We start from the raw sequence: 54,126 nt of genomic DNA, 5'->3' as shown, positions 1-54,126 counted from the left end.
GCCCTCCTCGCGCAGCACGAAGAAGGTGATGCCGGGGGCGGCGAGCGCTTCGGGCGGCAGCATGTGGATCGATTCGGGCGGCGTGTCGGCATGCATCGCGGCATGGTGGCGGGCGTGCAGATGGGCGAGGTTTTCCTGAACGGGATGTTCGCGGGTGATGGTGAGCATGATGTCCTCCGATTGGGGCCAGTGTTGCGCCGGCGCGCGCCGGAGGGAAGGGGGAATGCGCGGCAAGGCGGCGGATGCGCGGCGACCGGCTCTGCGACGGGGCGCCGCGCTTGAGCGAAATCAAGTCGCGCGGCACCGGGGATCTGCTATCTGGGGGTATGGCCTGGCTTCTTCGCCCCTTCTCTGCCCTGCGCCCGAGTGGCGCGCCCCCCTCTCGGGGAGCGGTTTGGGCGGCTGCGGCTCGGGTGGTGCTGCTGGTCGCGCTGATCGCGTCGGGCGTTGTGCCACAGGGGATGATGCGCGTTGCGGGCGCGGAGGGGGCGCGGCTGGTGCTGTGCACGGGCGAGGGCCCGCGCGAGATCTGGATGGCGGCGGATGGCTCGGTTTCGGACGAAGCGCCGCTGCCGAGCACGAATCACGAGGTCTCGAGCTGTCTGGCGGTGTCGCTGTCGCTCGCCGGGCTCGAGATGCCCGCGCTGCCCGATTTCCGCCCCGCCGAGCGCGCGCCCGAGCCGGTGTTGCCTGCGCGCGGGCTCGCGCCGATGCGCGCGCCCGACCCCGCGCATGGCGCCCGGGCGCCGCCACGCTTCGTCTGATCTGAGCGGGCGCGCGCGCCGCGCCTTCCCCAGACCATCGCCCGCACCCCCGGAGCACGGCTCCGCCGGGCGGTATGCGAGACGGAGATTTGCATGAAATTCGCGAAGATGACGGCGCTTGTGGCGCTGATGATGACGACTGCGCCGGCTCTGGCCGAGATCACGGTGACCGATCTCGACGGGCGGCAGGTGACGCTCGAGGCTGTGCCGGAGCGGGTGGCGCTCGGCTTTTACTACGAGGATTACCTCGCGGTGACCGGGGCCGAGGGGGCCGGCAAGATCGTGGCGCTGTCGCGGGCGCCTTGGGCGGAGTGGCGGCCGGCGCAATGGGCGGCCTATGTGGCGCGGTTCCCCGCGCTCGCGGGGGCGGTCGATTTTGGCTCGACCGATGACGGGTCTTTCTCGGCCGAGGCGCTGATCGCGGCGCAGCCCGATGTTGCGCTCCTGGCGAGCTGGCAGACCGAGGCGCTCGGCGCGCCCGGGGTGGCGGCGATCGAGGCGGCGGGGATCAAGGTGATCGCGCTCGATTACAACGCGCAGACGCTCGAGCGGCATGTGCTCTCGACGCAGGTTCTGGGCGCGGTGATGGGGCAGCCCGAGCGCGCCGAGGCGCTGGCGCAGATGTATCGCGCCAAGACCGAGGACACGCTCGCGCGGGTGGCCAAGGCCGGGCCCTCGCACAAGAAGATCTATGTCGAGCTGGCGCAGAAGGGCCCGGGCGAGATCGGCAATTCCTATGGCAAGGGCATGTGGGCGGGGGTGATCGAGCTCGTCGGCGGCGACAATATCGCACGCGGGCAGATCGAGAACTGGGGCCCGCTCGCGGCGGAATATGTGCTGGCCGAGCGGCCGGATGTGATCTTGCTGGCGGGGTCGGAGTGGCTCAACAAGCCGGAGGCGGTGATCCTCGGTTTTGGCGCCGATCAGGGCGCGGCGCGGGCGAAGATGGCGGCCTATACGGGGCGGCCGGGCTGGGCCGATCTACCGGCGGTGCAGTCGGGTGAGGTCTGGGGCGTCTATCATGGCGGCAACCGCACGCTGTCGGATTTCGTCTATGCGCGGGCGATCGCGAAGGCGCTCTATCCGGCGGAATTTGCCGATGTCGACCCGGGGGCGGAGCTGGCGGAGTTTTACCGGGCCTGGATGCCGATCGCGGCGGACGGGCTGTTCGTGACGCGGCTGCAATGAGCGCGGGGTCGCAGATCGGCTGCGGCACCGGCGCGGGGGCGTGCGTGCGCGCGCCCTCGGCTGCGGCGCGGCGGGCGACGATCTTTGCCGCGGCGGGGCTTGCGCTGGCGGGGCTCGTGGCGGCGGATCTGCTGACCGGGCCTTCGGGGCTCTCGGCGGGCGCGCTTTGGGAGGCGCTGCGGGCGGGCCCGGCGGGCGAGAACCGGGCGGCGGCGGCGATCCTTTATCAGATCCGGCTGCCGCAGGTGGCGATGGCGCTGATCGTCGGGGGGGCGCTCGGGCTTGCGGGGCTGGTGATGCAGACGCTGCTCGCCAACCCGCTCGCCTCGCCCTTCACGCTCGGGTTTTCGGCGGCGGCGGGCTTTGGCGCGGCGCTGGCGATCATGTTCGGGGGGGCGATCTCGGCCGCGCTCGGGCTCACGCTCGCGCCGCATCTGCTCACGCCGCTCTTTGCCTTTGCCGCGACGCTCGGTGCCACGGCGCTCGTCTGGGGGCTGGCGCAGGTGCGCGGCGCGCGGCCCGAGATCCTCGTGCTCGTCGGCATCGCGGTCTTGTTCTTTTTCCAATCGCTGCAATCGCTGTTGCAGTTTCTGGCAGCACCCGAGGTGCTTCAGCAGATCGTTTTCTGGCTCTTCGGCTCGCTTGCGCGGGCGAGCTGGCCGGGGGTCTGGGTCGCGGGGGGGATCGTTGCGCTCTGCCTGCCGCTACTGGCGCGCGAGGCCTGGGCGCTCACCGCGCTGCGGCTTGGCGAGGCGAATGCGGCGAGCCTCGGGCTCGAGACCGAGGCGCTGCGCCGGCGGCTCTTTCTGATCACCGCGGCGCTGACCGCGGCGGCGGTGAGTTTCACCGGCACGATCGGCTTTGTCGGGCTGATTGCGCCCCATGTCGCGCGCGCGCTCGTGGGCGAGGATCATCGCTTCGCGCTGCCGATGGCGGCGATCGGGGGGGCGGTCATTCTGGTCAGCGCCTCGGTCGCGGCGAAGCTGATCTCGCAGGGCGCGGCGATCCCGGTGGGGCTGGTTACGGCGATCGCGGGGATCCCGATGCTGATCGCGGTGATCTTGGGGCAGAAGGGGCGGTATGATGTTTGAGATCCGCTCGCCTGCGCTTTACCGCGGCCGCGCCGAGATCGTGGGGGGGGCGGAATTTTCCTTGCGCGGCGGGGTGTTGACGGCGCTTGTCGGGCCCAATGGCGCGGGCAAATCGACGCTGTTGCGGGCGCTGGCGGGGCTCGCGCGCGAGCGCGCGACGATCCGCGCGCGGGGCGGCGCGGTGCTCGGCGCGGCGCGGATCGGGTTCTTGCCGCAGGGGTTCGAGGTGGGGGCGGCGCTCACGGTGCGCGATTGTGTGCTGCTTGGGCGACGCGAGGCGCTCGGGCTGCGGGTGGCGCCGGGGCTTCTGGCGGAGGCCGAGGCGCTGCTCGCGCGGCTCGGGCTCGGCGCGCTCGCCGATCGGCCGATGTCGGCGCTCTCGGGCGGGCAACAGCAGCGCGTGCTGATCGCGCAGCGGCTGTTCCGCGCGCCCGCGGTCTTGCTGCTCGATGAGCCGACCTCGGCGCTCGATCTGCACCATCAGCTCGCCACGCTCGAGATTTTGCGCGACTATGCACAGGAAACCGGCGCGGCGGTGCTCTGCGCGCTCCATGATCTGAGCCTTGCCGCGCGGTTTTGCGCCGAGGCGCTGGTGCTCAGCGGCGGGCGGCTGAGCGCCCCCTGCCCGCCCGAGGCGGCGCTCGGCGAGGCGGTGTTGCGCGACCATTGGCGGATCGCACCGGAGTTCTTGCGCGCGCGCGATGCGGGCCTTGTGGTGGTGCCCCATGGGCTGGAGGCGCGGCCATGAGCGCGCGCGGCCATGTCTTTGCGCTTCTGGCGATGGCGTTCGAGATCTTGCTCGGCGTCGATCATCTGGGCGCGCGGGCTGTGGCCGAGGCCGGGCGCGGGCCGGGGCGCGGGCTCTTGGAGATCTGCACCGGCGCGGGGGTGATCTGGGTCACGCCCGATGGCCGGCCGGCCGGCCCGGGCCAGGCGGGCGCGGGCCATGCGCCCTGCCCGGTCTGTGCGAGCGTGGCGGTGGGCGCGCTCGATGCGCCGCCCGCGGGCGCGGTTTGGGCCGCGCCGATCCGCGCGGAGTTCCCCCTCGCCTTGGCCCCGCCCGCCGCGCCGCGCGCGCCCTGGCGCGCCGCCCCGAGCCCTGGGTTGATCCGCGCGCCCCCGGGGGCGGCGTGATCCGAGAGCCCACAGTGACCAGATTTCGGGGCCAGAGAGCGCCCCAACCAAAGGACAAGACAATGAAACGTCGTGATTTTCTTCTCACCTCCTCGACCGGCCTCGTGATGGCCGCCACCGCCGCCTCGGCGCAAAGCACGATGCCGGGCATGCCCGCCGCGGGCGGCGCCGCGCCGATGACGCCCTGGGATTGGACCGATCAGAACGGGCTGGCGCGGTTTCTGAAGGTCGATGCGGCGCCGCTCGAGAACGAGTTCGAGAAATACCCCCGCTGCCCCTATTGCGGGATGATGCGCAAGGCCTTCAGCCAATCGCGCCATCTGATCGTTTATGGCGATGACGCGGTTGACGGCACCTGCTCGATCCATTGCGCGGCGATCAGCCTCTCGATCAACATGGATCGCGGGCCGAAGGTGATCTACGCGGGCGATGCGGGGGCGGAGGGCGAGGTCAAGCCGCTCGCCGACAGCGCGGAGATGACCTATGTGATCGACCCGGGCAAGCCGGGCACGATGACGGATGTCTCGAAATTCGCCTATGCCGATGCCGAGGCGGCGAAGGCGGCGGCGGGGCCGGACGCGAAGCTCGTGGGCTTCGAGGAGGCGCTGGTGCTCGCTTATGCCGATATGGCCAAGGACACGCTCGCGATCCGCGCGCGGCGCGCCGAGAAGCGCGCCAAGGCGAAAGCGGCGGCGCAATGACAGGCGGGGGGCGGGCCCCGGCCTGCCCCCCCTCTTTTTCAGGAGGCGATGATGTGCAAGATTTCTCGGCCGGCTTCGCGGCGGCAGGTTCTCGGCGGGCTTTTGGGCTCGGCGGCGGTGTTCGGTCTGGCGCCGCGCGGCGCGCGGGCGGGGGCGGCGGCGGTCGATCTGCCAGCCCCCGGGCCGCGCGATATCTGCCCGGTCTGCGGGATGTTTGTCGCGAAATACCCCGATTGGATCGCGACGATCCTGTTTGCCGATGGCCATGCCGAGCATTTCGACGGCGCGAAGGATTTCTTCAAATATCTCAATGATATGCCGAAATATGCCCAGGGCCGCAGCGCCGATCAGATCACGACGATGGGGGTGACGGATTACTATGGCGTGACGCGGGTGGCGGCGGGTGAGGCGCTTTATGCGGCGGGCTCGGATGTGCTCGGGCCGATGGGGCATGAGCTGGTGCCGCTCGCCGATGCGGCGGATGCGGCAGAGTTCATGGCCGATCATCAGGGCCGGCGGCTGATGCGGTTTGACGAGGTGACGGGCGCGGTTCTGGCGACGCTCGATGCGGGCGATCTCGACGCGCTCGGGGCCGCGCCATGAGCGCGCGCCGCCCCACGACGCCGGTTTTCGCGGCTTTCGGGCTGTTGCTGGCGCTGGCCGGGGGGGCGGCGGTGCATGCCGCGGCGCGCGCCCCCGCCGAGGCCGCGCGGATCGCCGCTTCGGCGGCACTGGTGCGCGATCTGGGGCTCACCGATCTGGCGCTTTTCACCGAGGCGCGTTTCACCCGCCACCCCGCGCTGGCCGATCTCGCGACCGCTTTCATGGATGCGCCCGCCGCGCTCGACCATTTTCCCTCGGGGAGCCTGATGCCCGCCCCCGAGCCCGGGCAGATCGGCCAATACGGCCAGAGCGCGCTCGGGGTTTCAGCTCAGGAGATTGCCCGATGAAACACTGGCTGCGCCGCCAGCGCGCGCTGGCCGATTACACGCTCGCCGCCGCCGCCCGCCGCAAGGGCAAGAATATCGCGCTGGTCGCGGTGTTTTCGGTGGTGGTCTTCGCGGTGGCTTCGGCGATGTTCTTCGCCGCCGCGCTGCGCACGGAAGCGCGCGCGGTTCTCGCCGCGGCGCCGGAGATGATCGTGCAAAAGCTCACCCTCGGCCGGCAGGAGATGATCGAGACCGAGGCGATCGAGGCCTTGCGCGCGATCCGCGGCGTGGCGGGCGCCGAGGGGCGGCTTTGGGGCTATTTCTACGACCGGATCAATGGCGCGAATTACACGATCATGGTGGCGCCGGCGGGCGAAGCGGCGCCCGCGCCGGGCCATGTGCGGATCGGCGAGGCGATCCCGAAGGCGCGCGGCTTTACCTATGCGACGGCGCCGCTGTTTCTCTCGCGCCACCCGGGAGATTTGCAGAAATTCGTGGTGGATCAGACCTTTGGGAGCGAGTCCGCGCTGGTCAGCGCCGATCTCGTGGTGATGAACGAGGCCGATTTCCGCGCCTTTTTCGCGCTGCCGGCGGGGAAGTTCACCGATATTGCGGTGCGGGTGCGCAATGAGCGCGAGATCGGCACGATCGTCGAGAAGGCCGCGCGGGTTCTGCCCGAGGCGCGCTTTGTCACCCGCGCCGAGATCGGGCGGACCTATGAGAAGCTGTTCTCCTGGCGCGAGGGGATTTTGACCGCGCTTGCCGGGGCGGCGATGCTGGCATTCGCGATTTTCGCGGCCGAAAAGGCCTCGGGGCTCTCGGCGGAGGAGGCGCGCGAGATCGGGATCTTGAAAGCGATCGGCTGGGATACGCGCGATGTGATCGCGATGAAACTCTGGGAGGGGGCGCTGATTTCGGGGGGGGCGTTCCTGATCGGCACGCTCGCGGCCTATGGGCATGTGTTCCTTGCCGGGGGCACGCTCTTTGCGCCGGTGTTGAAGGGTTGGGCGGTGCTCTACCCCGATTTCCCGCTCACCCCGGCGATTGATGCCTTGCAGCTCACCACGCTCGGGCTCTTGACGGTGGTGCCTTATACGGCGGCGGTTCTGGTGCCGATCTGGCGGGTGGCCTCGGCCGACCCGGACCGGGTCATGCGCTGAGGAGGGCGGAAAATGATTACGCTTCAAGATGTTGCGAAGTTTTATAACGAAGGCCGCCCGAATGAGGTGCGCGCGCTCGAGGGGGTAAACCTCGCGCTGGCGCGCGGCGGGGTGACGGTGTTGAAGGGGCCCTCGGGCTCGGGCAAGACCACGCTTCTGTCGGTGATCGCCTGCATGGCGCGGCCGAGCGCGGGGCGCGTCGCGGTCGCGGGCGAGGTCGTCTCGAGCCTGCCCGAGCGCTATCTGACCGAGCTGCGGCGCACGATGTTCGGCTTCGTGTTTCAGCGTTTCAACCTGATCCGCGGGCTCTCGGTGCTCGACAATGTGCTGTTGCCGAGCGTGCCTTTGGGGGGCGAGCGGGGCGCGGTGGCGGCGCGCGCGATGGCGCGGCTTGGCGCGCTGGGGCTGGCCGAGAAGGCGCAGATGCCGGTCGAATATCTCTCGGGCGGCGAGACCCAGCGCGCCGCGATCGCGCGGGCCTTGATCAACGAGGCGCCGATCCTGATCGCCGATGAGCCGACCGCGAACCTCGACGGGCATCTGACGGGGCGGTTTCTCGAGATCGTCGCGGGGCTGAAGGCCGAGGGCAAGACGGTGATCATGACGAGCCACGATCCGCGGATCTGGGGGGCGGCGGGGGTCGACCGGGTGGTGGTGCTCGAGGACGGGCGGGTGGTGGAGGGCGGCGCATGATCTTCCAGACGCCGATCCTGGCGCTTTTGCTCGTCGCGGGGCTGGCGGCGGTGGCGGGGACCTGGGCGGCGGGCTTTGCGCTGCGGGTGCTGCGCGGCTGGGATCTGGCGCGCGCCACGCCCCGCCAGATCGCGATGGAACGCGCGACCGAGCTCGTCTCGACGCTCTTTGCCGCGGTGATGCTGGCCGAGCTTGCCGCGCTGTTGCTCTTTGTGTTCAACGCCGACCGGATGGCGGGGCTGTTTGTCGGCGCGATGTGCGCGGTGGGCACGCTCTCGGTCAACGCCTATGGCTTCCCCGCGCTTTACGCGAAAATCGCGGTGTTTTTCGGCGCGGGGCTGTGGCTGATGCTCGACCGGGCGGACCGGATGGGGCGGGATTATCCGCTCACCCGGGTGAAATACGCCGCCCTTCTGGCGCTCGTGCCGGTGATCTGGCTCGATTTCGGGCTGGAGCTTGGCTATTTCCTTGGACTGAAGACCGATGTGATCACCTCTTGCTGCTCGAAGCTCTTCACGCCGGCGAACCCGGGCCTTGCCGATGACATGGCCGCGCTCGCGCCGGGGGCGGCGCTGTGGCTTCTGGGCGGGGCGGGGGCTTTGGTGGCGGCGCTCGGCGCGCTCGTGCACCGCACGGGGCGGTTTTACGGGCTCTTCGCGCTCGGCGGGGCGGGGTTTTTCGCCGCTGCGCTGGTCGCGATCGTGGCGGTGATCTCGCCCTATATCTACGAGCATCCGACGCATCCCTGCCCGTTTTGCATCCTCAAGCCGGAATATGGCTATTACGGCTATCTGCTTTATATCCCGCTGTTCTTGGGCACGGCTCTGGCGCTTGGGGCGGGGGCGGTGGCGCCGTTTGCGCGCCGCGAGAGCCTGAGCGCGCGGCTGCCGGGGGTGTTGCGCGCTCAGGCCCGCGGGGCGGTGATCTGCTACGCGGCCTTCGGCGCGGCCACGCTTTGGGCGATCGCGCGCTCGGGGCTCATTCTCTTCGGCTGAGGGGGCGGCGGCTCAGGCGGCCCGCCCCTGCCCCGCCGTCACGTCATGGCCATAGACCCAATCGAAGCGCCCCAGAAGCCGCCCCGGCGCGAGCGAGGAGGCCGTGCGCAGCGCCAGATGCGCCACCGCCCGGGTCGCGCCCGAGAGGTGATAGTTGCGCGCGTTCTTGTTGGCGGCCTCGACGATCGCGGCGCAGCGCGGGCGGCGCGCGGCCTGATAGGCGGCGAGCGCCACCGCATCATCGGCATGGGCGGCGAGGCTTTCGGCCAGCACCCAGGCGTCTTCCAGCGCCATCACCGCGCCCTGCGCGAGGAAGGGCAGCGTCGGATGCGCCGCATCGCCGAGGATCGCGGCCCCCGGGCCATGCCAGCGCTCGGCGACCGGGTGGCGGAAGAGGCCCCAGAGCCAGGGTTGCTCGACCTGCGCCAGCCAGCCCTGCACGCGCGGGCAGAACTCCTCAAACGCCGCGCGCAGCGTCAGCGCATCGTCGCGCAGGCTCCAGCTTTCCTCGACCCAGCGGCGGCGCTCCTCGATCGCGACGATATTGCGCAGCCCGTTGCCCAAGGGGTAGCTGACGAGGTGCTTGCCCGCGCCCATGAACACCTGCGCCAGTTTCGGCTCGGCGTCGTCGCAGGGGATCAGCGCGCGCCAGGCGACCTGATGGGTGAAGAAGGGCGCGACGGTGCCGTTGAGCGCCTCGCGAGTTTTCGAATGGAGACCATCGGCGCCGATCACGAGATCGGCTTCGATTTCAATGCCTTGCTGGGTGGTGATCCGGGGGCGATAGGCGCCGAGCTCGACGCGCTCGACCTTTTGCAAAAGCCGCACCTGCACGCCGGCCTCGCGCGCGCCCTCGGCCAGAAGCTCGATCAGCCGGGCGCGATGCAGGAAGCGGTATTCATCGGCGGGTTTGAGCCGCGCGAGATCGAGCCGCGCCACACGGCTCGCGGTTTCGCCGTCGATGAGCTCGACCGCCTCTGCGCGCGGCCCCGCCGCCTCGAGCGCGGCGCCCAAGCCCAGCGCGCGCAGCACCCGCGCGCCGTTGGGCGAGACCTGCAACCCCGCGCCCACTTCGCGGATCGCCTCGGCCTGTTCGAGCACCGTCACCTCCGCCCCGCGCAGCGCCAGCGCCCGCGCCACCGCGAGCCCGCCGATGCCTGCGCCCAGAACCGTGATCTTGCGACCGATGACCATCGTAACCCCTCCCGAAACGAAACCACCGGCACCTTGGCGGCACCGGTGGCGGAAAACCTTGAGCGAAATCAAACGGCGCTGCCGTCAATCGTCGCGGTGGACCCGTTCGCGGCGCTCGTGACGCTCCTGCGCCTCCAGCGTCATCGTCGCGATCGGGCGCGCATCGAGGCGCTTGAGCGAGATCGGCTCGCCGGTGACCTCGCAATAGCCGTATTCGCCGTTGTCGATGCGGCGCAGCGCGCTGTCGATCTTGGACACGAGCTTGCGCTGGCGGTCGCGGGTGCGCAGCTCGAGCGCGCGGTCGGTCTCCTCGGAAGCGCGGTCGGCGATATCGGGCACCGAGCGCGCCGATTCGGCCAGCCCCTCGAGGGTCTCGGCGGATTGCTCCAGAAGCTCGGATTTCCACGCCAGCAATTTGCGCCGGAAATATTCGAGCTGACGGTCGTTCATGAACGGCTCGTCCTCGGCGGGGCGGTAGTCATCGGGAAGAAAAACTTCGGCCTTCATCTCTTCGCTGCCCTCTCTGTCGTGCCTGGGCCATGGCCCGGCTTGGGCGCTCCCTTACCCCATAGAGCGGCCCATGTCACGCCCGCTTTTCACGCCGCGTCACTGCGTGCGCTGCGCTGCGGCAGGCCCGGCGGGGCGGTTGCGGAGGGGGCGGCGCGCGGCTAGTCTCGGCGCGCTCAACCCGGAGGCTTGCCTTGCGCTTTCAATCGACCGAGACTTACGTCGCCCCGCCCGATCTGACCGTTGCCGTGAACGCCGCGGTGGCGCTCGAACGCCCGCTCTTGGTGAAGGGCGAGCCCGGCACCGGCAAGACCGAGCTCGCGCGTCAGGTGGCCGCGAGCCTTGGCCTGCCGATGATCGAGTGGAACATCAAATCGACCACCAAGGCCCAGCAGGGGCTGTACGAATATGACGCGGTGAGCCGGCTGCGCGACAGCCAGCTCGGCGATGCGCGGGTCAATGATGTGAAGAACTACATCCGCAAGGGGAAGCTCTGGCAGGCCTTCGAGGCCGAGGGGCGGGTCGTGCTGCTGATCGACGAGATCGACAAGGCCGATATCGAGTTCCCCAACGATCTGCTGCAGGAGCTCGACAAGATGGAGTTCCATGTCTACGAGACCGGCGAGACGGTGCGCGCGCGGCAGCGCCCGGTGGTGATCATCACCTCGAACAACGAAAAAGAGCTCCCCGACGCGTTCTTGCGCCGCTGCTTCTTCCATTACATCAAATTCCCCGAAGCGGCGGTGCTCAAGCAGATCATCGGCGTGCATTTCCCCGGCATCAAGGAGGCGCTTCTGGCCGAGGCGCTGAGCCAGTTCTACGAGATCCGCGAAACGCCGGGGCTGAAGAAGAAGCCCTCGACCTCGGAGGTGCTCGATTGGCTGAAACTGCTCCTCGCCGAGGATCTGGCGCCCGAGGATCTCAAGCGCGAGGGCACGAACCTGCTGCCGAAACTCCATGGCGCGCTCCTGAAGAACGAGCAGGATGTGCATCTCTTCGAGCGGCTCGCCTTCATGGCGCGGCGCACGCCCCGCGGCTGAGCTTTTGACCGCCGGCAGAGGGGGCGCTGCCCCCGGCTGCGCCTCCCCCGGGATATTTCGGGCAAGATGAAAGAGCCGCCTCCCCTTCATCTTGCCACAAATATCCCGGGGGTCCGGGGGCAGCGCCCCCGGCGCTCTCGGCCTGCGATGCCGCAATCGAGCCGCGCGCGGTCGCCGGCGGGGCTTGCCTTGGGGCGGGTTGCGCCTAAAACGGAGGCAGAACGAAGGAGAGGCGCATGGCTCAGGACGACGCACTGGTAATCTTCACCCCCTCGGGCAAACGCGGGCGGGTGGCGAAGGGCACGACGGTTCTGCAGGCCGCGCGGCAATTGGGCGTCGATCTCGATTCGGTTTGCGGCGGGCGCGGGATCTGCTCGAAATGTCAGGTCGCGCCGGGCTATGGCGAATTTGCCAAGCATGGCGTGCATGTGGGCGAGGATGCGCTCTCGCCGATCAATGCGGTCGAGGAGCGTTATGACCGGATCCGCGGGCTCAAGCCCGGGCGGCGGCTTGGCTGTCAGGCCTGTATCGAGGGCGATGTGGTGCTCGATGTGCCGCCCGAGAGCCAGGTCCACAAGCAGGTGATCCGCAAATCCGCCTCGGAGCGGGTGATGGAGATGGATCCGGCGACGCGGGCGGTTTACCTCGAGGTGGCCGAGCCCGACATGCACGAGCCCTCGGGCGATTTCGAGCGCGTGTCGGAGGCTTTGGCGGCGCAATGGGGGATCACCGGCGCGGTGGCCTCTTTGGCGGTTCTGGGCCAGCTTCAGGGCGTGTTGCGCAAGGGCGGCTGGAAGATCACGGCGGCGGTGCATGATGCGGGCACGGGGGCGGCGCCGCGGGTGGTGGCGGTCTGGCCGGGGCTGCGCGAGGCGCCGCTTCATGGCTTTGCGATCGACCTCGGCTCGACCACGATCGCGGGGCATCTCGTCGATCTCACCGATGGGCGGGTGGTGGCCTCGTCGGGGCTGATGAACCCGCAGATCCGCTTTGGCGAGGATCTGATGAGCCGGGTGAGCTATGCGATGATGAACCCGGGCGGGGCGGCCGAGATGACCGGCGCGGTGCGCGCGGCTTTGGGCGAGCTCGGCGCGGCGCTGGTGGCCGAGGGCGGCGTCGATGCGGCTGGCGTGGTCGAGGCGGTGGTCGTGTGCAACCCGGTCATGCATCACCTGCTTCTGGGGATCGACCCGGTCGAGCTCGGCCAGGCGCCCTTTGCGCTCGCGACCGGCTCGGCGCAGAGCCTTGGCGCGGCGGAGATCGGGCTGGGCGGCTTTGCGCCCGATGCGCGGGCCTATCTGCTTCCGCTGATCGCGGGGCATGTGGGGGCCGATTGCGCGGCGGTGGCGCTCTCCGAGGCGCCCGAGACGCGCGAGGATCTCTCGCTGATTGTCGATGTCGGCACCAATGCCGAGATCTTGCTGGGCAACAAGACCCGGGTTCTGGCCTGTTCCTCGCCGACCGGCCCGGCCTTCGAGGGGGCGCAGATCTCCTCGGGCCAGCGCGCGGCGCCGGGCGCGATCGAGCGCATCGAGATCGACCCGGTGACCAAGGAGCCGCGGTTCCGGATCATCGGCAATGCCCATTGGTCCGATGAGCCCGCGTTCGGCACGCCGACGATCACCGGGATCTGCGGCTCCGGCATCATCGAGGCGGTGGCCGAGATGCGCGCGGCGGGGATCGTCGATGCCTCGGGGCTCGTCGGTTCGGCCGAACAGGTGGGCAGCGCGCGCTGCCTGCCGACCGGGCGCACGCATGAATATCTGATCCATGACGGCACCGCCACGGGCGGCCCGCGGATCACCGTGACCCAGGGCGATATCCGGGCGATTCAGCTCGCGAAATCCGCGCTTTACGCGGGGGCGCGGCTCCTGATGGACGAGATGGGGGTGGAGAAGGTCGACCGGGTGGTGCTGGCGGGCGCGTTCGGCGCACATATCTCGCCCAAGCATGCGATGATTCTCGGGATGATCCCGGATGTGCCGCTCGATCAGGTCGTCTCGGCGGGCAATGCCGCGGGCACGGGGGCGCGGATGGCGCTCTGCGCGCGCTCGGCGCGGCGCGCGATCGAGGCGCAGGTGCGGCGCATTCACAAGATCGAGACCGCGATCGAGCCGCGCTTTCAGGAGCATTTCGTGGCGGCCAACGCGCTCCCCCATGCGACCGACCCGTTCCCCGAGCTGGGCAAGATCGTCACCCTGCCCGAGGTCAGCTTCAACGCCGGCGGCGGCGATGGCGGCGGCGGCGCGGGCGGGCGGCGGCGGCGGCGCGGCTGAGGCCAGATTTTCGCGCGCCCCCGCTTGACGGCGGCGCGGGCTTTGAGTAGGTCTCGGGCCGCGCCATGCGGGTATGATGTAATGGTAGCCTGTCAGCTTCCCAAGCTGAACGCGCGGGTTCGATTCCCGCTACCCGCTCCAAGCCTCCCCCAAAGTGTTGATCGCCGCGCCGGGCCCCCGGGCCAAGCCGTTTGGGCGGAAACAACAGGAGGGCCCGATGGCCGATATCAAACGCATCGAATGCGGCGCTCGGATGAGCGAAGCCGTTGTCTATAACGGGATGATCTGGCTCGCGGGCCAGGTCGGCGAGCCGGGCACCAGCGTGGCCGAGCAGACGAAAGCGATTCTCGCCAGCGTCGACCGGCTGCTGGCCGAGGCGGGCTCCGACAAGACCCGCATTCTCGCCGCGCAGATCTGGCTCGCCGATATCGCCGATTTTGCCGAGATGAACGCGGTCTGGGACGCCTGGGTGCCGGCGGGGAACTGCCCCGCGCGCGCGACCGGCGAGGCCAAGCTGGCCGCGCCCGAATACAAGGTCGAGATCATCATCACCGCCGCGCAGGCGTGAGACGGGGTCAGGGGGGCGCTGCCCCCCGCTTCGCTCCCCCCGGGATATTTGCAGCAAGATGAAATCAGCGCCTTTTCATCTTGCTGCAAATATCCCGGGGGTGAATGGCCGCAGGCCAGAGGGGGCAGCGCCCCCTGCCCCCGGCTCAGGCGGCCGCAGCCTCGGCCGCGAGGAGCCGGATCCGCTCGACCATGGCGCGCACGCCGTTCGAGCGCTGTTGGCTCAGATGTTCGTTGAGGCCCAGCCGGCCGAGTTCCGCCTCGGCGTCGACCGCCAGCACCTCGGTGACGGAGAGCCCGGCGTAGAGCGCATGGAGCACCGCGATCAGCCCGCGCACGATCATCGCATCCGACTCGCCCTCGAAGTCAAAGCGCGCGGCGGGGCCCGCGCCCTCGATGCGCGGGAAGAGCCAGACCTGGCTTGCGCAACCCTCGACCTTGGTGGCGGGCACTTTCAGCGCGTCATCGAGCGGCGCCATCGCCTTGCCGAGCTCGATCACATGGCGGTAGCGCTCCTCCCAGTCTTCCAGAAATTCGAAGGTCTCCGCGATTTCCTCGAACGCCGCGCTCGCCATGGGGTGCTCCTTGTCTTGACCCCCTCGGGATAGCCCGCGGGGGGGCGAGGGTTCAAGGGGCGGCTTTTCAAAACCGCCGTGATCGGCTACCCAAGGGCAAATGATCTCGGGAGCTCCCATGCAGACGCCTCTGAAAGTCTCGCTCGCGCTGGCGCTGAGCCTTGTCCTCGCGGGCTGCGGTTTCAGCGAAAGCCGCCTCAACCCGTTCAACTGGTTCGGCTCGGACCGCGAGGAGCCGCAGACGCTGGCGCCCGAGGGGGGCTATGCGGCGGCCAAGACCGACAACCGCGCGCTGATCGCGCAGCTCACCCGCGTCGAGGTCAAGCAGACCCAGGGCGGGGCGATCGTCTCGGCCGAGGGGATTGCGCCGACGCAGGGCTGGTGGGATGCCGAGCTCGTCGCCGAGAGCGAGGAGCCGGTCGACGGCGTGATGAGCTATCGCTTCGTGATCGCCGAGCCGCGCGCTGGCAGCCCGGCGGCGGGCCGCGTGCTCACCCCCGAATCGCGCGCGATCACCGCGGGCGCCTATATCCCCAACGCGCGTCTGCCCTTTGTGACGAAGATCATCGTCACCGGCGCGAATGGCGCGCGCTCGGTCAGCCGCTGAGGCGTTGAAACGAAACCGGCGCGCGAGGGGGCTCGCGCGCCGGTTTTTCATGGGGCCGGGGGCCTCAGGCCTGCACGATGCGCACCGCGGCGCCCGAGGCGGTCAGCGCGATCTCGCCCGCCGCAAGGCGCAGCGCGTCATGGCCGAAGACCTCGTGGCGCCAACCCTGCAGCGCCGGCACATCGCGTTTGCCCGCCGCCATCCGGTCGAGATCGGCGGCCGAGGCGATCAGCTTCGAGGCGACGCCCGCCTCCTCCGATTTCGCCTTCAGGAGCACGCGCAGCAGATCGGCGAGCGCGGTATTGACCTGCAGCTGCGATTGCTCCTCGTCGATGCTCGGCAGCTCGGTGGCCGCGAGCCCCTCCTTCACCGCCTGCAAGATGCCCTCGGCAATCTCGCCGCGCCGCGCCTCGCGAAGAAGCAGCCGCGATTTGCCGAGCTCGTCCATCGAGGTGGGCTTGGTCGAGGCGAGCTCGAGGAGCGCGTCATCCTTGAAGATGCGCGAGCGCGGGATGTTGCGGTTTTGCGCATAGCCCTCGCGGAAGCGGGCGAGCTCGCGCACGACGGCGAGGAAGCGCCCCGAGGTGGTGCGGGTCTTGACCTTGAGCCAGGCCTCCTCGGGGCGGGTGATATAGGTCTCGGGGTTGAGAAGGATCGCCTCCTCCTCCTCGACCCAGGCCTCACGGCCCGATTTCTTCAGCTCGCGCGAGAGGAACTCATAGATCACCCGCAGATGGGTGACATCGGCCTGCGCATATTTGAGCTGCGCCTCGGTCAGCGGGCGGCGCGACCAATCGGTGAAGCGCGAGGTCTTGTCGAGCGCCTGACGGGCGATCTTCTTGACCAGTGTCTCATAGCCCACCTGCTCGCCAAAGCCGCAGACCATCGCCGCGACCTGGGTGTCGAAGAGCGGGTCGGGGAAGGTCTGCGCCTCGGTGAAGAAGATCTCGAGATCTTGCCGCGCGGCGTGGAAGACCTTCACCGTGCCCTTGTGGCGGAAGAGGTCATAGAGCGGCTCGAGCGAAAGCCCCTCGGCCAGCGGGTCGACGAGCACCGCCTCGCCGTCCTTCGCGGGGGGGATCGCCAGCTGCACGAGGCACAGTTTGGACCAATAGGTCCGCTCGCGCAGGAATTCGGTATCGACGGTGACATAGGGCTGCGCCTTGGCCTTTTCACAAAAGGCGGCAAGGGCTTCGGTCGTGGTAATGGTCGGCATCGCGCTTCCTGTCCGCGGGGTCATCCCGCCGTGATCCTCGTCCTTTAGGCAGTTGGGGCCCGAAAGGAAAGAACTTTGCGCGGAAATCACGCGCACCCGCCCCGCCGCGCGCCTGTTGCGGCTGCGGGAGCCTCCGGCGGGGATATTTATCGGCAAGATGAAACCAGCCCCCTTTCATCTTGCCGCAAATATCCCGGGGGTGAATGGCCGCAGGCCAGAGGGGGCAGCGCCCCCTGCCCGGCCGGGCTTCGGGCTCAGAGCTCGATGCGGATGCGCTCGCCGCGGGTGAAACGGCGCAGAACCTCGGGGTAGAGCAGATGTTCGCGGGTCAGCACGCGGGCGGCGAGGGTCTCGGGCGTATCGTCGGGCAGGATCGCGACGCGGGCCTGGCCGAGGATCGGGCCATCGTCGAGGACCGGGGTGACCTCATGGACCGTGCAGCCGGCCTCGGCATCGCCGGCCTCCAGCGCGCGCTGATGGGTGTGCAGGCCCGGGTATTTCGGCAGGAGCGAGGGGTGGATGTTGAGCATCCGGCCCGCGAACCGGGTGACGAATTCGGGCGTGAGCACGCGCATGAAGCCTGCGAGGCAGACGACATCGGGCCGGGCGGCGAGGATCGGTTTGAGGAGCTCGGCCTCGAAGGCGGCGCGATCGCGGCCGAAGGGGCGGTGGTCGATGGCGGCGGTGGGCACGCCCATCCGCGCGGCCTTGTCGAGGCCCGCGGCGGCGGCGTCGTTCGAGGCCACCAGAACCGGGGTCGCGTAGCCCTCGGCCTGCATCGTCTCGACGAGGCGGACCATGTTGGACCCGCCCCCCGAGATCAGGATGGCGACGCGCATCAGAGCAGGTGGCCCGCGTAGGCCACGCCCTCGCCCGCAACGACATGGCCGATGCGGGTGACGGTCTCGCCCTCGGCCTCAAGGAGCGCCTTGAGCTCGTCGGCGCGTTCGGCGGCCACGACGCAGATCATGCCGATGCCGCAGTTGAAGGTCTTCAGGAGCTCCGGCTCGGCCATGTTGGCGGTCTCGGCCAGCCAGCGGAACACCGGCGGCAGCGCCCAAGCGGAAAGGTCGATCTGCGCGCCCAGGCCCTCGGGGAGCACACGCGGCAGGTTCTCGGTCAGCCCGCCGCCGGTGATATGGGCGAGCGCATGGACACCGCCCGCGCGCACCGCCTTGAGCGCCTGTTTGACGTAAAGCCGGGTCGGCGCGAGCAGCTCGGCGCCGAGCGAGCCCGCCGCGAAGGGGCAATCGGCATCCCAGCCCAGCCCCGAGAGCTCGACCACCTTGCGCACGAAGCTGTAGCCGTTCGAATGCACCCCGTTCGAGCCGAGCCCGAGCAGCACATCGCCCGCCACCACACCCGCCGGCAGATCGGCGCCGCGCTCCATCGCGCCGACCGCAAAGCCCGCCAGATCGAAATCATCCTTGGCATACATGCCCGGCATCTCGGCGGTCTCGCCCCCGATCAGCGCCGCGCCCGATTGCGCGCAGCCCTCGGCGATGCCTTCGATGATCCGGGTGGCCTGCTCGACATCGAGTTTGCCGGTCGCGAAATAATCTAGGAAAAGCAAGGGCTCGGCGCCCTGGCAGACGAGATCGTTGACGCACATCGCAACGAGGTCGATGCCGATCGTGTCGACGTTGCCGGTGTCGATGGCGATGCGCAGCTTGGTGCCGACGCCATCGGTCGCGGCGACGAGGATCGGGTCGGAATAGCCCGCGGCCTTCAGGTCAAAGAGCGCGCCGAAGCCACCGAGGCCCGACATCGTGCCCGGGCGATTGGTGCGTTTGGCCGCCGGTTTGATCCGCTCGACCAAAGCATTGCCCGCATCGATATCGACGCCCGCATCGGCATAGGTCAGCCCGTTCTTCTCGGTGGTCATCGCCCGTTCTCCGCCAGAGGAATGTCTCGCCCGGGCCTTAGCGCAAAGCCTTGGCGGGGGCAACGAAAACACGCGCGGGCCGGCAAATCTTGCCCGCGCAAGCGGATTCTTGACGCCGCCCCCCCGCCCCGCTAAGCCCGGGGAACCTGGGGGCCTGTAGCTCAATGGTTAGAGCAGGGCGCTCATAACGCCTTGGTTGGGGGTTCAAGTCCCTCCGGGCCTACCAGGGATCAGCCGAGCCGCCCGCGCACCGCCGCGGCGAGGGTGTTGAAGTCCTCGGGCAAAGTTTCGCGCAACGCGGCGATCAGATCGCTGCGAACCTGCGCCTCTGGTAAGCCAAGCTCCTGCGCGAGCGTGTAAAACTCATTGTGCTTGCCCGCCGCGAGAGCCCGCTCGAACATCCCCGCGAGTTCTGCGTCATCAACTCCCCAACGCGGCGCGGGGGAAGCTTTCCAGCCGACGAGATCACAGGTCTCGGCCGTCTCGAACAGCCATTTCTCCGGCCAGCCATTCCCCGGCTGATAGATCAACCGCTCCCCCGCCCAATCCCGGATTTTTGCCTTCTCCGCGGCCAGTTGATGCTTGCCATCGCAATGATCGGCGATCGCGGTTCTCGCCGCCTCATGCTTGGCGCGCTGTTCTCCATCAAGCACGCACAAACACGCCCCGCGCCCCTCCAGATAGCGCGCCGCCATGACGCGCTTGAGGCTGCTGTGCGAGCCGACCACGATGAGACGAACCCGCTCACGCAACTCCTTGTCGAAAGCCGCCCGCAAGATCGCGGCGCTGACCTCATCCTCCACGAAGATATCGAGCTCCTGCGCCTCCGCACGCCCCATCTTGCCGCAGGCGTAATCGGCCGAGATCCCGGGATAGAGCAGCGTCCGCCCCGCGACGTTATCGACAAAAACTCGCCCCTCGGGCGGCAGCGCGGCGAGGATCGCATGCGCATGCGTGGTGCAGATGATCTGACATTTGCGTTCCAGGCAGAGCACCTTGAGTTCCTCGATCAGCCGTGCCTGCGCGCGTTCATGCAAGCCGAGCTCGAGCTCGTCGATCACCAGAAGGCAGCCCGGCCCCGCCGCGAACAGCGCGGTGAGGATCTCGAAGATCGCGCTCTCGCCCGCCCCCATGTTGAACCCGGAATAGCCCTGTCCGCCCACCTTGACCTTCGGCAGCGCATAGGTTCGGTGCTCGAAACTCTCGAATTCGGCATAGGTCTTGCCAATGATCCGCCCGGCGATCCCGGCGATGCGCGCCCGGATCTCGGGCGCGATCCGGCCGGGCGTAAACCGCCCACGATATGAGACATGCGCGCTGCGCTCGAAATAGGGCACAACGCGCTGCACGCCGAAATAGACCACCGTGCGATCAACACGGCTGTCGTAATTGTTCCATTTGCCGCCCTTGGGCTTCTTGCGAACCTGGCGCGCAACCCCCGGCGCAACCCCGCGCCAACTGTCGTGCCGGATCGCATAGGCTATCTCGACCCCCTCGGGCCCGACCTCCCCCTCCGCCTGCACGAAGAAATCTCGAAACGTGTAGTAAGGCGTCTTGCGCGCGGCCAGCCGGAACCCGCCCCGACCGGCATGAAATGCGCAGGCCGCCAGGGCGAGCAAGGTGCTCTTGCCGGTGCCATTATTCCCCGCAATCGCCAGGATCGGATAGGTGATCTCGAGCTGAAACGGCGTCAGCCCGCGCATCCGCCCCTGAGCGAGCTCAATCCCCGTCAAGGACTGCCGGGTGTTGTCATGGTTGAACCAGTTCGCGTTCTTTTCATCCGTCTCGGTATAAAGATAGCTCATCAATGCGGTCTCCGAATGGCTCAGACAAGCCCTCTCCCCCGCACGGCGTCAAGCCCCCCCCTTCAACGATGCAAAAATATCCCCGCCGGAGGCTCCGCCGCCGCCGCCCGCGCGCCCGCCGGCCCTGCGCCCGCCTCAGTGCCCGCCAAAGCCCTTGCGGATCCGGCGCACCATCAGCCACACCCCGATCAGCACCACCGGCGCCAGCCCCGCCAGCGCCATCTCCTTGCTCAGCCCCAGTTTTTTCACCACCGGATAGGTCAGATAGCCCGCGATCGAGAGCGCATAATAGCTGATCGCGACGACCGAGAGCCCCTCGACCGTATGTTGCAACCGCAGCTGCAGATCGGCGCGGCGGTCCATCGAGGCCAGCAGCTTCTGGTTCTGCGCCTGCCGCTCGACATCGACCCGCGTGCGCAAGAGCTCGCCCGCTCGCCCGACCCGCTCGAGCACCGCATTGAGCCGCGCCTCGGCCGATTTCGTCGTGCGCATCGCCGGATCATAGCGGCGCAACATGAATTCGGAAAACTTCTGCCGCCCCTCGAACCGGCTCTCGCGCAAGACCGCGACGCGCTCCTTGACGATCGCCTCATAGGCCCCCGTCGCGCTGAAACGGAAGGAATTGGTCACCGCGAGCCCCTCGAGCTCGGCCGAAACCGCGAGCAGCCGATCCAGCGCGGCCTCGGCCCGCTCGGCCCCCGCCGCGCCCGCCTTCGCGAGCCCCGCAACCAGCGCCGAGATCTCCGGGTCGAGCGCGTTGAGGCGCGCCGAAAGCGCACGCGCGCGCCCGAGCCCGAGCATCGAAACCGCGCGATAGGTCTCGATCTCGCACACGCGCTGCACGATCCGCCCGACCCGCCCCGCCCCGGTGCCGGGCGCGACAAAGACCGCAAAGCGCATCTGCCCCGCCGGATCGATGCGGAAATCGCCCGCGAGCACCGCCGCGCCCTCGAGCACCCAGGCGCAGGCGAGGCTTTCCGAGACGAACCACTCATCGAGCATCTCGTTGATTTCATTCGGATCCTCGGGGAGCGGCTGGATCCGGATCGAGACCGCGACGATGCGCTTGCCGGGCGCGGCGGCCAGCCAATCCTCGGGGAAGACCTCGGCCTCGGCCGGGTCGAAGGGCCGCGCGGAGAGCCCCGGCGCATGGGCCATGAAGGTGGTGAATTCGGTATGGCTCTCCCAGCGCAGCGCATGGCGGCCGAGGCTTGCGGTGTGATGGGTGGCGGCCGCGGGCGCGGGCGCGGCGCCGGCGCGGGCGAGCAGCGCGTTGAGATGGGCGAGATCGGCGGCGCGGTCGCGGTTGGCGGCGTCGCGCGGCTCCTTGATCGCCAGATAGGTCACCGTCGATGGCACATCGATGCGCGCGAAGGGGCGGGCATGGAGCTCATTGACGAGCGGGTAGCGCAGCGGGTGATCTTCGCTCAGGGCCATGGCGGGTCTCCGGGGCAGGCAGGGGTCGGTCGGGGTTATCGCAGCACTACCCCGAATATCCCTGCGATTACAGATATTTATCTGCATACCATGGTGCACCGGGCGCGGTGCGGCAAAAAATCCGCACCGCGGGGCGTCAGGGCGGCGGCGGGCGGGCGTAACTCTCACAGATCCAACCGGGAGCGAGAGATGACGAGACTTTTCCCCTATCTGGGCGCCGCGGCGGTGGCGTTTGTGGCGGCGCCGGCGCTGGCGGCCCCGCCGAGCTTTCAAAGCCTCGATGCCGATGGCAATGGCGCGCTGAGCCGGCAGGAGTTCCTCGCGATCCGGCAGGCGGTGTTTGTGCGCGCCGATCGCGATGGCTCGCAAAGCCTCGAGGCGGCGGAATTCGAGGCGGCGCAGGCGGCGATTTCGGGCGGGGCGCCGGCGCGCGGACAGGGCTTTGCCGCGCTTGACAGGAATGGCGACGGGCGGGTGACGCTGGCGGAGTTCACCGCCAACACCCCCGGGTTCGACCGCGCCGACCGCGACGGGAACGGCACGCTCTCGCCCGCGGAATTTGACCGCGTGCGGCGGCTGATCGCCCAAGCGGCGCAATGAGAGACGGGAGAGCGAGATGCGCAAGATCATGATGATTTTGGCGCTCTGCGCGGCGCCTTCGCTGGCGGGGGCGCAAAGCGTCACGGTGACCGGGGAGAACGGGGCGAGCTATCAGAGCACGCGCGATTGCACCCGCGCGGCGGGCAGCGCAAACCGCACGAAGTCCGGCACGCTGACCGGCGCGGCGGGCGAGAGCGTGAGCCGCGAGAAGCTGCGGGTGCGCGCGGGCAACACGGCGCAGACCACGGTGACGGGCACTGGCCCGAACGGCGAGACGAAGACGCGCCAGCGGTTGATCACCGTCACCAACTGAGGAGCGGGACCGGCGGATGGCGGCCGAGGGCGCGGCAGAGGAGGCGGAGGGCCGGGCGCTGATGGCGGCGCTGGCGGCGGGCGAGCGCGCGGCGCTCGGGCGGCTGGTGGTGCGCTTTGGCCCGCCGATCGAGCGCTATGCCGCGCAGATGTTGCGCAACCGCGCCGATGCCGAGGAGATCGCGCAGGAGGTGTTCTTGCGGGTCTGGCGGCGCGCGGGCCAGTTCGACCCGGCGCGTGGCACGGTGGCGAGCTGGGTCTGGCGGATCGCGGTCAATCTGTGCATCGACCGGCGCCGGCGGGCGGGGCTGCGACAGTTTCTCGGCCTCGAGGTGGCGCCCGAGCCCGCCGACGAGGCGCCCGGCCCCGAGGCGCGGCTCGACGCGCGCAGCGCCCTCGCGCGCACCCGCGCGGCGATCGCGGATCTGCCGGCGCGCCAGCGTCAGGCGCTGTTGCTGCGTGCGCTCGGCGAGATGTCGAGCGCGGAGATCGGCGCGGCGATGGGCTGCGGCGCGGGGGCGGTGGATCAGTTGTTGAGCCGGGCGCGGGCGCGGTTGCGCGCCGAGCTGGGCGGAGCGGAAGAGGCGATGTGATGGCGATGGAGGAGGCTATGGCGGATCGGATCGAGGATCTGGTGCGGGCGGCGCTCGAGGCGGAGGCGGAGGCCGAGCCGCGGGCGGCGGCGCGGCTGAGCGCGGGGGTCTTGACCCTGCTCGCGCAGCAGCAAACGGGTGGCGCCGCGCGGGCGAGCGGCGGCGGGGTGCTCGCGCTCGAGCTCGGGCTCGGCGCGGGGCTCGCGGGGCTGCTCCTCGGGGGCGCGGCGGCGGGCTATCTGGGCGTGCCGGCCTGGGCGGGGGTGGATGTGCTCGGCGCGCTGGTGCTCGAGGCGCTCGCCCCGGGGATGGGGGGGCTCTGAGATGGCGCAGACGAGACCACGGCGCAACTGGAAGCGGATCGCGCTGATCGGCGCCTTTGCGCTCTCGCTCACCGGCAATGCGCTGGCGATCGGGGCGGCGTGGCGGCTGAGCGCGGCCCGCGAGGAGCTCTTCGGCCCGGCCGCCGAACAGGCGGTCTTCGACCGCGCGACGCGGCGCGCCCTGCGCGAGGCCTTCGGCGCCGAGACCGACCGGCTGCGCCCGCAGCTCCATGCGCTGGCCGCGGCGCGCGCCGCGGTGGTGCGGGCGGGGGCGGCGCGCCCCTTCGACGCCGCCGCGCTGGCCGCAGCACAAGCGGCCTTCCGCACCGAACTCGACGCCGCGCTCGATGTGACCCAGGGCCTGATCGCGCAGACGCTCGCCGCCCGCGCGGCGGCCGAGGCGCGTTAGGGCGCGGTTGCCGGGGGCTCTGCCCTCCTCGCCTGCGGCTCGCCCCCCGGGATATTTTCGGCATCATTGAAACAGGACCTCCTGCCCTTCAATGATGTCCAAATATCCCGGGGGTGAGGGCGCAAGCCCGAGGGGGCAGCGCCCCCTGCCCCCGCCAAAGCAAGAGCCCCGCCGGGGGGGCGGGGCTCTGCGGGTCTCTCGGGGGCGGCTCACATCCGGATCAGATGCAGCAGTTCCTCCATCGATTTCTTCGCGTCGCCGTAATACATCCGGGTGTTTTCCTTGTAGAACAGCGGGTTCTCGATGCCCGAATAGCCGGTGCCCTGGCCGCGTTTCGACACGAACACCTGTTTGGCTTTCCACACTTCGAGCACCGGCATCCCGGCGATCGGCGAGTTCGGGTCGTCTTGCGCGGCGGGGTTCACGATGTCGTTCGAGCCGATCACGATCACCACGTCGGTATCCGGGAAGTCCTCGTTGATCTCGTCCATTTCCAGAACGATGTCATAGGGAACCTTGGCCTCGGCGAGGAGCACGTTCATGTGCCCCGGCAGACGGCCCGCAACCGGGTGGATCGCGAAGCGCACGTTCTTGCCGCGGCCGCGCAGCATCGAGGTGAGTTCGGAGACCGCGATCTGGGCCTGCGCCACCGCCATGCCGTAGCCCGGGACGATGATGATGCTGTCGGCCTCGTTGAGCGCATCGGCCACGCCGGCGGCGTCGATCGCGACTTGTTCGCCCTCGACCTCCATCGCGGGGCCCGTGGTGCCGCCAAAGCCGCCCAGGATCACCGAGATGAACGAGCGGTTCATCGCCTTGCACATGATATAGGACAGGATCGCGCCCGAGGAGCCGACCAGCGCGCCGGTCACGATCAGAAGATCGTTGCCGAGCGAGAAGCCGATCGCCGCCGCCGCCCAGCCCGAATAGCTGTTGAGCATCGAGACCACGACCGGCATGTCGGCGCCGCCGATGCCCATGATCAGGTGATAGCCGATGAAGAAGGCCAGAAGCGTCATCGCGATCAGCGACCAGGCGCCCGCGCCGTTCATGAACATCGCCAGCAGCACGAGCGAGCCGATCGCGGCGCCGGCGTTGAGCAGATGCCCGCCGGGGAGCTTTTTCGCCTTGCCGTCGACCTTGCCGGCGAGTTTGCCGAAGGCGATCACCGAGCCGGTGAAGGTCACCGCGCCGATGAAGACGCCAAGAAACAGCTCGACGCGCAGGATGTTGAGCTCGACCGGGGTCTTGTGGGCCACGATCGCGGCAAAACCGTCGAGCGCGGCGCGCGCGGCTTCGTCCATGCCGCCCACGCGGGCCATTTCGATATAGGCGTTATAGCCGATGAACACGGCGGCGAGGCCGACGAAGCTGTGCAGCGCCGCGACGAGCTGCGGCATCTCGGTCATTTCGACCGTTTTCGCCACATACCAGCCGAGCACCGCGCCGCCCGCGAGCATCAGCGCGATGACGAACCAGTTGCCGACGCCCGGCCCGAAGACCGTCGCGACAACCGCGAGCGCCATGCCGGTGATGCCATACCAGACCGCGCGTTTGGCGCTTTCCTGGCCCGAGAGCCCGCCCAGCGACAGGATGAAGAGGACGGCGGCCGCGATATAGGCTGCCTGAACGATTCCGATGGAAAACATGTCTACTGCCCTCCCCCGCTTACGATTTCTGGAACATGGCGAGCATGCGCCGGGTGACGAGGAAGCCGCCGACGATGTTGACCGTGGCGATCAGCACCGAGAGCGCGGCGAGGATCACGACGATCCAGTTGCCGGAGCCCACCTGCAGGAGCGCGCCGAGGATCACGATCCCCGAGATCGCATTGGTGACCGCCATCAAGGGCGTGTGCAGCGAATGCGACACGTTCCAGATCACCTGGAAGCCGACGAAGCAGGAGAGCGCGAAGACCACGAAATGCGACATGAACGAGACCGGCGCGACCGAGCCCACGGCGAGCATGATCAGCGTGCCGAGCGCCAGGAGCCCCACCTGCGTGCGGGTGGCCTTCTTGAAGGCGGCGTGTTCGGCGGCGCGGCGTTCCTCCGGGGTCGGTTCCTTGACCTTTTCCTTCGGCTTTTGCGCGGCGATCGCGGCGATCTTCGGCGGCGGCGGCGGATAGGTGATCGCGCCCTGATGGGCCACCGTCGCGCCGCGGATCACGTCGTCTTCCATGTTGTGGTTGACGACGCCGTCCTTGCCGGGCGTCAGATCCGTCATCATGTGGCGGATGTTGGTCGCATAGAGCTGCGAGGCCTGCGCGGCCATGCGGCTCGGGAAATCGGTGTAACCGACGACCGTGACGCCGTTTTCGGTGACGACTTTCTCGTCCTTGACGGTGAGGTCACAGTTGCCGCCGCGCTCGGCGGCGAGGTCGACCACGACCGAGCCACGCTTCATCGCGGCGACCATATCGGCCAGCCACAGTTTCGGCGCATCGCGGCCCGGGATCAGCGCGGTGGTGATCACGATATCCATGTCGGGCGCGAGCTCGCGGAATTTCTTGAGCTGCGCTTCGCGGAATTCCGGCGAAGAGGGGGCCGCATAGCCGCCCGTCGCCGCGCCATCGGTCTGGCTTTCCTCGAAATCGAGATAGACGAATTCGGCGCCCATCGATTCGATCTGCTCGGCCACTTCGGGGCGCACATCGAAGGCATAGGTGATCGCGCCGAGCGCGGTCGAGGTGCCGATCGCGGCGAGCCCCGCCACGCCCGCGCCGACGATCAGGACCTTGGCCGGGGGCACCTTGCCCGCCGCCGTGACCTGACCGGTGAAGAAGCGGCCGAAGTTGTTGCCGGCCTCGATCACCGCCCGGTAGCCCGAGATATTGGCCATCGAGGAGAGCGCGTCCATCTTCTGCGCGCGCGAGATCCGCGGCACCATGTCCATCGCGATGACATTGGCGCCGGTGGCCTTGGCGGTCTCGAGCATCTCGGCGTTTTGCGCCGGATAGAAGAACGAGATCAGCGTCTGGCCCGCGCCGAGACGCTTCATCTCGGTCTCGGTCGGCGGCCGCACCTTGACGACGAAATCGACCGCCGCGAAGAGCTCGGGCGCGGTCGCAACCACGCTCACGCCGGCCTTTTCATAGGCCTTGTCCTCGAAGCCCGCGGCATGACCCGCCCCCGCCTCGATGAAACACGTATGCCCCAGCTTCTGAAGCTGCAGCGCAGAATCCGGTGTCATCGCAACGCGCGATTCACCCTCGAAAATCTCCTTCGGAGCCCCGATCTTCACCTTGTCTCCCCCTTCTCACGCCGCTCGGACCCTGAAAATCCGAGGGTTCTTGATGTGGTGAAGGTCTCCTTACCATCGCGCAATAAAGTTTCACAAGCGCCTTGATCTCGGAAATCCTTGGAAATCTGTCTCATTCCCGCACCTTTGCGATTGTATACCTTGGCGCACAACTGTATGCGGCGATTTTTGCCTTTTATTTCAAGGTCGTGACGGGGGGCGCGGCAGGTCGCCCCGGGGGCCCGCCTGCGCTGATTTTTCGCATTGGTGAAAAATCCGTTGCGTCACGATTTCCGCACTGCGGCGTCGCGGTCACAGCCAGCGGCGGGTGCGCGCGCAATAGGCGGCATAGGCGGGGCCGAAGCGCGCGGCGATCCGGGCCTCCTCGGCGAGGATGTAGCGGCGGGTGATGAAGGCCATGAACGCGGGCACGAGCGGCAGGCCGAGCGGCGCCTCCCACAGCAGCATCAACCCCGCGAGCAGCAGCGTATCGCCCAGATAGATCGGGTTGCGCGAGAGCGCGAAGACGCCCGAGGTGACGAGCGCCTCGGGGTCGCGGCGGGGGATGAAGGTGGTGCGCATCAGCACCATCTGCGCGGCCGCGGTCAGCATCAGCGCAACGCCGAGCCCCGCGAGGCTCCAGCCGATCTCCCGGCCGAGCGGCAGCGGGAGCGGCGCGAGCGCGCCCAGCGCCCAGCCGAGCGCGGCGAAGATCACGAGCCAGAGCGGCGGGATATCGAGCTCGCGCAGCATCTCAGCCCCCGAAGACGGTGAGTTCGGGCAGATCGGTGAGCGAGAGCCCGAGGAGGCGCATCGCGGGCAGCGAGATCCGCGAGCCAGCGCCCGGCGCGCCGCCCGAGGGGCGCAGCTCCACCGCCGCCTCGGCGCCCGAGGCCACGCGCACCCGGCCCTGGGTCTTGGCCGAAACCAGCGGGGTCTCGAGCCAGAAGCCCGGCGCGGCGGGGTCGCCCAAGCTCGCGATCGTGGTGCCAAGGCGCGCGCCGCCCGCTTGCGGCGCGGCCGCCGCGGCGCGTTCGGCCGCGGTGGTGGTATCGAGGGCGGCGGGCGTGGCCGCGGCCGGGCGCGGCAGCGGCGCCACCGCGACCGGCTCGGGCGCGGTGAGTGCGGGCGCCTCCGGCGCGGCGGGCGGGGCCGCGCCGCGCGGCATCAGCCCTCCGAGCCCGCCCGCACAGCCCGATACCGCCAGCGCCCCCGCCAAAGCCAATCCGATCGCGCGCATCCTTGCCTCCCTCGTTTGCCCCGAGCCTAGGCCGGGCCGCGCGGCGGCGCAACGGCTCTGGCGGCGCGCGAAGCCACTGGACGGCGCCCCCCCCGCGCCCTAAGTTCCCCGCCATGGATCCGTTGCCCCTCATCGACCCCTTCGCCCGCCCGATCAGCTATCTGCGGGTCTCGGTCACCGACCGGTGCGATTTTCGCTGCACCTATTGCATGGCCGAGCACATGCAATTCCTGCCGCGCAAGGATCTGCTGAGCCTCGAGGATCTCGACCGGCTCTGTTCGGCCTTTGTCGGGATGGGGGTGCGCAAGCTGCGCATCACCGGCGGCGAGCCCTTGGTGCGGCGCGATATCCTGACCTTTTTCCGCCGCATCTCGCGCCATCTCGAGAGCGGCGCGCTCGGTGAGCTGACGCTGACGACGAATGGCTCGCAGCTGGCGCGGTTTGCGCCCGACCTCGCGGCGATGGGGGTGCGGCGGATCAATGTCTCGCTCGATACGCTGCGCGAGGGGCGGTTTGCCGAGATCACCCGCTGGGGGCGGCTCGCGCAGGTGATGGAGGGGATCGCGGCGGCGAAGGCGGCGGGGATCGCGGTGAAGATCAACACGGTCGCGCTGAAGGGCTTCAACGAGGATGAGCTCTTTGAGCTCGTCGCGTGGTGCGGGGGCGAGGGCCATGATCTGACCTTCATCGAGGTCATGCCGATGGGCGATATGGGCGAGGAGCTGCGGCTCGATCAATATTGGCCGCTCTCGGATCTGCGCGCGCGGCTGGGGGCGCGGTTCACGCTGGCCGAGACCGACGAGACGACGGGGGGGCCGGCGCGTTACTTCCGGCTGGCCGAGACCGGCCAGCGGCTCGGCTTCATCACGCCGCTCACCCATAATTTCTGCGAGAGCTGCAACCGGGTGCGGGTGACCTGCACGGGCGAGCTCTTCATGTGTCTGGGCCAGGAGGACGCGGCCGATCTGCGCGCGCCCCTGCGCGCCCATCCGAATGACGACGCGCCGCTGCAGGCCGCGATCCGCGCCGCGATCGCGCGCAAGCCGAAGGGCCATGATTTCGATTATTCGCGGGCGCGGGTGGCGGGGCAGATGCGCCGCCACATGAGCCATACCGGGGGCTGAGGGCATGCAGATCGGCGGGAAGGCTCTGCTGAGCGGGCTGGCGGGGGTGGTGCTGGTGGCGGGCACGCTTTGGGCCGATGTCGCGCTTGGCGGCCGGGGCGCGGGGCTGTGGCTGGCTGCGGGGCTGGCGGCGGCGCCGCTCGCGCTGCCGATGGGGCTTCTGGGCGCGCTCGCCGGGCCCTGGCCGATGCGCGCGATCGCAGGTCTCGTTGCGGCGGCGGGGTGGTATTGGGCGGGCGACCGGCTCGGCGCGGGGCTGCCCGGCGCCGAGGGCGCGCTCGCCGGCGAGGCCTTCGGCGCGGTGATCTGGCTGGGCGCGCCCACGGCGGCGTTGATGCTAGCCGCAGTCGCGGGCTATCTTTGGGTGATCGCGCGGGTCTCGCGCGTGACCACAGGGCCGCGCACCTGACCTGTGTCAAGGCGCCGCAGCCGGTGCCGGTGCAAGATGTCGGCCAACGAAAGGAGCCCCTCGATGTATTCCAATATCATCGTCCCCCTCGCTTTTGACGAGGATCACAACCCCGATGCCGCGCTCAATGTCACACGCGCCCTCGCCGCCCCCGGCGCGCGGGTCACGCTTGTGCATGTCATGGCCGATGTGCCGGGATTTGCGATTTCCTACATGCCCGAAGGCTATGCGCAGGATCTGCGCCGCTCGATCCAGGCGCAGCTCGACGGGCTCGCGGCCGAGTTCGAACAGGGCGCCGGGGTGATCCGGCAAGGCCACGCCGCCAACGAAATCCTCGAGCTGATCGACGAGATCGGCGCCGATTGCGTGGTGATCGCCTCGCACCGGCCCGGCATGAGCGATTACCTGATCGGCTCGACCGCGGCGCGGGTCGTGCGTCACGCGCCCTGCTCGGTCATGGTGACGCGCTGAGCCCCTGAGATCGGCGGAGGGGGCGCTGCCCCCACTGCCTTCGGCAGCCCCCGGGATATTTGGAGCAAGATGAAAAGGGCACGGCGGCGCTTCATTTTCATCTTGCTCCAAATATCCCGGGGGTGAATGGCCGCAGGCCAGAGGGGGCGGCGCCCCCTGCCCGGGCCGTGCGGGCTCAGCCGCGCGGCAAGCGCGCCTCGACCATCCCGGCCAGCCAGCTCGCCCCGTAGGGGATCGCCGCGTCGTCGAAGCGGTATTCCGGGTGGTGGATCATCGCGGTGTCGCCATTACCGAGAAACACATAGGCGCCGGGCCGTTCGTTGAGCATGTAGGAGAAGTCCTCGGCGCCCATCTGGGTCTGGGCGGGGCGGATATCTGGGGTGATCGCGCGGGCGACGGACACGGCATGCGCCGTCTGTTCGGGGGCGTTGACGGTGACCGGATAGCCGCGGCGATAGTCGAGCGCGGCGGTGGCGCCATGGGCCTCGGCGGTCAGCCGCGCGATCTGCTCGATGCGGGCTGCGACCTGCGCCTGCACTGCCGGCTCGAGGGTGCGCACCGTGCCCTTCAGCCGCACTGCCGAGGGGATCACATTATGGGCGGTGGTCTCGGTCAACACCGAGGTCACCGAGACGACGACGCTCTGGCGCGGGTCGGTGGTGCGGCTGACGATGCTTTGCAGCGCCAAGATCACATGGCTCGCCACCACCACCGGGTCGATCGTGTCTTGCGGGTTGGCGGCATGGCCGCCGCGGCCGGTGAGCACCAGATCGAACTGGTCGGCCGCCGCCATCACCGGGCCCGGCGCGATCGCGAAGGCGCCCACCGGCAGGCCCGGCCAATTGTGCAGCGCATAGACCTCGTCGATGCCGAAGCGCGCGATCAGCCCGTCCTCGACCATCGCGCGGCCGCCGCCGCCGCCCTCTTCGGCGGGTTGGAAGATCAGCACCGCGCGGCCCGCGAAAGCCCGCGTCTCGGCGAGGTATTTGGCCGCGCCGAGCAGCATCGCGGTATGGCCGTCATGGCCGCAGGCATGCATCCGCCCGGGCACGGTCGAAGCATAGGGGAGGCCCGTCGCCTCTTCGATCGGCAGCGCATCCATATCGGCGCGCAGCCCGATCGTCGCGGGCCCGCCCGGGCGCGCGGGCGCCGCGCCCTCGATCACCGCGACCACGCCCGAGCGGCCGACGCCTTCGGTCACGCTATCGCAGCCAAAGCCGCGCAGGAGCTCGGCCACCCGCGCCGCGGTGCGCGGCAGGTCATACATGAGCTCGGGATGGGCGTGGAAATCCTGCCGCCAGGCGGTGATTTCGGGGAGCAGGTCGGCGAAGCGGTTCTTGACGGGCATGGCTCTCTCGGGGGTCTCGGTCTCTCGGCGAGCCCCACCCTGCCCGCTCCGCGCGCGCCCCGCAAGCGGGCGCGCGCAGCCCGCTCAGAAGGTCGGCCCGAGATCCATCTTCGAACCATCCGCAAAGCGCCCGAAGCGGAAGCGCGTCATATCATGGCCGGCCGGGCGGGCGCACATCAGATCGGCCATCACCCGCCCCACCCCGGGCCCGATCCCGAAACCATGCCCCGAGAGCCCGGTCGCGATCCAGAGCCCCTTGATCGAGCTTTCATCGAGCACCGGCACGGTATCGGGCATCACATCGATCATCCCCGCCCAGGCGCGCGCGAGTTTCGGCGGCCCGAGCCGCGGGAAGGCGCGGCCGAAGGCCTGGCCGGCTTCGGCAAGGCGCAGCCGGTTCGGCTCCGGGTCGAGCACGCGCAGCGCCTCGAAGGGGCTTCGCGCATCAAAGGCCCAGTCGCGCGGGGTGCGCCAGCCATCGGGCCAGCCAGGCGCCGGCGCGCGCGGGTGCATCTCGGTCTTCGTCAGGTCGCGCCGCATCTGGGGGATATATTTGACGAAATGGCGGAAGGCGTCGGGGCCGATGTAGAAATCATGCCAGGTGCCCGGCGCGATCGTATAGCCGCCATCGAGCCGGCGGCGCCAGGCGAAGATGTCATCGGCGCCCGAGGGGCCGGTCATCTCCGGCATCGGCACGGTCTGGCCGACGGTCGAGCGCACCATCAGCTGCGGCAGCGAGATCCCGTGGCGGCGGGCAAAGAGCGAGGACCAGGCGCCGCCTGCGAGCAGCACCTGTTCGGCGCGGATCGGGCCTTTCTCGGTGATCACGCCGGTGAGCGCGCCGCCCGCGATCTCGAGCCCGCGCACCGCGCAATTCTCGACGATCGTGACGCCCGCCGCCTGCGCCAGCCGCGCCAGCATCGGCACCGCGACGAAGGGCTCGGCGCGCGCATCCGAAGGCGTCACCACCCCGCAGGCCCAATTCGCCCCGGGCGCGAGCGCGGCACAATCGGCGCGGCTCATCAGCCGGCTCTCGACGCCATGATCGGCCGCCAGCCGCACCCATTTGGCATAGCCCTCCTCGGCCGCGGGCTTGGCCGAGACATAGCTCACCCCGCAGCGAGTAAAGCCGAGCTCGGGGCCGAGCTGGGCGGCGAGCTCCTCCCACAGCCGCAGCGCCTCGGTCACGATCGGGAGTTCCGCCGGGTCGCGGCCCTGCTGGCGGATCCAGCCCCAGTTGCGGCTCGATTGCTCGGCCGCGATCCGGCCCTTCTCGCACAGCACGACGCGGCGCCCCGCGCGGGCGAGGTAATAGGCGCTCATCACCCCCGCGATGCCGCCGCCGATCACCACCACATCGGTGGCCGCGGGCAGCGGGTCGGCGAAGGTCACGGGCGCGGCGGTGGAAATCACGAAGGTCATGGCGGGTCTCGGCTCAGGCGCGCGCGGGCGCGGGGATCGGCCGAGCCTGCGGGGGCGCCGGGCGCGCGTCAAGGTGGTGCGCCGCGGCACAAGGCGGAATTGCGTCAGGCGCATGGGAGGGTTGCGCGCCAAGCGGGGCGAGGCCTGATCCGCGGGCCTGACACGCGGGCCAGTGCCGGGGGCCAGTGCCGGGGGTGCGGTGCGGGGGGCGGTGCGGGGCCTGCCGCTGTCGCAAACGGGCGGCGCGGCCCTTTGCGCCCGCTTGCCCGGGGGAGCGCGCGGGCCTAATCTCGGGGGCGAGGCCCGGGCCCATCGCCCGGGCGGGAGGAGCCATGACCGTGACCCTGAGCCGCCTTGGCGCGGCGCTTTTGGCGCTTGTGCCCCTTGGCGCGCCGCCCCCCCTGGCGCAGGCCGCGCCGGTTCTGCCGCCGCCGCTCGGCGAGGTGGATTTCGCCCCCGTCGACCCAGAAGAGGCGGCGCTCGGGCAGCTGCTCTTTTACGATCCGATCCTCTCGGGCAACCGCAATATCTCCTGCGCGAGCTGCCATCATCCGCGCTTTGGCACCTCGGACGGGCTGAGCCTCGGGCTCGGCGAGGGGGCCACGGGGCTGGGCCCCGCGCGCCATGTCACCGCCGAAAACCGCCCCGAGCAGCGGATCCCGCGCAATGCGCCGGCGCTTTTCAACCTCAATGCCCGCGCGGTGACGCGGCTTTTCCATGACGGGCGGATCGAGGTGGACCCCTCCCGCCCCTCGGGGCTGCGCACGCCGATGGAGGAGGAGATGGTCACCGGCTTTGCCTCGGTGCTCTCGGCGCAGACGATGTTCCCGGTGCTCTCGCCCGATGAGATGGCGGGGCATTACAACGAAAACGAGGTGTCGAAGGCGGTGCGCTCGGGGCGGATCACCGGGCCCGGCGGCGCCTGGGACAAGATCGCGGCGCGGGTGCGGGCGGTGCCCGCCTATCAGGCGCGCTTTGCCGCCGTTTACCCCGAGATCGGCGCCGGGCGGGCGCTCGATTTCACCGATATCTCGAATGCGATCGCGGCTTTCATGGCGCTCGAATGGCGCTCCGACAGCGCGCCTTTCGATGCGGTGCTGCGCGGCGAGGCGCCGCTTGCGGGGGCGGCGGCGGAGGGCGCGGCGCTCTTTTATGGCGAGCTGGGCTGCGCGGGGTGTCACGCGGGGCCGCTCCTGTCCGATCAGGGGTTTCATGCGATGGGCGCGGCGCAGATCGGGCCGGGCAAGGCCGAGCGCTTCGAGTCGCATGCGCGCGACGAGGGGCGGATGCGGGTGACCGGGCGCGCGGCGGATCGCTTTGCCTTCCGCACGCCGATGCTGCGCAATGTGCTCGCGACCGGGCCTTGGGGCCATGCGGGGGCGGAGGCCGATCTGCGGGTGTTTCTGCGCGATCATGCGGCGCGGGGGGCGGCGCTTGCGCCCCTTCAGGGGGGCGCGGTTCTGCCCGATCTGCCTGGCACGAAGCCCGATTTCGCGGTGATGGACGACCCCGCCCAGCGCGCCGAGATCGCCGCGGCGGCGGCGGCCGCGGGCCCGGGGCGGGCGCTGAGCCCGGCCGAGGTGGAGGCGCTCATGGCGTTTTTCGAAACGCTGAGCGACCCGGTGGCGCTCAACGGCCGGCTTGGCGTGCCCGCGGCGGTACCGAGCGGCTTGCCGGTGGAGCGCTGATCAGGGGCGGGTGATGACGCGCCGCTGATCGGCCGCGACCGCCTGCCAGGGGCCCACCGCGCCCCCCGGCCAGATCACCCGTACCTCGGCCTCGGTCTGCGCGCCCAAACCGAAATGCACCGGCCCCGCGACGCCGCCGGCATGGCCGCCGCCCACGGTGATTTCCTGCGCGCGCACCCGCCCGCCCGCGCGGATCTCGACCCAGGCGCCCACCGCATCGGGGTTCACCCCGCTCTGGCGCGGCACGATCTCGAGCCAATGGCCGGCGCCTTCGGTGACATTGCGCGAGAGCATCAAAGGCGCGCGGCGGTTCGAGACGACGAGATCGAGAAGCCCATCGGCGTTGAGATCGACAAGCGCCGCGCCGCGCCCGCGCGCGGTCGAGGCGACGCCCGCCGCCGCCCCGGCCTCGGTGAAGCGGCCATCCGCCCCCTGCATCAAGAGGTTGTCAGGGTCATGCGAGGCATTCGAGGGCATCTGATCGACATTGCCCTTGGCGATGAAGAGATCATCGCGCCCATCGTTGTCGACATCGCCAAAGACCGGGGTCCAGCCGGTCGAGGGGCGGCCATCATCGCCCAGATAGGGCCGCTGGGCATAGGTGCCCTGCGCATAGGGCGCGGCGGTGAAGCCGGTGCCGGTGTTGATCTGGAGAAGCTGATCGCCCATCGAGGTCATCATCACCTCGGGCAGGCCGTCGCCGGTGATGTCGCGGCTCGCGATCCCCATCCCCCAGAGCGAGACCTTCGGCCAATCGGCGCGCTCGGCGAGCGGCGTGAGGGTGAACATCTGCTCATGGCCGCCGCGAACGTAATATTGCCGGTCATTGGAGAGGCGCAGCTCGGGGCGGCCCTGGCGCGCCCAATCGGAAAAGAGCGCCGAGAGCGTGCACCAGCCGGGCTCGACGCGTTCGGGGGCGGCGTAGCGGGGCGCGGTGCCGCGAAAGAGCAGGTTCGCGTCGCAGGCCTCGAAGGGGCCGTCGGGGTTCGTGCGGTCGACGTAATTGCCGAAGAACAGCGTGGGCAGCGGCGCGCCGGGCTCCCAGGTGGCGGTGAAGGCGGTGGTCCAGGCCGCGCCCGGGTCGAGGCCGAGCGCCGCCGTCGCCTCCTCGAAGGCGCAATCGCCCAAGCCCCGCAGGAGCCGGTTCGGGCCCACCCGCAGCACCGCGAGATCCATCACCCCGTCGCTGTCGAGATCGAGCGGATAGGCGCCGGTGACGCCGGTCAGATCGCCCGCAAGCGGCACCGGGTCGAAGGCCAGCGCGCCGCCGGGCGCCGAGCGGTTGCGGTAAAGCGCGGCCGGGCTCTCGCCGCCCGCGGCGAAAAGATCGGGGCGCGCATCGCCGTCGCAATCGAAGACCGCCACCCCGCCGCCGACGAAATGCTCCCAGCCGCCGGTATATTCATGGGGCGCCGGCAGCGCGCCGGGCTCGGCCAGAAAGGCGGGCCCCGCCGCCGCCGGCCCCGCCCCCGCGGCCCCGGCGAGGAGCAGCGCGCAAACCGCCGCCCTCACGGCGCCACCTCGCGCGCCGCGCCCACGGTTTCCTCGGTCAGATGATCGAGCGCCAGCGCCGCCGCGCCATGGGCCCAGAGCAGATCGCCCCAGGCATGGATCTCGATCCGCGGCGGCGGGCGGCCGGTGTCGAGCATCATCTCGCCCATCTCGGTCAGCGTCTCCTTGGCGTAGAGGTAATCATAGCGCATCCGCTCGCCCGAGATGATGATCAGCTGCGGGTCGAAGAGGTTCATGACATTGGAGAGCCCGAGCGCGAGATAACGCCCCGCGCGGCGAAAGATCGAGCGCGCCGCGCCATTGCCGGCCTTGGCATGGTCAAAGAGGCTCTCGAGCAGGATCGGCACGGTGCGGGTCTCGCGGTTGGTCAGGTTCAACGCGGTGCGCGCCTCGCGCACGAGCGCGTAATCGGCGACATAGGCCTCGAGGCAGCCGCGCTGGCCGCAGCGGCACAGCGCCCCGTCGAGCTGCACCTTCGAGTGGCCAAGCTCCATCCCCATGCCGCGCGCGCCGCGGTAGAGACGGTGGTTGATGACATAGCCCATGCCGAGCCCGTGCTCGATGGTGACCACCGCGAAATCGGAAAGCTCGCGCCCGACGCCGAACCACAGCTCGGCCAGGGTGACGAGATTGGCGTCGTTGTCGACGAGCACCTTGAGCCCGAGCCGGGCGGTGAGCGCCGCGCCCAAGGGAACGTGGCGGGTCTCGAGGATCGGCGACCAATGGACCACGCCAAGCTCGGCATCGACAAAGCCCGGCACCCCGAGCCCGAGCGCGCCGACCTCCGCGCGCGCGAGCCCCGCACGGGCGCAAAGGGTGGTGACGAGCTGCTCCGCCGCGTCGAGAATCGCATCGAGCGCGAGCGCCCCCTCGACCCGCTCGATCGCCTCGCTGGCCACGACATTGCCGGCGAAATCGACGATCACGCCGGTGTGTTTGCGGTCCGAGAGCTTGATGCCGAGGACATGGCGGCGCCCCGGGCGCACCCGCAGCGCCACCGCCGGGCGGCCGCGGGTGGTCTCGGCGGCGGGCGGCGCGGTGACCTCCTCGAGCACGCCCGCCTCGATCAGCTCGGAGGTGGCGGTGGTCACGGAGGCGGGCGAGATCCCCAGATCCTTGGTGAGCTGCACCCGCGAGGCTTGGCCAAGGGCGCGGATTCGCTCGAAAATCTGTTGGCGGAGGGGGCGGGCGCCAAAGCCCGGCGGCTCGGTCAAGGGGCCGCAGCCGGGCTGCGGCTCGCGGCTGCGAGCGACGGTCTCGATCTCGAACATTTCTTCACCCACCAAATTAAACCATGCAGTTGCAGCATGGATAGCGTGAAAATCTCGCCGCGCGGCAGCGTATTTGCCCATTATATTGCCGTAGCGGGAAGATGTCTTCGCAATTTTATTTTGACAGCCGAAAATATTGAAGGCATCTTCGCTGCAACTCGGCCGCGCGCCGGGCAGCTCCGCGTGAGGCGGGGTCATCAACGGGAGGAACCTGATGCACAAGATTCTTTTGGCCAGCGTCGCGCTGACGGCGGGGCTCGCCACCTCGGCTTTCGCGGAAATGACCGTCGGCGTGTCCTGGTCGAACTTCCAGGAAGAACGCTGGAAAACCGATGAGGCCGCGATCAAGGGCGCGCTCGAGGCGGCCGGCGCGAAATATGTCTCGGCCGATGCGCAATCGTCCTCGGCCAAGCAGCTCTCGGATATCGAATCGCTGATGGCGCAGGGCGTCGACGCGCTGATCGTTCTGGCGCAAGACACCGCCGCGATCGGCCCGGCGGTGCAGGCCGCCGCCGACGAGGGGATCCCGGTGATCGCCTATGACCGGCTGATCGAAGACCCGCGCGCCTTCTATCTCACCTTCGACAACGTCGAGGTCGGCCGGATGCAGGCCCGCGCCGTTCTGGCCGCCGCGCCGAAGGGCAATTATGTGATGATCAAGGGCTCGCCCACCGACCCGAACGCCGATTTCCTGCGCGGAGGCCAACAGGAGGTGCTGCAACCGGCGATCGACGCGGGCGATATCACCATCGTCGGCGAGGCCTATACCGATAGCTGGCTGCCGGCGAACGCGCAGCGCAACATGGAGCAGATCCTGACCGCCAACGACAACAAGGTCGATGCGGTGGTGGCCTCGAACGACGGCACCGCGGGCGGCGCGGTGGCGGCGCTGGCGGCGCAGGGGATGGTGGTGCCGGTCTCGGGGCAGGATGCCGATTTCGCCGCGCTCAACCGCGTGGCCAAGGGCACCCAGACGGTTTCGGTCTGGAAGGACTCGCGCGATCTGGGCAAGAACGCGGCCGAGATCGCGCTGGCGCTGGCCGGCGGCACCGCGATGAACGCCGTCGAGGGCGCGACCGAATGGACCTCGCCCGCGGGCACCAAGATGACCGCGAAATTCCTCGCGCCGGTGCCGATCACCAAGGACAACCTCGCTGTCGTGGTCGATGCGGGCTGGATCAGCCAGGCCGAGCTCTGCCAGGGCGTCTCGGGCGGCCCGGCGCCGTGCAACTGATCTGACATGAACCGGGGCGGGCCGAGGTCCGCCCCCCTTCCCTGCCGCCCTCGCGGCGCCCCCCCCTCACTTGGATAGGCCCATGAACACCCCGGCCCCGCCCCCCGCGCCCGGCAAGCGCTCGCTCCTCAAGACGCTGGAGATCGACACCCGGCTTTTGGGGATGATCGGCGCTTTCGTCGCGATCTGCCTCGTCTTCGATCTGATCACCGACGGCCGTTTCCTGACGCCGCGCAACATTTTCAACCTGTCGATCCAGACCGTCTCGGTCGCGATCATGGCGACGGGGATGGTCTTCGTGATCGTCACCCGCCATATCGACCTCTCGGTGGGCGCGGTGCTGGCGCTGTGCTCCTCGGTGATGGGGGTGATGCAGGTGCAGCTCCTGCCGCAGCTCTTCGGGCTCGGCCATCCGCTGATCATGCCGCTGACCATCGTCGCGGGGCTGCTCACCGGCGCGGCGATCGGGGCGCTCAACGGCTTTCTGGTGGGATATCAACGGATTCCGGCCTTCATCGTGACGCTGGGCGGGCTTTTGATCTGGCGCAATGTCGGCTGGTATCTGACCGACGGGCAGACGCTCGGGCCGCTTGACCACAATTTCATGCTCTTGGGCGGGGTCGAGGGGACGCTGGGCGATCTGCTCTCCTGGGCGATCGGCGTGGTGCTCTCGGGGGCGGCGGTGCTCGCGATCTGGCGGGCGCGGGCGGCCAAGATCGCGCATGAATTCCCGGTCAAACCGCTCTGGGCGGAAGGCGCCTTGATGGCGACGGCGGTCGCGGCGATCCTTGGCTTCATCGCGGTGCTGAACAGCTATGAAGTGCCGATCGGCCGGGTCAAACGGATGTTCGAGGCGCGCGGCGAGGCGGTGCCCGAGGGGTTCGTGGCCTATTACGGCCTGCCGATCTCGGTCCTGATCCTGATCGCGATCGCGGTGGTGATGACGCTGGTGGCGCGGCGCACGCGCTTTGGGCGCTATATCTTCGCCGCCGGCGGCAACCCCGATGCGGCCGAGCTTTCCGGCATCAACACGCGGATGCTGACCGTCAAGATCTTCACGCTGATGGGGGTGCTCTGCGCGCTCTCGGCGATGGTGGCGCAGGCGCGGCTGGCCAACCACGCCAATGACATCGGCACGCTCGACGAGCTGCGGGTGATCGCGGCGGCGGTGATCGGCGGCACGGCGCTCGCGGGCGGCGTCGGCACGATCTACGGCGCGGTCCTTGGCGCGATCATCATGCAATCGCTGCAATCGGGGATGGCGATGGTCGGCGTCGACGCGCCCTTCCAGAACATCATCGTCGGCGGCGTGCTGGTGCTCGCCGTGTGGATCGACATCCAATATCGCAAACGCACGGGGGCGAAAGAATGAGCGAACGGGGCACTCCTCTGGTCGAGCTGCGCGACATCTCGATCGCATTCGGCGGCATCAAGGCGGTCGATCATGTCACCGTCGACCTCTACCCGGGCGAGGTCGTGGGGCTTCTGGGCCACAACGGCGCGGGCAAATCGACGCTGATCAAATGTCTCTCGGGCGCCTATCAGATGGACGCGGGCGAGATTTTCATCAACGGCGAGAAGGCCGAGATCCGCAACCCGCGCGATGCGCGCAAGTATAATATCGAGACGATCTATCAGACGCTGGCTCTGGCCGATAACCTCGATGCGGCCTCGAACCTCTTCCTCGGGCGCGAGCTCGTGACGCCGATGGGCTTTGTCGACGACGCGCAGATGGAGGCCGAGACCCGCAAGATCATGGGCCGGCTGAACCCGAATTTCCGCAAGTTCAAGGAGCCGGTGAAGGCGCTTTCGGGCGGCCAGCGGCAATCGGTGGCGATCGCGCGGGCGGTCTATTTCAACGCGCGCATCCTGATCATGGATGAGCCGACGGCCGCGCTCGGCCCGCATGAGACGCAGATGGTGGCCGAGCTGATCGAGGAGCTCAAGGCGCAGGGCCTCGGGATCTTCCTCATCGAGCATGACATCCACAACGTCATGAAGCTCTGCGACCGGGCCTCGGTGATGAAGAACGGCCAGCTCGTCGGCACGGTCAATGTCGATGAGGTCACCGACGAGGATATCCTCGGCATGATCATTCTGGGCAAGAAGCCCGACGGGGGGCGTTGATGTATCTCGGGCTCGATCTGGGGACATCGGGGCTCAAGGGCGTGCTGATCGACGAGGATCAGCGCGTGCTGGCCGAGGCCTCGGCGCCTTTGAGCGTGGCGCGGCCGGCGGACGGCTGGTCGGAGCAATCGCCCGCCGATTGGCTCGTCGCGGCGGAGGCGGTGCTGGGCGAATTGGCCGCGGGGCCGGGCCTCGGCGCGCTCAAGGGTATCGGGCTTTCCGGGCAGATGCATGGCTCGGTGCTGCTCGATGGCGCGGATAATGTTCTGCGGCCCTGTATCTTGTGGAACGATACCCGCGCGGCGGCCGAGGCCGCCTCGATGGACGCCGATCCGCAGTTTCGCGCGGTTTCGGGCAATATCGTCTTCCCCGGCTTTACCGCGCCGAAGCTCTCCTGGGTCGCGCGCCACGAGCCCGAGATCTTCAAGCGCGTGGCCAAGGTGTTGTTGCCGAAGGATTATCTGCGGCTGTGGCTGACCGGCGAGCATGTCGCCGAGATGTCGGATGCGGCGGGCACGAGCTGGCTCGATACCGGCGCGCGGGTCTGGTCGGAGGCGCTTCTCGCGGCGAGCGGGATGCGCATCGAGCAGATGCCGCGGCTTGTCGAGGGCTCCGAGGTCTCCGGGCGGCTGCGCCCCGAGATCGCCGAGCGCTTCGGCTGCCCGCGGGTGCCGGTGGCGGGGGGCGGCGGCGACAACGCGGCCTCGGGGGTCGGCACGGGCGTGGTGCGCGCGGGGCAGGCCTTTGTCTCGCTCGGCACCTCCGGCGTGCTCTTTGCCGCAAACGACGGCTATCGGCCGGACCCGGCCACTGCGGTCCATACCTTTTGCCACGCGCTGCCGGGCACCTGGCATCAGATGGGGGTGATCCTTGCCGCGACCGATGCGCTCAACTGGTTTGCGCGCCTCGCGGGGCGCGAGCCCGCGGCGCTCACCGAGGGCCTTGGCGCGCTCACCGCGCCCGGCAAGACGCGGTTCCTGCCCTATTTGGGCGGCGAGCGCACGCCGCTCAACGACGCCGCGATCCGCGGCGCCTTCATCGGGCTCGACCATGCGACCGACCGCGCCGCGGCCACGCGCGCGGTGCTCGAGGGGGTGACCTTCGCGATCCGCGATTGCCGCGACGCGCTCGCCGCGACCGGCACCGAGATCAGCCATCTGATCGGGGTCGGCGGCGGCACCCGCTCACGGCTCTGGTGCGAGATGATCGCGACCGCGCTCGGCACGCCGGTTCACCTGCCCGTCGCGGGCGATTTCGGCGGCGCTTACGGCGCGGCGCGGCTCGGCCAGATGGCCGCGACCGGCGGCGGCGCCGAGCTCGCCGCCCCCCCCGCCATCGCCGCCACGATCGACCCGGTCGCGGCGCTCACTGACGCTTTCGACGCCGGGCACGCGCGCTACCGCGCCGCCCAAGCTGCACTCAAGGACCTGACATGACAGAGTTTTTCAAAGGCATCCCGCAAATTCGCTATGAGGGGCCGACGAGCGACACCGACTTCGCCTTCCGCCATTACAACCCCGATGAGGTGGTGGCCGGCAAGCGGATGGAGGACCATCTGCGCTTTGCGGTCGCCTATTGGCACAGCTTCGCCTGGCCGGGCGGCGACCCGTTCGGCGGGCAAACGTTTGAGCGCCCCTGGTTTGGCGATACCATGGCTCTGGCCAAGCTGAAGGCCGATGTGGCTTTCGAGATGTTCGACATCCTGCAGGCGCCGTTCTTCTGTTTCCACGACGCCGATGTGCGCCCCGAGGGCGCCGATTTCGCGGAAAACACCCGCAATCTCGAGGAAATCACCGACTATCTCGCGGCCAAGATGGAGGGCTCGAAGACCAAGCTCCTGTGGGGCACGGCGAACCTCTTCTCGCACCGCCGCTTCATGGCCGGGGCGGCCACCAACCCCGACCCGGAGGTCTTTGCCTGGTCGGCGGCGACGGTGAAGACCTGCATGGACGCCACCCATCGGCTCGGCGGGCAGAACTATGTGCTTTGGGGCGGGCGCGAGGGCTATGAGACGCTGTTGAACACCGATCTCACCCGCGAGGCCGAGCAGGCCGGGCGGTTCCTCTCGATGGTGGTCGATTACAAGCACAAGATCGGCTTCCAGGGCGCGATCCTGATCGAGCCGAAGCCCCAGGAGCCCTCGAAACATCAATATGATTACGATGTGGCGACGGTTTACGGCTTCCTCAAGCGGTTTGGGCTCGAAAACGAGGTGAAGGTCAATATCGAGCAGGGTCATGCGATCCTGGCGGGGCATAGTTTCGAGCATGAGCTGGCGCTCGCCGCGAGCCTCGGGATCTTCGGCTCGATCGACATGAACCGCAACGATTACCAATCGGGCTGGGATACCGACCAGTTCCCGGATTCGGTTCCGGAGATGGCGCGGGCCTATTACGAGGTGTTGCGCGCGGGCGGATTCACCACCGGCGGCACCAATTTCGACGCCAAGATCCGCCGTCAATCGCTCGAGCCGGAGGATCTGATCCTCGCCCATGTCGGCGCGATGGATGTGTGCGCGCGCGCGCTCAAGGCGGCGGCGGCGCTTTTGGAGAACGGCGGGCTCGAGGCGGCGCGGGCGGCGCGTTATGCGGGCTGGGACCGCCCCGAAAACCGGGCGATGCTGCACTCCGATCTCGCCACGATCGAGGCGCGGGTGCGGGCCGAGGGGATCAACCCCGAGCCGCGCTCGGGCCGGCAGGAGCGGCTTGAAAACCTCTGGAACCGCTTTGTCTGAGACCCTGCCCCTCCCCGGCCGGGAAGACTTCGGCGCGCTGCCCTGTGGCGCGCCGGTCGAGCGGGTGACGATCGCGGCGGGCGGCGTGGCCGCGCGGGTGATCAGCTATGGCGCCTGCTTGCAAGAGCTCTGGGCGCCCGATTGCACGGGCGTTTTGGATGATATCGTGCTCGGCCATGACAGCCTCGCGGGCTATCTGGGCGCGCGCAATTACTTCGGCGCGACGATCGGGCGGGTCGCGAACCGGATCGCGGGCGGGCGGTTCGTGCTCGACGGCGCCGAGGTGCGCCTCGCGCAAAACGAGGGCGAGACCACGCTCCATGGCGGGCCCGAGGGGTTTGACCGGCGGCTGTGGCAGGTGGCGGAGGTCTCGGCGGAGGCGGTGAGCCTCACGCTCGAGAGCCCGGCGGGCGATCAGGGGTTTCCGGGCGCGCTCGCGGCGCGGGTGCGCTATGCGCTCGCGCCGATCGAGGGCGGCGCGCGGCTTGCGATCACGCTCGAGGCGCAGGTCGATGCGCCCTGCCCGGTCGCGCTGACCCATCACAGCTATTTCGCGCCGGCGGGGGCGCGGGCGCTGGCCAGCCGGCCGCAGGCGGTGCACGAGGCGCGGCTGACGCTGCCGGCGGCGCGCTATCTGCCGGTCGATGCGGCGCTGATCCCGCAGGCGCCGGCGCCGGTGATCGGCACGGGGTTCGATTTCCGCTCGCCGCGGCGGCTGGGCGAGGCGGCTCAGGCCGCGGGGCTTGCGGGCTTTGATCATGCCTTCGTGCTCGACGGCGGCTGGGCGCGGCTGGCCGATCCGGTCTCGGGGCGGGTGATCCGGATGGTGACCGACCAGCCCTCGGTGCAGGTCTATACCGCGCAACATCTGGGCGCGGTGGCGGGCAAGGGCGGCTACCTCTACCAGCCGCAGGACGGGATCTGTCTTGAGGCGCAGGCCTGGCCGAACGCGGTCAACATGCCGCCCGGTTGGGGCGCGCCGGGGGTGATCTTGCGCCCGGGCGAGCGCTTTCGCGCCGAGATCGGCTATGAGCTGAGCGCGCCGCCGCCGGGCGGGGTCGGCCAGTATCTGCGCGAGAGTTTCGCGGCGCGCTGAGCGGGGCGCGTCAGAGGCCGCGCGCCTCCGCCTCGGCCACCGCGAGCTCGGCCATCCGGTAAATCGCCTCGCGGCTCGCCGCGACCGCGATGAAGCGGCCGTTATGGCAGAATTTCGCGCCCGCAACACCGCAGGCCGCCTCGAGATCGGCATCAATCAGCCCCGCCCAGGCGGCGGGCAGATCGGCGCGCAGCTCGAAACCGTCCTCCACGAGCGAGATGCCGCGCAGGCTCCAATCCTTCTCGCGCGGGTTGATGACGAAGAGGATGTGATCGGCGCCCGAGCGGGTCAGAACGCCGTGGTAGGGCATGCCGCGCGGCAGTTCGAGCACCCGCCCCGCCCCGGTCGCGGCGATCGCGGCGCGCACCGCGGTCTCGGCGCGGCGCTTCTCCGCCCCGCGCGCAACCTGCGCCTCAAGGAGCATCCGCGCGACCTCCATCGCGGTGACGAAACAGGCGTCCTCCGCCACCGGGCCATCGGCATCAAAGGGCGGGCGCAGCGATTCGAGCAGCACCGGCAGCATCAGCTCGCTCAGAAGCGGCCCCGAGGCCGAGGGGCTGAGCGCACCATTGTCCATCAGGTCGATCGGCAGGACGAAGCTCGCGTCGACCGCCTCCTGCACCGCCGCGATGTCAGCCTCGGGCACGCCCAGCGCGGCGAGATAGGCCGCGCCGAAGTGGCGCCAGATCAGCCCGAAGGAGCTGTAGGGCCGGCCATCGGGGCGCAGCGGCGCGGGGCGCTGGTGGTGGTCGAAAATCGCCGCCTCGGGGCGATAGTCGCGGCCGACGTCATAGATGATGCGGTCGGACGCGGGGGTGATCTCGGCGGGGTCGCGGCTGCGCAAGAGGCGCGCGCCCGGGTAGAGCCGGCGCAGCACCACGGTCGAAAAGAGCTCGTCGGCGTGGAAACTGCCGGAATGGGTCACGAGAAGGTCGGGCACGGGGACAAATTCGTTCATCAAATCGTCTTTCCTGTCGGCGTCGGCGCGGGCCAGCATCATGCATCCGACCGCAGGGCGGGGCTTGTCAACCGCGGCGCGCGCGGGGCCGCAACAGGGCGGCGGGGCGTTGCATCAAAGCCGCTCAAGGCCTTGGCATCGGCGGATATTTCGCCCCTCCCGCTGCGCTCACCAGCGCAGAAGCCGCACCCCCGCGAGCGCGCCGAGCGCGCCGAGCGCCGTCATGAGCGCGATCGCGAGCCCATAACAGGTGACGTAGAACATCGGCGAATCCTCGGTGCAATGGAGGCTGTAGCCCACCGTCGCGAGCGCGCCGACCGCAAGGCCGAGCAGCGCGCCGGTGCGCGCGGGGCGGGTGCTCGCGCCGCGCCGGAGCGCCCAGAGCCCCGCGCCGAGCGGGCCCGCCGAAATCAACGTGATCGAAAGGAGACAGGCCGCCGCCGTGCCGCCCATCAGCTCAACCGGCCGCGCGGCGGGCGCCAGCGCAAGCGCGCGGGCGCCAAAGAGCGCCGCCGCGAGCGCCGCGGGCGCGAGGAAAGGCCAGAGCGGCGCGCGCCCCTCGGGCCGGGTGGAGCGCCGCAAGAGCGGCAGCGCGAGGGCCGCGAGGCCAAGCGGCAGCAGGGTTTTCGCCGCGGTGAGCGGCACTGCGAGCGCCGCGCCCAGATCAAGCCGCAGCCCGAGCACGCCCAACACCGCCCCCATCCCGAGCGCGAGCGCCGCCGCGATGAGGCCCAAGAGCCCCCCCCCGCCGCAGCGGCTCCGGCGCCGGCGCCCGCCCGAGCGCGGCGATCAGCGCCTCCGTATCTTGCTGACTGGTCACGTTTTTTCCTTTCCACAATCTCGCCAAGCCGGCGCAGCGCGCGGTGCAGCGCGACCCGCGCCGCGCCTGCGCTCAGCCCCAGCCCGGCGCCCGCGGCCTCGGCGCTTTCGCCCTCGAGGGTGACCGCGCGCACAAGCGCGGCCGCGCGCGGGTCGATCTGGGCCAACAGCCGCTCGGCATCGCGCCCGGCGAGGGGCGGCGCGAGGCGGGTTTCCTCGAGGCTCTCGGCGAAGGGCTCGATCGGCACATGGATCGCTGCGCCCCGCCGCCGGCAGGCATCGATAAGTTTGTAGCGCGCGATCGCATGGACCCAGGGGCGCACCGGCGCGCCGGGCTGCCAGCTGTGGCGCTTGAGATGCAGCGCGAGCAGCACCTCCTGGAGCACATCTTCATGCTGATCGGGCGGCAGGCCGGCGCCGCGCGCGCGCAAGATCGTGCGGATCACCGGGCTCACCTCGCGCAGAAATTGCGCGAAGGCCGCGCCGTCGCCGCGATTGGCGCGGATCAAAAGCGCCTCCCAGCCGTCTTGCGCCATCGTCGCCGCCCCCTGCCCCGCTGCGGCGGCCGCTGCCGCCACCGGCGCGAGCTTAGCGCCGCGCCGGGGCGCCGGTCCAGCCTCGGGCGCGACCGCCAGCCTCATCGCGCCCGCTCGAGCCCGAGCAGGCGGTCGAGCGACCAGCCGCCGGGCCCGAAGGCAACCCCGGCGAGCAGCGCCGCGGCCCACAGCCCATGGGTGATCCAGGCCTCGGGGTAGACGAAGATCTCGATCACCGCGGTCATGCCGATCAGCCCGAGCGCGGCGAGGCGGCTCGCCAGCCCGAGGATCATCAGCGCCGGCAGCAGATGTTCCGCGCCAGTGGCGAGCACCGCCGCCACCGGCGCCGGCACGAGCGGCAGCGCATAGTCATTTTCGAAGAGATACCAAGTGCTTGGCTTGATCGTGAAGCCCTCGACCTTGGTCCGCCCCGAGGCCAGAAAGACGAGCGCGGGGAAGATCCGCAGCGCGAGCAGCACCGCGTTGCGCGGCAGCCGCTCGGCGCGGGCGTTGAAACGGGCAAGGAGGGTCAGCATGGCGGTTGGCTTTCGATGAGCGCGCCGCCGAGGTGGAGCTCGAGGAGCAGCGCGGTGGGATCGGTGGGCAGCGCCCGGGCGGCAGCCGCGGCAAGCGGCGCCCCCGCGGCCAGCGCCGCAAGGAAGCCCGCCTCGCCCGCCGTGATCGCGCGCACCGGCACCGAGAAATCCGCCCGCCGCCAGATCAGCGCGATCTGCCCGCCCGGGGGCAGCGCCGCGGGGGCGGCGCCGGGCTGGTTTTGCGCCCAGATCGCCACCGCGGGGGTGTCAAGCGCCAGCCACCGCAGCGCGGGATGGAGCCCGAGGCGCAGGGTCTCGGGATCGGCGCCGGCAAGGCGCGCCGGCGCGAGCGCGGCGGCATCGGGCGCGTGGAAGGCCTCGCCGCGCGCCCAGTCGATGCGGGCGACATCGGCGAGGTAGGGATACCCGGCGAGCGGCAGGAAGTGTTTGAGAAACATCGGGAATTCCGCACCCCATTCGTGCAGGACCGGGCTTTGCGGCGGGTGCCGGGCGATGAATTCGGCGGCGAGCGCGGCGAAGAACTCCGCACCGAGGAGCCGCTCGATCACCGCGAAACGCTGCGCGAGGGCGCGGGCGCGGGTGACGGCGGCGGTGTTGCGATAGACGGCGAAGCGGCGCGCGAGCCCCTCGGTCGTGGGCGCGCGCAGCCCCGCCGGCGGCGCGCCCGCCCCCGGCGCGAGCGCGCCGCCAAAGGCCGCAAGGGTCTCACGATGCCCGCGCATGGCGCCGCCCCTCCCCCGCCAGAATCGCCGCCGCGCGCCCCGCCTCCGCGGCGAGAACCGCCCAATCCGGCAGATCATTGCCCCATTCGATCAGCGTCGCGCAGGCGCCGATCCGCGCCACCGCCTCGGCGTAAAGCGCCCAGACCGGATCGGCGACCGGCGCGCCATGGGCATCGATCAGCAGCGGGCCTTCGGGCAGATCGTGCTGATCATGGCCGCCCAGATGGATCTCGCCCACCGCCGCGAGCGGGAAATCGGCGAGCATCGCCCAAGGGTCGGCGCGGTGGTTGATGGCGGAGACGTAGAGGTTGTTCACATCGAGCAGCAGCCCGCAGCCGGTGCGCCGCGCGATCTGGCGCAAGAACTCGGCCTCGGGGATGTCGGATTGCTCGAAGAGGAGGTAAGTCGATGGATTTTCAAGGAGAATCTGGCGGCCGAGCGCCTCCTGGAGGGTCTCGACATGGGCGCAGACGGTGGCGAGCGTCGCCTCGGTATAGGGCAGCGGCAGCAGGTCGTTGAGATAGGCGCCGCCGTGGCTCGACCAGGCGAGATGCTCGGAAAAGCTCGCGGGGGCGTAGCGGTCACACAGCGCGCGCAGCCGGGCGAGATGGGCGCGGTCGAGCGGCTCGGCGCCGCCGATCGAGAGCCCGACGCCATGGAAGGAGAGCGCGTAATCGGCGCGCAGCGCGGTGAGCTGGGCATGGGGCAGACCGCCCGCGCCGAGGTAGTTCTCGGCATGGACCTCGAAAAACGCGACCCGGCGCCGGTCGGCGCGGATGGCGGCGAAATGCTCGGGCTTGAAACCCAGCCCGACGGCGGGCGGCAGGGTCGGCTTGGCAAGAGGGGGCATGGCGGCCTCCGGGGTGAGAGCCGGCGCGGGCCGGCGGGGGCCCGCGCGCGAGCGCGCGGCAGGTTCGGTGAGAAGAGCCCGCGCGCGAGCGCGCGGCAGGTTTAGAGAAAAGAGCCCGCGCGCGGGGCGCGCGGGCGGGCGCCTCAGGAGGCCATGTCGCGATCAAGCGCGCTCAGCGCCCCATGGCGCGCCATGCCATCGGCGCCCGCGGGCAGCTCGATCTCGGTGCAGGTGCCCGCCGGCACGAGCTTCCAGGCATTGCCCTGATAATCGACCTTCGAGGTGCCCGCGCAGGTGGTGCCGGGGCCCGCGGCGCAATCATTCTGGCCCGCGAGCGCGACGCCGTAGCATTTCTCCATATCGGCGGCCTGCGCGGGCGCGGAGGCCATCGCGGCGAGGGCGCACAGAAGCGAGGCGCCGAGCGCGCGGGTCTTGGTGGCAGTCATATCCGGTCTCCCTTGGATTGTGGAAAGGCTCCAGCGGCCCTTCACAAAGCAATTCGCACGCGCGGGGGAGATCGTTACAGCGCTCACGCAAGCGTGATGGCGGCAGCGCCGCGCGTGGCGCCAAACCCTTGGCAGAAAACAAAAAGGCGCCCGAAGGCGCCCTTTCCAACGAACCGGGTCACGCCCGATCAATGCGTCCAGTTCGCGCGCCGGTCGGAGGCGAAGTTCTCGCCATAGCCGCGCGGGCGGATATTGGCGGCGCGCTTGTGGCCCTCGGTCACGGTATAGTCGATGCCGTGCTCCTTGGCATAGGCCTCGGCGGCCTCGCGGCTCTCGAATTTCAGGCGGACCTGGCTTTGGGTATCGTCCGAGCTCGTCCAGCCCATCAGCGGGTCGATCTCACGCGCCGAGGCGGGGGCGAAATCCAGATACCAGATCTTCGTCTTGGCCTGGCCGGATTGCATGGCGTTGCGGGCCGGCTGATAGATACGCGCGCGCATGGGAACCTCCTCGGATGTTGGGTCTTTCTTAGACAATCGGGGCAAAAGCGCAAGACCCTAGCGCGGCCAAACGCCTCGGAGCGGGCGGGATTTCCGGCCCCGGCGGGGCGGGAGCGCTCAAAGGGGGGAGGTTGGTTGCCGGCCGGGCTTGGGGAGCGAGGGGTGGGGTGGTGCTCCGGCCGGCAACCTGATTGCTGCTTGCATGAACAATATGCGAACATTCGCCCGAAAAAGCAAGAGAAAAAATCAAATAACGCTCTGTTTTGATTTATAAAATTGGCGCGAACTCTTCATCTTTTCTTAACAGATACAACAACCCCTTGAAAGAGAACGAAAACAGATCAAGTCTAGGGGGCCCGGAGGTCGCGCGCGATGCCGCATAACAACACCAATCTGCCCACGGAACGGCCCGACGTTCTGACCCGCCCCAAGCTCGAGGGCGGCAAACGCTTCGTGATGAAGAGCGAGTTTGCCCCCGCGGGCGACCAGCCGACGGCGATTGCGGAGATTTCCGCGGCGGTTCTGGGGGGGGAGAGGAATCAGGTGCTGCTCGGCGCGACCGGCACCGGCAAGACCTTCACCATGGCCAAGGTGATCGAAGAGACCCAGCGCCCGGCGATCATCCTCGCGCCCAACAAGACGCTCGCGGCGCAATTATACGGCGAATTCAAGGGCTTCTTCCCCGACAACGCGGTCGAGTATTTCGTCAGCTACTACGATTACTACCAGCCCGAGGCCTATGTCGCGCGCACCGATACCTATATCGAGAAGGAATCGATGATCAACGAACAGATCGACCGGATGCGCCACTCGGCCACCCGGGCGCTTCTGGAACGCGACGATGTGATCATCGTGGCCTCGGTGAGCTGCATCTACGGTATCGGCTCGGTCGAGACCTATTCGGCGATGACCCAGGACATGACGGTCGGCGGGCTCTACGAGCAGCGCAAGTTCCTCTCCGACCTCGTCGCGCAGCAATACAAACGCCTCGACGCCGCCTTCCAGCGCGGCAGCTTCCGCGTCAAGGGCGATACGGTCGACCTTTGGCCCGCCCACCTCGAAGACCGCGCCTGGCGCTTCAGCTTCTTCGGCGAAGAGCTTGAAGGGATTACCGAATTCGACCCGCTGACCGGCGCGAAGACCGATACGTTCGAGCAGATCCGGATCTATGCGAACAGCCACTACGTCACCCCGCGCCCGACCCTGCAACAGGCGATCAAGCAGATCCGCGTGGAGCTCGCCCAGCAGCTCAAGCTGTTCAACGCCGAGGGCAAGCTGCTCGAGGCGCAGCGGCTCGAGCAGCGCACGAATTTCGACCTCGAGATGCTCGAGGCGACCGGCGTGTGCAACGGGATCGAGAATTATTCGCGCTATCTGACCGGGCGCGCGCCCGGTGAGCCGCCGCCCACGCTCTTCGAGTTCATCCCCGATCATGCCATTGTTTTCGCGGACGAATCCCACGTCACCGTGCCGCAGATCGGCGGCATGTATCGCGGCGACTACCGGCGGAAATTCACGCTCGCGGAACATGGCTTCCGGCTGCCCAGCTGCATGGATAACCGCCCGCTCAAATTCGAGGAATGGGACGCGATGCGCCCGCAATCGGTCTTCGTCTCGGCCACCCCGGCGGCCTGGGAGATGGAGCAGGCGGGCGGCGTCTTCACCGAACAGGTGATCCGCCCCACCGGCCTGCTCGACCCCGAGGTCGAGATCCGGCCCGTCGAGACCCAGGTCGACGATCTGCTCGACGAGATCCGCAAGGTGGCGGCGCGCGGGCTGCGGGTCTTGTGCACCACGCTGACCAAGCGCATGGCCGAGGATCTGACCGAATATCTGCATGAACAGGGCATCCGCGTGCGCTACATGCATTCCGACATCGACACGATCGAGCGCATCGAGATCCTGCGCGATCTGCGGCTCGGGGCGTTTGACGTGCTGATCGGGATCAACCTGCTCCGCGAGGGGCTCGACATCCCCGAATGTGGGCTTGTCGCGATTCTCGATGCCGACAAGGAGGGCTTCCTGCGCTCGGAGACCTCGCTGATCCAGACCATCGGCCGCGCCGCGCGCAACGCCGACGGGCGGGTGATCATGTATGCCGACAAGATCACCGGCTCGATGGAGCGCGCGCTCGCTGAAACCAACCGCCGCCGCGCCAAGCAGATGGCCTATAACGAGGCCCATGGCATCACGCCGCAGACCGTGCGCAAGAATGTCGACGATGTGCTCTCGGGTCTGTGGCAGGGCGACACCGATATGGCGCGCGTCACTGCGAAGGTTGAAAAAGTGCAAGTCGGGGCCAATCTGAGCGCCCATCTCGACAGTCTGAGGTTGCAAATGCGCAAGGCCGCCGAGAACCTCGAGTTCGAGGAAGCGGCCCGGATGCGCGATGAGATCAAGCGGCTGGAGGCGGTGGAGCTCGCTGTGGCCGATGATCCGATGGCGCGGCAGGAGGATGTGGCGCAGGCCGCCGAGGAGGCCGTGGCCTCGGTGCGCGGCCGCTCGACCGCCGGGCGCCCGGGCCAGCGCGGCGGCGTCAAACGCCCCCGCAAGCGCTGAGCCGCGCCTCAGCTTCGCCCGCCAAGCCCCCTGCCCGCTTGCATTCTTTCGCCCCTTGGCCGATCCTGCGCCGAAAAGAGGCAGGCATGGAACACGCATCGCTCGAGGCATTTCTGAAGGACGGCGCCGAGGCTCTCGCCAAGGGCCCGGTCGCGATCATCCTGATCGAGGATCTGGTCGAGGTGGAAAGCACGATCCGCCACCATCTTCTGGCTGGCTTCCGCACGCTCCTCGCGCTCGGCCCCGAGGGGCTCACCCTGCCCGAGGATCTGGCGGCAAAGGTCCATCTGATCCCGTTCAACATGCTCGCCCCGGGCGCGCTCACCGCCGCGCTCAACCCGATCATCGCCGCGACGCCCCCCGCGACCTGGATGTATTACTGTTTCAACACGGAATATCTGTTCTTCCCGTTTTGCGAGACCCGCAATGTGCGCGAGCTTCTGGCCTTCCACACCGAGGAGCGGCGCGACGCGATGCTGACCTATGTGGTCGATCTCTACGCCGCCGATCTCGAGGCGCGGCCCAATGCGGTCGATCTCGAGGATGCGATGCTCGACCGGGCGGGCTATTACGCGCTCGCCCGCCCGGACCCGGCCAACAACGGCCATCCGAAGGAGCGCCAGCTCGATTTCTTCGGCGGGCTGCGCTGGCGGTTTGAGGAACATATCCCCGCCGCGCGGCGCAAGATCGACCGGATTGCGCTCTTCCGGGCGCAAAAGGGGCTCGAGCTGCGCCCCGATCACACCTTTTCGATCGAGGAATACAACACCTACGCCTGCCCGTGGCACCATAACCTGACGGCGGCGATCGTGTCTTTCCGGGTGGCGAAGGCGCTGCGCTACAACCCCGGCTCGCGCTATGATGTGACGAATTTTCGCTGGCACAATTCGGTGCCGTTCAGCTGGTCGAGCCAGCAGCTGATGGATCTGGGGCTGATGGAGCCCGGCCAGTGGTTCTGAGCCTCAGCCCTCCTCGCCGCGCGAGGCGGGCGGGAAACGCGCGAGATTGAGCTCGATCCACCGGGTCAGCGCCTCGACCCGCTCGGCGAGGTCATGGCCGAGCGGTGTGAGCGCATAATCGACATGCGGCGGCACCACCGGATGCGAGGTGCGGGTGACGAGCCCGTGGCCGGCGAGGTCTTGCAGCGTGCGCGCGAGCATCCGCTCGCTGATCCCGCCGATCCCCCGGCGCAGCTCGGAAAACCGCATCTCGCCCCGGCGCAGCGCCACGAGGCACAGCACCGCCCAGCGCGTCGTCGTCTG

General features: G+C 69.4%; 57 protein-coding genes, 2 tRNA genes and 1 pseudogene (2 of these 60 only partly in view). 34 read left to right on the top strand and 26 right to left on the bottom strand.

Going from position 1 to position 54,126, the window contains the following annotated elements; genetic code table 11:
* A protein-coding gene (locus tag LPB142_RS06065; protein WP_068767419.1) for a GNAT family N-acetyltransferase crosses the window boundary here: on the bottom strand, positions 1–168 show its 5' end (the start). Its footprint begins 291 nt before the window's first position; the window shows 168 of its 459 coding nt (coding positions 1–168); its start codon is at positions 166–168; the stop codon falls past the left edge of the window.
* A 245-nt stretch (positions 169–413) separates the two neighbouring features.
* Between LPB142_RS06065 and LPB142_RS06060 the strand changes: the two genes are divergently transcribed.
* The 11 genes from LPB142_RS06060 (at position 414) to LPB142_RS06010 (ending at position 8,655) form a co-directional block, all read left to right on the top strand.
* Positions 414–764 carry a hypothetical protein gene (locus LPB142_RS06060; RefSeq protein WP_068767420.1) on the top strand — a complete coding sequence of 117 codons (351 nt, stop codon included), beginning with the start codon at positions 414–416 and terminating at the stop codon, positions 762–764.
* Between the two features lie 93 nt (positions 765–857).
* Complete coding sequence (locus LPB142_RS06055; protein ID WP_071165822.1) at positions 858–1,952, top strand: ABC transporter substrate-binding protein; 1,095 nt, start codon at positions 858–860, stop codon at positions 1,950–1,952.
* Positions 1,949–3,043: a FecCD family ABC transporter permease gene (locus tag LPB142_RS06050; RefSeq protein ID WP_083392608.1), complete on the top strand. Its 1,095-nt coding sequence runs from the start codon at positions 1,949–1,951 to the stop codon at positions 3,041–3,043. Before LPB142_RS06055 ends, LPB142_RS06050 begins: the two co-directional genes overlap by 4 nt.
* Positions 3,033–3,791, top strand: a complete 759-nt coding sequence (locus LPB142_RS06045; protein WP_071165821.1) for an ABC transporter ATP-binding protein — start codon at positions 3,033–3,035, stop codon at positions 3,789–3,791. The genes LPB142_RS06050 and LPB142_RS06045 overlap by 11 nt, the downstream gene beginning before the upstream one ends.
* Positions 3,788–4,177, top strand: coding sequence for a DUF2946 family protein (locus LPB142_RS06040; protein WP_071165820.1), 390 nt, complete (start codon positions 3,788–3,790; stop codon positions 4,175–4,177). Before LPB142_RS06045 ends, LPB142_RS06040 begins: the two co-directional genes overlap by 4 nt.
* Before the next feature lie 62 nt (positions 4,178–4,239).
* Positions 4,240–4,878 (top strand): nitrous oxide reductase accessory protein NosL, encoded by a 639-nt coding sequence (locus LPB142_RS06035; protein ID WP_071165819.1) that lies wholly within the window; start codon positions 4,240–4,242, stop codon positions 4,876–4,878.
* Between the two features lie 51 nt (positions 4,879–4,929).
* On the top strand, positions 4,930–5,481 hold the full coding sequence (locus tag LPB142_RS06030; RefSeq protein WP_083392607.1) for a nitrous oxide reductase accessory protein NosL: 552 nt from the start codon (positions 4,930–4,932) through the stop codon (positions 5,479–5,481).
* Positions 5,478–5,828 (top strand): hypothetical protein, encoded by a 351-nt coding sequence (locus tag LPB142_RS06025; protein WP_071165818.1) that lies wholly within the window; start codon positions 5,478–5,480, stop codon positions 5,826–5,828. Before LPB142_RS06030 ends, LPB142_RS06025 begins: the two co-directional genes overlap by 4 nt.
* Positions 5,825–6,967, top strand: coding sequence for an ABC transporter permease (locus tag LPB142_RS06020; RefSeq protein ID WP_071165817.1), 1,143 nt, complete (start codon positions 5,825–5,827; stop codon positions 6,965–6,967). The genes LPB142_RS06025 and LPB142_RS06020 overlap by 4 nt, the downstream gene beginning before the upstream one ends.
* A gap of 12 nt (positions 6,968–6,979) precedes the next feature.
* Positions 6,980–7,660 (top strand): ABC transporter ATP-binding protein, encoded by a 681-nt coding sequence (locus tag LPB142_RS06015; RefSeq protein WP_071165816.1) that lies wholly within the window; start codon positions 6,980–6,982, stop codon positions 7,658–7,660.
* The gene (locus tag LPB142_RS06010; protein ID WP_071165815.1) at positions 7,657–8,655 is read left to right on the top strand and encodes a hypothetical protein; all 999 of its coding nucleotides are present in this window, start codon (positions 7,657–7,659) and stop codon (positions 8,653–8,655) included. Before LPB142_RS06015 ends, LPB142_RS06010 begins: the two co-directional genes overlap by 4 nt.
* Before the next feature lie 12 nt (positions 8,656–8,667).
* On the opposite strand, the gene LPB142_RS06005 is transcribed toward LPB142_RS06010, so the two are convergent.
* Both LPB142_RS06005 and dksA read right to left on the bottom strand, forming a co-directional pair.
* Positions 8,668–9,849 carry an FAD-dependent monooxygenase gene (locus LPB142_RS06005; RefSeq protein ID WP_071165814.1) on the bottom strand — a complete coding sequence of 394 codons (1,182 nt, stop codon included), beginning with the start codon at positions 9,847–9,849 and terminating at the stop codon, positions 8,668–8,670.
* Between the two features lie 84 nt (positions 9,850–9,933).
* The gene (dksA, locus tag LPB142_RS06000) at positions 9,934–10,356 is read right to left on the bottom strand and encodes an RNA polymerase-binding protein DksA (RefSeq protein ID WP_068767430.1); all 423 of its coding nucleotides are present in this window, start codon (positions 10,354–10,356) and stop codon (positions 9,934–9,936) included.
* Between the two features lie 194 nt (positions 10,357–10,550).
* On the opposite strand from dksA, the gene LPB142_RS05995 reads away from it, so the two are divergent.
* The 4 genes from LPB142_RS05995 (at position 10,551) to LPB142_RS05980 (ending at position 14,240) form a co-directional block, all read left to right on the top strand.
* Positions 10,551–11,396 carry an AAA family ATPase gene (locus LPB142_RS05995; RefSeq protein WP_068767431.1) on the top strand — a complete coding sequence of 282 codons (846 nt, stop codon included), beginning with the start codon at positions 10,551–10,553 and terminating at the stop codon, positions 11,394–11,396.
* 236 nt (positions 11,397–11,632) lie between these two features.
* On the top strand, positions 11,633–13,672 hold the full coding sequence (locus LPB142_RS05990) for an ASKHA domain-containing protein (protein WP_071165813.1): 2,040 nt from the start codon (positions 11,633–11,635) through the stop codon (positions 13,670–13,672).
* 67 nt (positions 13,673–13,739) lie between these two features.
* Positions 13,740–13,813 (top strand) — tRNA-Gly (locus LPB142_RS05985).
* Positions 13,814–13,889: 76 nt separating this feature from the next.
* Positions 13,890–14,240 (top strand): RidA family protein, encoded by a 351-nt coding sequence (locus tag LPB142_RS05980; protein ID WP_068767433.1) that lies wholly within the window; start codon positions 13,890–13,892, stop codon positions 14,238–14,240.
* A gap of 145 nt (positions 14,241–14,385) precedes the next feature.
* On the opposite strand, the gene LPB142_RS05975 is transcribed toward LPB142_RS05980, so the two are convergent.
* Positions 14,386–14,814, bottom strand: a complete 429-nt coding sequence (locus tag LPB142_RS05975; RefSeq protein ID WP_068767434.1) for a SufE family protein — start codon at positions 14,812–14,814, stop codon at positions 14,386–14,388.
* Between the two features lie 118 nt (positions 14,815–14,932).
* Between LPB142_RS05975 and LPB142_RS05970 the strand changes: the two genes are divergently transcribed.
* On the top strand, positions 14,933–15,421 hold the full coding sequence (locus tag LPB142_RS05970) for a hypothetical protein (RefSeq protein ID WP_068767435.1): 489 nt from the start codon (positions 14,933–14,935) through the stop codon (positions 15,419–15,421).
* Between the two features lie 64 nt (positions 15,422–15,485).
* Here the strand turns inward: LPB142_RS05970 and rnd are convergent, their stop codons facing one another.
* The 3 genes from rnd to purM all read right to left on the bottom strand — a co-directional run bounded on the left by rnd (position 15,486) and on the right by purM (position 18,522).
* Positions 15,486–16,637 (bottom strand): ribonuclease D, encoded by a 1,152-nt coding sequence (gene rnd / locus LPB142_RS05965; protein ID WP_071165812.1) that lies wholly within the window; start codon positions 16,635–16,637, stop codon positions 15,486–15,488.
* Between the two features lie 254 nt (positions 16,638–16,891).
* Complete coding sequence (purN, locus tag LPB142_RS05960; RefSeq protein WP_071165811.1) at positions 16,892–17,479, bottom strand: phosphoribosylglycinamide formyltransferase; 588 nt, start codon at positions 17,477–17,479, stop codon at positions 16,892–16,894.
* On the bottom strand, positions 17,476–18,522 hold the full coding sequence (gene purM / locus LPB142_RS05955; RefSeq protein WP_071165810.1) for a phosphoribosylformylglycinamidine cyclo-ligase: 1,047 nt from the start codon (positions 18,520–18,522) through the stop codon (positions 17,476–17,478). The genes purN and purM overlap by 4 nt, the downstream gene beginning before the upstream one ends.
* A gap of 150 nt (positions 18,523–18,672) precedes the next feature.
* Here purM and LPB142_RS05950 point away from each other — a divergent pair.
* A tRNA-Ile gene (locus LPB142_RS05950) sits at positions 18,673–18,748 on the top strand.
* A gap of 4 nt (positions 18,749–18,752) precedes the next feature.
* On the opposite strand, the gene LPB142_RS05945 is transcribed toward LPB142_RS05950, so the two are convergent.
* Entirely contained in the window at positions 18,753–20,327 is a 1,575-nt protein-coding gene (locus LPB142_RS05945; protein ID WP_071165809.1) for an ATP-dependent nuclease, read from the bottom strand.
* Between the two features lie 135 nt (positions 20,328–20,462).
* Positions 20,463–21,764: a DUF3422 family protein gene (locus LPB142_RS05940; RefSeq protein WP_071165808.1), complete on the bottom strand. Its 1,302-nt coding sequence runs from the start codon at positions 21,762–21,764 to the stop codon at positions 20,463–20,465.
* Positions 21,765–21,953: 189 nt separating this feature from the next.
* On the opposite strand from LPB142_RS05940, the gene LPB142_RS19345 reads away from it, so the two are divergent.
* Genes LPB142_RS19345 through LPB142_RS05915 form a run of 5 tightly spaced genes read left to right on the top strand, consistent with a single transcriptional unit; the run spans position 21,954 to position 24,001 of the window.
* A complete protein-coding gene (locus tag LPB142_RS19345; protein ID WP_071165807.1) occupies positions 21,954–22,364 on the top strand; it encodes an EF-hand domain-containing protein in 411 nt (136 codons plus the stop codon).
* Between the two features lie 16 nt (positions 22,365–22,380).
* Positions 22,381–22,677, top strand: a complete 297-nt coding sequence (locus tag LPB142_RS05930) for a hypothetical protein (RefSeq protein WP_071165806.1) — start codon at positions 22,381–22,383, stop codon at positions 22,675–22,677.
* A 16-nt stretch (positions 22,678–22,693) separates the two neighbouring features.
* Entirely contained in the window at positions 22,694–23,269 is a 576-nt protein-coding gene (locus LPB142_RS05925) for an RNA polymerase sigma factor (RefSeq protein WP_071165805.1), read from the top strand.
* A gap of 17 nt (positions 23,270–23,286) precedes the next feature.
* Positions 23,287–23,592, top strand: a complete 306-nt coding sequence (locus LPB142_RS05920; RefSeq protein WP_156894323.1) for a hypothetical protein — start codon at positions 23,287–23,289, stop codon at positions 23,590–23,592.
* Position 23,593: 1 nt separating this feature from the next.
* Positions 23,594–24,001, top strand: a complete 408-nt coding sequence (locus LPB142_RS05915; protein WP_071165803.1) for a hypothetical protein — start codon at positions 23,594–23,596, stop codon at positions 23,999–24,001.
* A gap of 209 nt (positions 24,002–24,210) precedes the next feature.
* Here the strand turns inward: LPB142_RS05915 and LPB142_RS05910 are convergent, their stop codons facing one another.
* The 4 genes from LPB142_RS05910 to LPB142_RS05895 all read right to left on the bottom strand — a co-directional run bounded on the left by LPB142_RS05910 (position 24,211) and on the right by LPB142_RS05895 (position 28,481).
* Positions 24,211–25,650, bottom strand: a complete 1,440-nt coding sequence (locus LPB142_RS05910; RefSeq protein WP_068767446.1) for an NAD(P)(+) transhydrogenase (Re/Si-specific) subunit beta — start codon at positions 25,648–25,650, stop codon at positions 24,211–24,213.
* Positions 25,651–25,669: 19 nt separating this feature from the next.
* The gene (locus tag LPB142_RS05905) at positions 25,670–27,244 is read right to left on the bottom strand and encodes a Re/Si-specific NAD(P)(+) transhydrogenase subunit alpha (protein WP_071165802.1); all 1,575 of its coding nucleotides are present in this window, start codon (positions 27,242–27,244) and stop codon (positions 25,670–25,672) included.
* A gap of 309 nt (positions 27,245–27,553) precedes the next feature.
* Positions 27,554–27,994, bottom strand: coding sequence for a methyltransferase family protein (locus LPB142_RS05900; protein WP_156506921.1), 441 nt, complete (start codon positions 27,992–27,994; stop codon positions 27,554–27,556).
* A 1-nt stretch (position 27,995) separates the two neighbouring features.
* Positions 27,996–28,481, bottom strand: a complete 486-nt coding sequence (locus LPB142_RS05895) for a hypothetical protein (RefSeq protein WP_071165801.1) — start codon at positions 28,479–28,481, stop codon at positions 27,996–27,998.
* Between the two features lie 113 nt (positions 28,482–28,594).
* On the opposite strand from LPB142_RS05895, the gene moaA reads away from it, so the two are divergent.
* The 3 genes from moaA to LPB142_RS05880 all read left to right on the top strand — a co-directional run bounded on the left by moaA (position 28,595) and on the right by LPB142_RS05880 (position 30,485).
* Positions 28,595–29,605 carry a GTP 3',8-cyclase MoaA gene (moaA, locus tag LPB142_RS05890; protein WP_071165800.1) on the top strand — a complete coding sequence of 337 codons (1,011 nt, stop codon included), beginning with the start codon at positions 28,595–28,597 and terminating at the stop codon, positions 29,603–29,605.
* Between the two features lie 4 nt (positions 29,606–29,609).
* The gene (locus LPB142_RS05885) at positions 29,610–30,014 is read left to right on the top strand and encodes a hypothetical protein (RefSeq protein WP_068767450.1); all 405 of its coding nucleotides are present in this window, start codon (positions 29,610–29,612) and stop codon (positions 30,012–30,014) included.
* 63 nt (positions 30,015–30,077) lie between these two features.
* Complete coding sequence (locus LPB142_RS05880) at positions 30,078–30,485, top strand: universal stress protein (RefSeq protein ID WP_068767451.1); 408 nt, start codon at positions 30,078–30,080, stop codon at positions 30,483–30,485.
* A gap of 175 nt (positions 30,486–30,660) precedes the next feature.
* Here LPB142_RS05880 and LPB142_RS05875 read toward each other — a convergent pair whose 3' ends face one another.
* Both LPB142_RS05875 and LPB142_RS05870 read right to left on the bottom strand, forming a co-directional pair.
* A complete protein-coding gene (locus LPB142_RS05875) occupies positions 30,661–31,833 on the bottom strand; it encodes an amidohydrolase (protein ID WP_071165799.1) in 1,173 nt (390 codons plus the stop codon).
* Positions 31,834–31,917: 84 nt separating this feature from the next.
* A complete protein-coding gene (locus LPB142_RS05870) occupies positions 31,918–33,255 on the bottom strand; it encodes an NAD(P)/FAD-dependent oxidoreductase (protein WP_071165798.1) in 1,338 nt (445 codons plus the stop codon).
* A gap of 332 nt (positions 33,256–33,587) precedes the next feature.
* On the opposite strand from LPB142_RS05870, the gene LPB142_RS05865 reads away from it, so the two are divergent.
* Positions 33,588–34,943, top strand: coding sequence for a cytochrome-c peroxidase (locus tag LPB142_RS05865; protein WP_083392606.1), 1,356 nt, complete (start codon positions 33,588–33,590; stop codon positions 34,941–34,943).
* On the opposite strand, the gene LPB142_RS05860 is transcribed toward LPB142_RS05865, so the two are convergent.
* Both LPB142_RS05860 and LPB142_RS05855 read right to left on the bottom strand, forming a co-directional pair.
* Positions 34,944–36,455, bottom strand: a complete 1,512-nt coding sequence (locus LPB142_RS05860; RefSeq protein ID WP_071165797.1) for a CRTAC1 family protein — start codon at positions 36,453–36,455, stop codon at positions 34,944–34,946.
* Positions 36,452–37,726 carry an ROK family transcriptional regulator gene (locus tag LPB142_RS05855; protein WP_071165796.1) on the bottom strand — a complete coding sequence of 425 codons (1,275 nt, stop codon included), beginning with the start codon at positions 37,724–37,726 and terminating at the stop codon, positions 36,452–36,454. Before LPB142_RS05855 ends, LPB142_RS05860 begins: the two co-directional genes overlap by 4 nt.
* 214 nt (positions 37,727–37,940) lie before the next feature.
* On the opposite strand from LPB142_RS05855, the gene xylF reads away from it, so the two are divergent.
* The 6 genes from xylF (at position 37,941) to LPB142_RS05825 (ending at position 44,917) form a co-directional block, all read left to right on the top strand.
* Positions 37,941–38,960 (top strand): D-xylose ABC transporter substrate-binding protein, encoded by a 1,020-nt coding sequence (xylF, locus tag LPB142_RS05850; protein ID WP_068767457.1) that lies wholly within the window; start codon positions 37,941–37,943, stop codon positions 38,958–38,960.
* Positions 38,961–39,042: 82 nt separating this feature from the next.
* Positions 39,043–40,332: a sugar ABC transporter permease gene (locus LPB142_RS05845; protein WP_071165795.1), complete on the top strand. Its 1,290-nt coding sequence runs from the start codon at positions 39,043–39,045 to the stop codon at positions 40,330–40,332.
* The gene (locus LPB142_RS05840) at positions 40,329–41,087 is read left to right on the top strand and encodes an ATP-binding cassette domain-containing protein (RefSeq protein WP_068767459.1); all 759 of its coding nucleotides are present in this window, start codon (positions 40,329–40,331) and stop codon (positions 41,085–41,087) included. Before LPB142_RS05845 ends, LPB142_RS05840 begins: the two co-directional genes overlap by 4 nt.
* A complete protein-coding gene (gene xylB / locus LPB142_RS05835; protein ID WP_071165794.1) occupies positions 41,087–42,523 on the top strand; it encodes a xylulokinase in 1,437 nt (478 codons plus the stop codon). Before LPB142_RS05840 ends, xylB begins: the two co-directional genes overlap by 1 nt.
* A complete protein-coding gene (gene xylA, locus LPB142_RS05830) occupies positions 42,520–43,821 on the top strand; it encodes a xylose isomerase (RefSeq protein ID WP_071165793.1) in 1,302 nt (433 codons plus the stop codon). The genes xylB and xylA overlap by 4 nt, the downstream gene beginning before the upstream one ends.
* Entirely contained in the window at positions 43,814–44,917 is a 1,104-nt protein-coding gene (locus tag LPB142_RS05825; protein ID WP_083392605.1) for an aldose epimerase family protein, read from the top strand. The genes xylA and LPB142_RS05825 overlap by 8 nt, the downstream gene beginning before the upstream one ends.
* 10 nt (positions 44,918–44,927) lie before the next feature.
* Here the strand turns inward: LPB142_RS05825 and LPB142_RS05820 are convergent, their stop codons facing one another.
* The 8 genes and pseudogenes from LPB142_RS05820 to LPB142_RS05790 all read right to left on the bottom strand — a co-directional run bounded on the left by LPB142_RS05820 (position 44,928) and on the right by LPB142_RS05790 (position 50,305).
* Positions 44,928–45,875, bottom strand: a complete 948-nt coding sequence (locus LPB142_RS05820; RefSeq protein WP_071167145.1) for an MYG1 family protein — start codon at positions 45,873–45,875, stop codon at positions 44,928–44,930.
* Positions 45,876–46,043: 168 nt separating this feature from the next.
* A complete protein-coding gene (locus LPB142_RS05815; RefSeq protein WP_083392604.1) occupies positions 46,044–46,610 on the bottom strand; it encodes an NrsF family protein in 567 nt (188 codons plus the stop codon).
* Positions 46,611–47,014: 404 nt separating this feature from the next.
* Positions 47,015–47,230, bottom strand: a pseudogene (locus LPB142_RS19520) (sigma-70 family RNA polymerase sigma factor); the annotation flags it as partial.
* A gap of 101 nt (positions 47,231–47,331) precedes the next feature.
* Positions 47,332–47,766: a DoxX family protein gene (locus tag LPB142_RS05810; RefSeq protein ID WP_071165792.1), complete on the bottom strand. Its 435-nt coding sequence runs from the start codon at positions 47,764–47,766 to the stop codon at positions 47,332–47,334.
* Entirely contained in the window at positions 47,760–48,509 is a 750-nt protein-coding gene (locus tag LPB142_RS05805; RefSeq protein ID WP_071165791.1) for an HvfC/BufC N-terminal domain-containing protein, read from the bottom strand. The genes LPB142_RS05810 and LPB142_RS05805 overlap by 7 nt, the downstream gene beginning before the upstream one ends.
* The gene (bufB, locus tag LPB142_RS05800) at positions 48,493–49,359 is read right to left on the bottom strand and encodes an MNIO family bufferin maturase (RefSeq protein WP_071165790.1); all 867 of its coding nucleotides are present in this window, start codon (positions 49,357–49,359) and stop codon (positions 48,493–48,495) included. Before bufB ends, LPB142_RS05805 begins: the two co-directional genes overlap by 17 nt.
* A 143-nt stretch (positions 49,360–49,502) precedes the next feature.
* On the bottom strand, positions 49,503–49,805 hold the full coding sequence (locus LPB142_RS05795; protein WP_068767466.1) for a BufA1 family periplasmic bufferin-type metallophore: 303 nt from the start codon (positions 49,803–49,805) through the stop codon (positions 49,503–49,505).
* Between the two features lie 188 nt (positions 49,806–49,993).
* Positions 49,994–50,305: an ETC complex I subunit gene (locus LPB142_RS05790; protein WP_068767467.1), complete on the bottom strand. Its 312-nt coding sequence runs from the start codon at positions 50,303–50,305 to the stop codon at positions 49,994–49,996.
* 372 nt (positions 50,306–50,677) lie between these two features.
* On the opposite strand from LPB142_RS05790, the gene uvrB reads away from it, so the two are divergent.
* Together uvrB and LPB142_RS05780 are read left to right on the top strand one after the other, a co-directional pair.
* Positions 50,678–52,864, top strand: coding sequence for an excinuclease ABC subunit UvrB (uvrB, locus tag LPB142_RS05785; protein ID WP_068767468.1), 2,187 nt, complete (start codon positions 50,678–50,680; stop codon positions 52,862–52,864).
* An 86-nt stretch (positions 52,865–52,950) separates the two neighbouring features.
* On the top strand, positions 52,951–53,823 hold the full coding sequence (locus LPB142_RS05780) for a hypothetical protein (RefSeq protein WP_071165789.1): 873 nt from the start codon (positions 52,951–52,953) through the stop codon (positions 53,821–53,823).
* Positions 53,824–53,826: 3 nt separating this feature from the next.
* On the opposite strand, the gene LPB142_RS05775 is transcribed toward LPB142_RS05780, so the two are convergent.
* A protein-coding gene (locus LPB142_RS05775) for a winged helix-turn-helix transcriptional regulator (protein ID WP_071165788.1) crosses the window boundary here: on the bottom strand, positions 53,827–54,126 show its 3' portion. 96 nt of this gene lie beyond the right edge of the window; 300 of the gene's 396 nt are visible here — the last part of the coding sequence; its start codon lies beyond the right edge, outside the window; its stop codon occupies positions 53,827–53,829.

This window comes from Rhodobacter xanthinilyticus, assembly GCF_001856665.1.
Classification (GTDB): domain Bacteria; phylum Pseudomonadota; class Alphaproteobacteria; order Rhodobacterales; family Rhodobacteraceae; genus Rhodobacter; species Rhodobacter xanthinilyticus.
The sequence above is the reverse complement of the archived record's forward strand: the minus strand, read 5'-3'. Positions and strand labels throughout refer to the sequence as shown.

Coding starts and splice junctions, on each gene's coding strand:
- LPB142_RS06055 (WP_071165822.1), top strand. CDS start 858: ATGAAATTCGCGAAGATGACGGCGCTTGTGGCGCTGATGATGACGACT.
- LPB142_RS06050 (WP_083392608.1), top strand. CDS start 1,949: ATGAGCGCGGGGTCGCAGATCGGCTGCGGCACCGGCGCGGGGGCGTGC.
- LPB142_RS06045 (WP_071165821.1), top strand. CDS start 3,033: ATGATGTTTGAGATCCGCTCGCCTGCGCTTTACCGCGGCCGCGCCGAG.
- LPB142_RS06040 (WP_071165820.1), top strand. CDS start 3,788: ATGAGCGCGCGCGGCCATGTCTTTGCGCTTCTGGCGATGGCGTTCGAG.
- LPB142_RS06035 (WP_071165819.1), top strand. CDS start 4,240: ATGAAACGTCGTGATTTTCTTCTCACCTCCTCGACCGGCCTCGTGATG.
- LPB142_RS06030 (WP_083392607.1), top strand. CDS start 4,930: ATGTGCAAGATTTCTCGGCCGGCTTCGCGGCGGCAGGTTCTCGGCGGG.
- LPB142_RS06025 (WP_071165818.1), top strand. CDS start 5,478: ATGAGCGCGCGCCGCCCCACGACGCCGGTTTTCGCGGCTTTCGGGCTG.
- LPB142_RS06020 (WP_071165817.1), top strand. CDS start 5,825: ATGAAACACTGGCTGCGCCGCCAGCGCGCGCTGGCCGATTACACGCTC.
- LPB142_RS06015 (WP_071165816.1), top strand. CDS start 6,980: ATGATTACGCTTCAAGATGTTGCGAAGTTTTATAACGAAGGCCGCCCG.
- LPB142_RS06010 (WP_071165815.1), top strand. CDS start 7,657: ATGATCTTCCAGACGCCGATCCTGGCGCTTTTGCTCGTCGCGGGGCTG.
- LPB142_RS06005 (WP_071165814.1), bottom strand. CDS start 9,849: ATGGTCATCGGTCGCAAGATCACGGTTCTGGGCGCAGGCATCGGCGGG.
- dksA (WP_068767430.1), bottom strand. CDS start 10,356: ATGAAGGCCGAAGTTTTTCTTCCCGATGACTACCGCCCCGCCGAGGAC.
- LPB142_RS05990 (WP_071165813.1), top strand. CDS start 11,633: ATGGCTCAGGACGACGCACTGGTAATCTTCACCCCCTCGGGCAAACGC.
- LPB142_RS05980 (WP_068767433.1), top strand. CDS start 13,890: ATGGCCGATATCAAACGCATCGAATGCGGCGCTCGGATGAGCGAAGCC.
- LPB142_RS05975 (WP_068767434.1), bottom strand. CDS start 14,814: ATGGCGAGCGCGGCGTTCGAGGAAATCGCGGAGACCTTCGAATTTCTG.
- LPB142_RS05970 (WP_068767435.1), top strand. CDS start 14,933: ATGCAGACGCCTCTGAAAGTCTCGCTCGCGCTGGCGCTGAGCCTTGTC.
- rnd (WP_071165812.1), bottom strand. CDS start 16,637: ATGCCGACCATTACCACGACCGAAGCCCTTGCCGCCTTTTGTGAAAAG.
- purM (WP_071165810.1), bottom strand. CDS start 18,522: ATGACCACCGAGAAGAACGGGCTGACCTATGCCGATGCGGGCGTCGAT.
- LPB142_RS05945 (WP_071165809.1), bottom strand. CDS start 20,327: ATGAGCTATCTTTATACCGAGACGGATGAAAAGAACGCGAACTGGTTC.
- LPB142_RS05940 (WP_071165808.1), bottom strand. CDS start 21,764: ATGGCCCTGAGCGAAGATCACCCGCTGCGCTACCCGCTCGTCAATGAG.
- LPB142_RS19345 (WP_071165807.1), top strand. CDS start 21,954: ATGACGAGACTTTTCCCCTATCTGGGCGCCGCGGCGGTGGCGTTTGTG.
- LPB142_RS05930 (WP_071165806.1), top strand. CDS start 22,381: ATGCGCAAGATCATGATGATTTTGGCGCTCTGCGCGGCGCCTTCGCTG.
- LPB142_RS05925 (WP_071165805.1), top strand. CDS start 22,694: ATGGCGGCCGAGGGCGCGGCAGAGGAGGCGGAGGGCCGGGCGCTGATG.
- LPB142_RS05920 (WP_156894323.1), top strand. CDS start 23,287: ATGGCGGATCGGATCGAGGATCTGGTGCGGGCGGCGCTCGAGGCGGAG.
- LPB142_RS05915 (WP_071165803.1), top strand. CDS start 23,594: ATGGCGCAGACGAGACCACGGCGCAACTGGAAGCGGATCGCGCTGATC.
- LPB142_RS05910 (WP_068767446.1), bottom strand. CDS start 25,650: ATGTTTTCCATCGGAATCGTTCAGGCAGCCTATATCGCGGCCGCCGTC.
- LPB142_RS05900 (WP_156506921.1), bottom strand. CDS start 27,994: ATGCTGCGCGAGCTCGATATCCCGCCGCTCTGGCTCGTGATCTTCGCC.
- LPB142_RS05895 (WP_071165801.1), bottom strand. CDS start 28,481: ATGCGCGCGATCGGATTGGCTTTGGCGGGGGCGCTGGCGGTATCGGGC.
- moaA (WP_071165800.1), top strand. CDS start 28,595: ATGGATCCGTTGCCCCTCATCGACCCCTTCGCCCGCCCGATCAGCTAT.
- LPB142_RS05885 (WP_068767450.1), top strand. CDS start 29,610: ATGCAGATCGGCGGGAAGGCTCTGCTGAGCGGGCTGGCGGGGGTGGTG.
- LPB142_RS05880 (WP_068767451.1), top strand. CDS start 30,078: ATGTATTCCAATATCATCGTCCCCCTCGCTTTTGACGAGGATCACAAC.
- LPB142_RS05875 (WP_071165799.1), bottom strand. CDS start 31,833: ATGCCCGTCAAGAACCGCTTCGCCGACCTGCTCCCCGAAATCACCGCC.
- LPB142_RS05870 (WP_071165798.1), bottom strand. CDS start 33,255: ATGACCTTCGTGATTTCCACCGCCGCGCCCGTGACCTTCGCCGACCCG.
- LPB142_RS05865 (WP_083392606.1), top strand. CDS start 33,588: ATGACCGTGACCCTGAGCCGCCTTGGCGCGGCGCTTTTGGCGCTTGTG.
- LPB142_RS05855 (WP_071165796.1), bottom strand. CDS start 37,726: ATGTTCGAGATCGAGACCGTCGCTCGCAGCCGCGAGCCGCAGCCCGGC.
- xylF (WP_068767457.1), top strand. CDS start 37,941: ATGCACAAGATTCTTTTGGCCAGCGTCGCGCTGACGGCGGGGCTCGCC.
- LPB142_RS05845 (WP_071165795.1), top strand. CDS start 39,043: ATGAACACCCCGGCCCCGCCCCCCGCGCCCGGCAAGCGCTCGCTCCTC.
- LPB142_RS05840 (WP_068767459.1), top strand. CDS start 40,329: ATGAGCGAACGGGGCACTCCTCTGGTCGAGCTGCGCGACATCTCGATC.
- xylB (WP_071165794.1), top strand. CDS start 41,087: ATGTATCTCGGGCTCGATCTGGGGACATCGGGGCTCAAGGGCGTGCTG.
- xylA (WP_071165793.1), top strand. CDS start 42,520: ATGACAGAGTTTTTCAAAGGCATCCCGCAAATTCGCTATGAGGGGCCG.
- LPB142_RS05820 (WP_071167145.1), bottom strand. CDS start 45,875: ATGAACGAATTTGTCCCCGTGCCCGACCTTCTCGTGACCCATTCCGGC.
- LPB142_RS05810 (WP_071165792.1), bottom strand. CDS start 47,766: ATGCTGACCCTCCTTGCCCGTTTCAACGCCCGCGCCGAGCGGCTGCCG.
- LPB142_RS05805 (WP_071165791.1), bottom strand. CDS start 48,509: ATGCGCGGGCATCGTGAGACCCTTGCGGCCTTTGGCGGCGCGCTCGCG.
- bufB (WP_071165790.1), bottom strand. CDS start 49,359: ATGCCCCCTCTTGCCAAGCCGACCCTGCCGCCCGCCGTCGGGCTGGGT.
- LPB142_RS05795 (WP_068767466.1), bottom strand. CDS start 49,805: ATGACTGCCACCAAGACCCGCGCGCTCGGCGCCTCGCTTCTGTGCGCC.
- LPB142_RS05790 (WP_068767467.1), bottom strand. CDS start 50,305: ATGCGCGCGCGTATCTATCAGCCGGCCCGCAACGCCATGCAATCCGGC.
- uvrB (WP_068767468.1), top strand. CDS start 50,678: ATGCCGCATAACAACACCAATCTGCCCACGGAACGGCCCGACGTTCTG.
- LPB142_RS05780 (WP_071165789.1), top strand. CDS start 52,951: ATGGAACACGCATCGCTCGAGGCATTTCTGAAGGACGGCGCCGAGGCT.